The organism is Amycolatopsis thailandensis, from assembly GCF_002234405.1.
In the GTDB taxonomy this organism is placed as follows: domain Bacteria; phylum Actinomycetota; class Actinomycetes; order Mycobacteriales; family Pseudonocardiaceae; genus Amycolatopsis; species Amycolatopsis thailandensis.
This window is the reverse complement of record NZ_NMQT01000011.1, coordinates 1-57,671: the sequence shown is the minus strand read 5'-3', so window position 1 is coordinate 57,671 and position 57,671 is coordinate 1. Positions and strand designations below refer to the sequence as shown.

General features: G+C 69.9%; 49 protein-coding genes (1 of these 49 running past the window's edge). 14 read left to right on the top strand and 35 right to left on the bottom strand.

Translation table 11 applies throughout. The features are described 5' to 3' along the window. Positions 1 to 1,727, bottom strand: the 5' portion of a protein-coding gene (locus tag CFP71_RS02675; protein ID WP_093932227.1) for an ATP-binding protein. 1,072 nt of this gene lie to the left of the window's left edge; only the first 1,727 of its 2,799 coding nucleotides appear in the window; it begins with the start codon at positions 1,725 to 1,727; its stop codon lies off the left edge, out of view. Positions 1,728 to 2,004: 277 nt separating this feature from the next. On the opposite strand from CFP71_RS02675, the gene CFP71_RS02670 reads away from it, so the two are divergent. Beyond that, positions 2,005 to 3,555, top strand: coding sequence for a S8 family serine peptidase (locus CFP71_RS02670; RefSeq protein ID WP_244199536.1), 1,551 nt, complete (start codon positions 2,005 to 2,007; stop codon positions 3,553 to 3,555). Positions 3,556 to 3,604: 49 nt separating this feature from the next. Next, positions 3,605 to 5,071, top strand: a complete 1,467-nt coding sequence (locus CFP71_RS02665; RefSeq protein ID WP_093932225.1) for a S1 family serine peptidase — start codon at positions 3,605 to 3,607, stop codon at positions 5,069 to 5,071. A 155-nt stretch (positions 5,072 to 5,226) separates the two neighbouring features. Here CFP71_RS02665 and CFP71_RS02660 read toward each other — a convergent pair whose 3' ends face one another. The 3 genes from CFP71_RS02660 to CFP71_RS02650 form a co-directional block, all read right to left on the bottom strand. Beyond that, positions 5,227 to 5,673, bottom strand: a complete 447-nt coding sequence (locus tag CFP71_RS02660; RefSeq protein WP_093932224.1) for a hypothetical protein — start codon at positions 5,671 to 5,673, stop codon at positions 5,227 to 5,229. Between the two features lie 992 nt (positions 5,674 to 6,665). Beyond that, a complete protein-coding gene (locus tag CFP71_RS02655; protein ID WP_093932223.1) occupies positions 6,666 to 7,421 on the bottom strand; it encodes an SDR family NAD(P)-dependent oxidoreductase in 756 nt (251 codons plus the stop codon). A 31-nt stretch (positions 7,422 to 7,452) separates the two neighbouring features. After that, positions 7,453 to 8,244 (bottom strand): SDR family NAD(P)-dependent oxidoreductase, encoded by a 792-nt coding sequence (locus tag CFP71_RS02650; protein ID WP_208635859.1) that lies wholly within the window; start codon positions 8,242 to 8,244, stop codon positions 7,453 to 7,455. Between the two features lie 101 nt (positions 8,245 to 8,345). Between CFP71_RS02650 and CFP71_RS02645 the strand changes: the two genes are divergently transcribed. Continuing rightward, positions 8,346 to 9,176 carry a helix-turn-helix transcriptional regulator gene (locus tag CFP71_RS02645; RefSeq protein WP_093932222.1) on the top strand — a complete coding sequence of 277 codons (831 nt, stop codon included), beginning with the start codon at positions 8,346 to 8,348 and terminating at the stop codon, positions 9,174 to 9,176. A 48-nt stretch (positions 9,177 to 9,224) separates the two neighbouring features. On the opposite strand, the gene CFP71_RS02640 is transcribed toward CFP71_RS02645, so the two are convergent. Together CFP71_RS02640 and CFP71_RS02635 are read right to left on the bottom strand one after the other, a co-directional pair. After that, positions 9,225 to 10,109: a CU044_5270 family protein gene (locus CFP71_RS02640; RefSeq protein WP_093932221.1), complete on the bottom strand. Its 885-nt coding sequence runs from the start codon at positions 10,107 to 10,109 to the stop codon at positions 9,225 to 9,227. Then, positions 10,102 to 10,674 (bottom strand): RNA polymerase sigma factor, encoded by a 573-nt coding sequence (locus CFP71_RS02635; RefSeq protein ID WP_093932220.1) that lies wholly within the window; start codon positions 10,672 to 10,674, stop codon positions 10,102 to 10,104. Before CFP71_RS02635 ends, CFP71_RS02640 begins: the two co-directional genes overlap by 8 nt. A gap of 195 nt (positions 10,675 to 10,869) precedes the next feature. On the opposite strand from CFP71_RS02635, the gene CFP71_RS02630 reads away from it, so the two are divergent. Together CFP71_RS02630 and CFP71_RS02625 are read left to right on the top strand one after the other, a co-directional pair. After that, positions 10,870 to 11,184, top strand: a complete 315-nt coding sequence (locus CFP71_RS02630; protein ID WP_093932219.1) for a hypothetical protein — start codon at positions 10,870 to 10,872, stop codon at positions 11,182 to 11,184. Between the two features lie 226 nt (positions 11,185 to 11,410). Then, positions 11,411 to 11,887, top strand: coding sequence for a hypothetical protein (locus CFP71_RS02625; RefSeq protein ID WP_143267031.1), 477 nt, complete (start codon positions 11,411 to 11,413; stop codon positions 11,885 to 11,887). A gap of 74 nt (positions 11,888 to 11,961) precedes the next feature. Here CFP71_RS02625 and CFP71_RS02620 read toward each other — a convergent pair whose 3' ends face one another. Then, entirely contained in the window at positions 11,962 to 12,813 is an 852-nt protein-coding gene (locus CFP71_RS02620) for an alpha/beta fold hydrolase (protein WP_244199535.1), read from the bottom strand. A gap of 99 nt (positions 12,814 to 12,912) precedes the next feature. Here CFP71_RS02620 and CFP71_RS02615 point away from each other — a divergent pair, with 99 nt between their 5' ends. Further along, on the top strand, positions 12,913 to 13,344 hold the full coding sequence (locus tag CFP71_RS02615; protein WP_093932216.1) for a winged helix-turn-helix transcriptional regulator: 432 nt from the start codon (positions 12,913 to 12,915) through the stop codon (positions 13,342 to 13,344). On the opposite strand, the gene alr is transcribed toward CFP71_RS02615, so the two are convergent. From alr to CFP71_RS02575, 8 genes are read right to left on the bottom strand one after another with little or no spacing between them, the layout of a single operon-like run. Beyond that, on the bottom strand, positions 13,292 to 14,407 hold the full coding sequence (gene alr / locus CFP71_RS02610; RefSeq protein ID WP_093932215.1) for an alanine racemase: 1,116 nt from the start codon (positions 14,405 to 14,407) through the stop codon (positions 13,292 to 13,294). The genes CFP71_RS02615 and alr overlap by 53 nt on opposite strands. Continuing rightward, the gene (locus CFP71_RS02605; protein WP_093932214.1) at positions 14,404 to 19,254 is read right to left on the bottom strand and encodes a non-ribosomal peptide synthetase; all 4,851 of its coding nucleotides are present in this window, start codon (positions 19,252 to 19,254) and stop codon (positions 14,404 to 14,406) included. Before CFP71_RS02605 ends, alr begins: the two co-directional genes overlap by 4 nt. Then, positions 19,247 to 20,035, bottom strand: a complete 789-nt coding sequence (locus CFP71_RS02600) for a hypothetical protein (RefSeq protein WP_093932213.1) — start codon at positions 20,033 to 20,035, stop codon at positions 19,247 to 19,249. The genes CFP71_RS02605 and CFP71_RS02600 overlap by 8 nt, the downstream gene beginning before the upstream one ends. Then, positions 20,035 to 21,159, bottom strand: a complete 1,125-nt coding sequence (locus tag CFP71_RS02595; RefSeq protein WP_093932212.1) for an HAD-IIIC family phosphatase — start codon at positions 21,157 to 21,159, stop codon at positions 20,035 to 20,037. Before CFP71_RS02595 ends, CFP71_RS02600 begins: the two co-directional genes overlap by 1 nt. Next, positions 21,150 to 22,271 carry an acyl-CoA dehydrogenase family protein gene (locus CFP71_RS02590; RefSeq protein WP_093932211.1) on the bottom strand — a complete coding sequence of 374 codons (1,122 nt, stop codon included), beginning with the start codon at positions 22,269 to 22,271 and terminating at the stop codon, positions 21,150 to 21,152. Before CFP71_RS02590 ends, CFP71_RS02595 begins: the two co-directional genes overlap by 10 nt. Then, positions 22,264 to 22,551 carry an acyl carrier protein gene (locus CFP71_RS02585; RefSeq protein WP_244199534.1) on the bottom strand — a complete coding sequence of 96 codons (288 nt, stop codon included), beginning with the start codon at positions 22,549 to 22,551 and terminating at the stop codon, positions 22,264 to 22,266. Before CFP71_RS02585 ends, CFP71_RS02590 begins: the two co-directional genes overlap by 8 nt. After that, complete coding sequence (locus CFP71_RS02580; RefSeq protein ID WP_093932210.1) at positions 22,548 to 23,411, bottom strand: 3-hydroxyacyl-CoA dehydrogenase family protein; 864 nt, start codon at positions 23,409 to 23,411, stop codon at positions 22,548 to 22,550. The genes CFP71_RS02585 and CFP71_RS02580 overlap by 4 nt, the downstream gene beginning before the upstream one ends. Beyond that, entirely contained in the window at positions 23,408 to 24,658 is a 1,251-nt protein-coding gene (locus CFP71_RS02575; RefSeq protein ID WP_167405972.1) for an MFS transporter, read from the bottom strand. The genes CFP71_RS02580 and CFP71_RS02575 overlap by 4 nt, the downstream gene beginning before the upstream one ends. A 92-nt stretch (positions 24,659 to 24,750) precedes the next feature. Here CFP71_RS02575 and CFP71_RS02570 point away from each other — a divergent pair, with 92 nt between their 5' ends. After that, positions 24,751 to 25,008, top strand: coding sequence for a phosphopantetheine-binding protein (locus tag CFP71_RS02570; RefSeq protein ID WP_093932208.1), 258 nt, complete (start codon positions 24,751 to 24,753; stop codon positions 25,006 to 25,008). 40 nt (positions 25,009 to 25,048) lie between these two features. Here the strand turns inward: CFP71_RS02570 and CFP71_RS02565 are convergent, their stop codons facing one another. The 10 genes from CFP71_RS02565 to CFP71_RS02520 form a co-directional block, all read right to left on the bottom strand. Beyond that, positions 25,049 to 26,026 (bottom strand): ketoacyl-ACP synthase III family protein, encoded by a 978-nt coding sequence (locus tag CFP71_RS02565; protein ID WP_093932207.1) that lies wholly within the window; start codon positions 26,024 to 26,026, stop codon positions 25,049 to 25,051. Continuing rightward, on the bottom strand, positions 26,023 to 26,238 hold the full coding sequence (locus tag CFP71_RS02560) for an MbtH family protein (RefSeq protein ID WP_093932206.1): 216 nt from the start codon (positions 26,236 to 26,238) through the stop codon (positions 26,023 to 26,025). Before CFP71_RS02560 ends, CFP71_RS02565 begins: the two co-directional genes overlap by 4 nt. Beyond that, the gene (locus CFP71_RS02555) at positions 26,235 to 29,396 is read right to left on the bottom strand and encodes a beta-ketoacyl synthase N-terminal-like domain-containing protein (protein ID WP_093932205.1); all 3,162 of its coding nucleotides are present in this window, start codon (positions 29,394 to 29,396) and stop codon (positions 26,235 to 26,237) included. The genes CFP71_RS02560 and CFP71_RS02555 overlap by 4 nt, the downstream gene beginning before the upstream one ends. Beyond that, positions 29,393 to 32,605, bottom strand: a complete 3,213-nt coding sequence (locus CFP71_RS02550; RefSeq protein ID WP_143267030.1) for a non-ribosomal peptide synthetase — start codon at positions 32,603 to 32,605, stop codon at positions 29,393 to 29,395. The genes CFP71_RS02555 and CFP71_RS02550 overlap by 4 nt, the downstream gene beginning before the upstream one ends. Next, complete coding sequence (locus CFP71_RS02545) at positions 32,598 to 35,780, bottom strand: non-ribosomal peptide synthetase (protein ID WP_093932277.1); 3,183 nt, start codon at positions 35,778 to 35,780, stop codon at positions 32,598 to 32,600. Before CFP71_RS02545 ends, CFP71_RS02550 begins: the two co-directional genes overlap by 8 nt. Continuing rightward, positions 35,777 to 37,273, bottom strand: coding sequence for an ABC transporter substrate-binding protein (locus CFP71_RS02540; RefSeq protein ID WP_093932203.1), 1,497 nt, complete (start codon positions 37,271 to 37,273; stop codon positions 35,777 to 35,779). Before CFP71_RS02540 ends, CFP71_RS02545 begins: the two co-directional genes overlap by 4 nt. Before the next feature lie 334 nt (positions 37,274 to 37,607). Continuing rightward, positions 37,608 to 38,627 carry a ParB/RepB/Spo0J family partition protein gene (locus CFP71_RS02535; protein ID WP_093932276.1) on the bottom strand — a complete coding sequence of 340 codons (1,020 nt, stop codon included), beginning with the start codon at positions 38,625 to 38,627 and terminating at the stop codon, positions 37,608 to 37,610. Between the two features lie 462 nt (positions 38,628 to 39,089). Continuing rightward, positions 39,090 to 39,455 (bottom strand): VOC family protein, encoded by a 366-nt coding sequence (locus CFP71_RS02530; RefSeq protein ID WP_093932202.1) that lies wholly within the window; start codon positions 39,453 to 39,455, stop codon positions 39,090 to 39,092. Between the two features lie 86 nt (positions 39,456 to 39,541). Beyond that, positions 39,542 to 41,047, bottom strand: a complete 1,506-nt coding sequence (locus CFP71_RS02525; protein ID WP_093932201.1) for an FAD-dependent oxidoreductase — start codon at positions 41,045 to 41,047, stop codon at positions 39,542 to 39,544. A 1-nt stretch (position 41,048) separates the two neighbouring features. Then, on the bottom strand, positions 41,049 to 41,966 hold the full coding sequence (locus CFP71_RS02520; RefSeq protein ID WP_093932200.1) for an AurF N-oxygenase family protein: 918 nt from the start codon (positions 41,964 to 41,966) through the stop codon (positions 41,049 to 41,051). A gap of 79 nt (positions 41,967 to 42,045) precedes the next feature. Here CFP71_RS02520 and CFP71_RS02515 point away from each other — a divergent pair, with 79 nt between their 5' ends. Continuing rightward, the gene (locus CFP71_RS02515) at positions 42,046 to 42,954 is read left to right on the top strand and encodes an alpha/beta fold hydrolase (protein WP_244199533.1); all 909 of its coding nucleotides are present in this window, start codon (positions 42,046 to 42,048) and stop codon (positions 42,952 to 42,954) included. 361 nt (positions 42,955 to 43,315) lie between these two features. Here CFP71_RS02515 and CFP71_RS02510 read toward each other — a convergent pair whose 3' ends face one another. Beyond that, positions 43,316 to 44,197, bottom strand: coding sequence for a class I SAM-dependent methyltransferase (locus tag CFP71_RS02510; protein WP_093932199.1), 882 nt, complete (start codon positions 44,195 to 44,197; stop codon positions 43,316 to 43,318). A gap of 327 nt (positions 44,198 to 44,524) precedes the next feature. Here CFP71_RS02510 and CFP71_RS02505 point away from each other — a divergent pair, with 327 nt between their 5' ends. Then, on the top strand, positions 44,525 to 44,965 hold the full coding sequence (locus CFP71_RS02505; protein WP_093932198.1) for a hypothetical protein: 441 nt from the start codon (positions 44,525 to 44,527) through the stop codon (positions 44,963 to 44,965). Between the two features lie 325 nt (positions 44,966 to 45,290). Continuing rightward, positions 45,291 to 46,313, top strand: a complete 1,023-nt coding sequence (locus CFP71_RS02500; protein WP_093932197.1) for a hypothetical protein — start codon at positions 45,291 to 45,293, stop codon at positions 46,311 to 46,313. A gap of 12 nt (positions 46,314 to 46,325) precedes the next feature. Here CFP71_RS02500 and CFP71_RS02495 read toward each other — a convergent pair whose 3' ends face one another. After that, the gene (locus CFP71_RS02495) at positions 46,326 to 47,108 is read right to left on the bottom strand and encodes an MBL fold metallo-hydrolase (RefSeq protein ID WP_425266592.1); all 783 of its coding nucleotides are present in this window, start codon (positions 47,106 to 47,108) and stop codon (positions 46,326 to 46,328) included. On the opposite strand from CFP71_RS02495, the gene CFP71_RS44575 reads away from it, so the two are divergent. Beyond that, entirely contained in the window at positions 47,097 to 47,270 is a 174-nt protein-coding gene (locus CFP71_RS44575; RefSeq protein ID WP_208635870.1) for a hypothetical protein, read from the top strand. The two genes, CFP71_RS02495 and CFP71_RS44575, sit on opposite strands and share 12 nt — an antisense overlap. A gap of 357 nt (positions 47,271 to 47,627) precedes the next feature. Here the strand turns inward: CFP71_RS44575 and CFP71_RS45495 are convergent, their stop codons facing one another. Both CFP71_RS45495 and CFP71_RS02485 read right to left on the bottom strand, forming a co-directional pair. After that, on the bottom strand, positions 47,628 to 49,049 hold the full coding sequence (locus tag CFP71_RS45495) for a WXG100 family type VII secretion target (RefSeq protein ID WP_093932195.1): 1,422 nt from the start codon (positions 49,047 to 49,049) through the stop codon (positions 47,628 to 47,630). Beyond that, a complete protein-coding gene (locus CFP71_RS02485) occupies positions 49,046 to 49,384 on the bottom strand; it encodes a type VII secretion target (protein ID WP_093932194.1) in 339 nt (112 codons plus the stop codon). Before CFP71_RS02485 ends, CFP71_RS45495 begins: the two co-directional genes overlap by 4 nt. 187 nt (positions 49,385 to 49,571) lie before the next feature. On the opposite strand from CFP71_RS02485, the gene CFP71_RS02480 reads away from it, so the two are divergent. Continuing rightward, positions 49,572 to 49,934, top strand: coding sequence for a VOC family protein (locus CFP71_RS02480; RefSeq protein WP_093932193.1), 363 nt, complete (start codon positions 49,572 to 49,574; stop codon positions 49,932 to 49,934). Between the two features lie 5 nt (positions 49,935 to 49,939). On the opposite strand, the gene CFP71_RS02475 is transcribed toward CFP71_RS02480, so the two are convergent. Then, entirely contained in the window at positions 49,940 to 50,875 is a 936-nt protein-coding gene (locus tag CFP71_RS02475; RefSeq protein ID WP_093932192.1) for a zinc-binding dehydrogenase, read from the bottom strand. A gap of 92 nt (positions 50,876 to 50,967) precedes the next feature. Here CFP71_RS02475 and CFP71_RS02470 point away from each other — a divergent pair, with 92 nt between their 5' ends. Then, the gene (locus CFP71_RS02470) at positions 50,968 to 51,564 is read left to right on the top strand and encodes a TetR/AcrR family transcriptional regulator (protein WP_093932191.1); all 597 of its coding nucleotides are present in this window, start codon (positions 50,968 to 50,970) and stop codon (positions 51,562 to 51,564) included. A gap of 425 nt (positions 51,565 to 51,989) precedes the next feature. After that, positions 51,990 to 52,700, top strand: a complete 711-nt coding sequence (locus CFP71_RS02465; protein ID WP_244199541.1) for a sensor histidine kinase — start codon at positions 51,990 to 51,992, stop codon at positions 52,698 to 52,700. A 13-nt stretch (positions 52,701 to 52,713) separates the two neighbouring features. On the opposite strand, the gene CFP71_RS02460 is transcribed toward CFP71_RS02465, so the two are convergent. The 5 genes from CFP71_RS02460 to CFP71_RS02440 form a co-directional block, all read right to left on the bottom strand. Then, positions 52,714 to 53,079, bottom strand: coding sequence for a VOC family protein (locus CFP71_RS02460; RefSeq protein ID WP_093932190.1), 366 nt, complete (start codon positions 53,077 to 53,079; stop codon positions 52,714 to 52,716). Positions 53,080 to 53,098: 19 nt separating this feature from the next. Then, positions 53,099 to 53,518, bottom strand: coding sequence for a phospholipase A2 family protein (locus CFP71_RS02455; RefSeq protein WP_143267029.1), 420 nt, complete (start codon positions 53,516 to 53,518; stop codon positions 53,099 to 53,101). Between the two features lie 117 nt (positions 53,519 to 53,635). Further along, on the bottom strand, positions 53,636 to 54,289 hold the full coding sequence (locus CFP71_RS02450; protein ID WP_093932188.1) for a response regulator: 654 nt from the start codon (positions 54,287 to 54,289) through the stop codon (positions 53,636 to 53,638). Further along, complete coding sequence (locus CFP71_RS02445; RefSeq protein ID WP_093932187.1) at positions 54,286 to 55,479, bottom strand: sensor histidine kinase; 1,194 nt, start codon at positions 55,477 to 55,479, stop codon at positions 54,286 to 54,288. Before CFP71_RS02445 ends, CFP71_RS02450 begins: the two co-directional genes overlap by 4 nt. A gap of 97 nt (positions 55,480 to 55,576) precedes the next feature. Then, on the bottom strand, positions 55,577 to 57,040 hold the full coding sequence (locus CFP71_RS02440) for an alpha/beta hydrolase (RefSeq protein WP_093932186.1): 1,464 nt from the start codon (positions 57,038 to 57,040) through the stop codon (positions 55,577 to 55,579). Between the last annotated feature and the right edge of the window lie 631 nt (positions 57,041 to 57,671).

Below are 57,671 nucleotides of genomic sequence, written 5' to 3'. Positions count from 1 at the left end.
GGGTCGTGCACGTCCGACGGGGACGGCAGCCGGGCGATGCGCTCCCAGGTGCTCGGGTCGCCGGCGATCAGCCGTCCGCCGAGCGTCGTGGCCAGCAGCGCGGTGCGCAGTTCCCGGGTGGGCAGGTGGTCGATGACCCCCTCGACCCGGTCGAGCGACCTCTGGTGTTCGGCGATGGACGCGGACCCCAGATACGGCCCGGCCATCGCCGCCATGCCGCGTACGGTGCGTTCCGGCTGGTCACCGAGCAGGCCGAGGGCGAGGGCGATCTCCTCCGCGCCGCGGTCGACCGACCCGGTCTCCCGTTGCAGCAGCAGTCCGAACCACAGGTGGACCTGGGCTCGGACGTCCGGGGCCAGGCGAGGATCCGCGAGAAGGCTTTCGATTCGCGCGGTCATCATCCCGCCGGGCAGTCCCGTCAAGGCGTGGTCACAGAGCTTGGTCGCCAGCCGGTTCGCGACCTCGGGACTGGTTTCCGCATCGCTCAGGACCTCGACCAGCAAGTCGACAGCGGTGGAGACATCGTTGGCGTCCTCGGCGGCTTTGGCGGCGAGTTCGCTGTATCGCAACCACTCGGCTTTCAGGCCCGCCGCTTTGGCGTGCGCGCACAGGCGGGCGACGGGGACCCGGTCAAGGGCGGACAGCGTCGTGAGGGCGCGTTCGTGCAGTTCCCGTCGTCGCGGACCCGGCAGTGACGCGTACACCGCGCGTCTCGCGATGTTGTGCCGGAAGCCGTATCTGTTGGCCGTTTCCTCCACGAGCACACCGGACTCCACCGACGCGATCAGATGCGCCGCGGTCGCCTCCCCCGCCACGGCGCTCAGCACCTCGAGCGTCTCCGGGACCTCCAGCACCGCTGCGGCCTCGGTGAGGACCTGCGCGGCGCCGGGCAAGGCCGCCAGCCGCTCCTTGATCGTGTCCGCCACCGAGGGCGGCACGTCGATCCCAGCGAGGATCCGCTGTGCCAAGTCACCTTCGGCGCGCACGTCCCGCACCGGGTCGCTCAGCGCCCGCACCGTTTCCTCGACCACGAACGGGATCCCCGCGGTCTCGTGCAGAACGGCCTCGGCGAACCGGTGCGACGTCACGGCGGCTCCCACCAGCTCGTCGATCATGGCGCGCACCTCCGTCGCGCCGAAGGGCCGCAGGACGAGATCGACCCCGGTCACTCCGTGCGGGAGGTGGAAGGCGTGGCCGAATGGTGCCACCGACGGCAGATCCTCACGACGGTAGGTGGCCACGATCGACAGCTCCGGCGGCGGGTCCGCCAGCACGAAGCGCAACACCCGGCGGGTCTTTTCGTCCGCCCACTGCAGATCCTCGAGCACGAGTACGGCCGGTCCCAGCGAACGGAGGAGATCGCGCACGGCGCGGAAGATCCGGTGCCGCTCGGCGTCGGGGTCACCGAGGGCGCGCGGCGCGGGTGGCAGACGGTCGGCGAGTTCGGGCAGATGGTCCCGTAGCGCGCCGGTCACCGGGCCGGGCTCGCGCAGCAGGTCGCCGCACTGGCTGAGGCAGTCGAGAAGCACCCCGTACGGGAACGGGGCAGGCAACGGCTGGCACGAACCCCTGATCACCCGCGGAGCCCCGCCGCGGGCGGCCGCGGCGGCGAACTCGGTGACCAGCCTGGACTTGCCCACGCCGGCCTGGCCGTCCACGAACACGACCGACGGCGGGTTCCGCACCGCGTCGAGCAAAGCCGCGAGTTCGGCGTCCCGGCCGATCATCGGCGGCGGGATCGGCTGGAGAGGGGATTCGCGCGACCGTCGACCATGCTCGCTCCTGTCGGTGAACTCCTCCGAAGAGGAATGCCAGCCATGGTAGGTCGGCGGGCACGGGCGTCATAACCCCGCGAGCTACGGCACTTACGTCCACACAGGATCAGGTACCGGTACGGGTCGCGACCACACTTGTTCCCCCATCGGCCAGGCCGAAGGCTGATTACTCGAGCGGCTCGATGTCACAAATCCCCTGCGGCCGTTCGAACGCGCGATGGAGGAATCGATGCAACAGTGCAGAACGAGATGGATGGCGAACCTGTTCACCGTCGCGGTCGCCGCCGCGGCAGTGGTGACGACCGCGGGTGTGGCCGCGGCGCAACAGGCGGAGGCGGCTGTCGTCCAGGCCGATCGGCCGTACGCCGGGCAGTACATCGTGGTGCTCGAAGGTGGCGCCCGTGCCGCGGCCGAAGGCCAGGCCTCGGCGCTCACCGGACGCTACGGCGGCGAGGTGACCGACACGTACTCGGTCACCCTGAACGGTTTCTCGGTCCGCGGTCTTTCCGAGCGGCAGGCACGGCGACTGGCCGCCGACCCGTCGGTCAAGGCGGTGCACCAGGACGGCACGACCAGGGCGACGGGTGAACAGCCGAGTCCGCCGTCGTGGGGCCTGGATCAGATCGACCAGCGAACCGCCGCTCTGGACAAGAAGTACACCTTCCCGAATTCGGGCGAGGGAGTGACCGCCTATGTCATCGACTCCGGGGTGCAGGCCCAGCACCCCGAGTTCGAGGGCAGGGCGAGCCACGGCTACGACTTCCTCGACAACGACACCGATGCCGGCGACTGTTACTGGCACGGCTCGCACGTGGCGGGGACGATCGCGGGCAAAACCGTCGGCGTGGCGAAGAAGGCCAAGGTCGTGGCCGTGCGTTCGCTGGACTGCAAAGGTTCCGGCCCGGACTCGGCCACGGTCAGCGCCATGGAATGGGTGGCCAAGAACGCCGTCAAACCCGCGGTGGTGAACCTGAGCCTGGGCATGGACGTGCTCGGCGTCGGCGACGAACAGGTCAAGGCGCTGGTGGCCAAGGGAATCGTCGTGGCGGTCTCCGCGGGCAACGACGGCAAGGACGCCTGCGGCGTCAGCCCGGCGCGTGTCCCGGAGGCGATCACCGTCGGCTGGTTCAACAAGGACCGCACCCGCGGCGGGAACTACGGCCGCTGCGTCGATCTCTTCGCACCGGGCGGCAACATCCACTCCAGTGACAACACCGGATCGTTCCGCACCGCCAGCGGTACGTCCATGGCCTCCCCGCACGTCGCCGGCGGGGCCGCGCTGTATCTCGCCGCGAACCCCGGCGCTACCCCGCAGCAGGTCAGCGACGCGCTGGTGCGCAGCGCCACCCCGGACCTGATCACCAACCCGGGGACCGGCTCGCCGAACAAGCTGCTCTACGTCGGTGACCTGGGTGGCGGCACGCCGCCCAGGTGCGGGACCAAGAGCAACGACGAGGACGTGGCCATCCCCGACGCGGACGCCGCTGTCGGGACCTCCGTGAGCCAGGATTCCTGCGACGGCAAGGCATCGGCCACGCTGGCGGTGCGCGTGGACATCGACCACGGCTACACCGGCGATCTCGCCATCGACCTGATCGGACCGAGCGGAACGTCCTATCCGCTCAAACGCGCGGGCGGCGTCGGCGAATCCGGCGGCGTGCACCAGAGCTTCACCGTCGACGCCTCCCGCGAGGACGCGAACGGCACGTGGCGGCTCTCGGTGCGCGACACCTACCGGTTCGACGTCGGCACGCTCACGGGCTGGTCGATCACCTTCTGACCACAGTGGACAGAGAGCACCACTATTCTTTTGACCTCGAAGGAGAACGATGAGAACACCACGCTTCGCCGTAGCGCTCACCCTCGCCTTGGCCGCGGCGACCTCACCCATCATGAGCACCGCGACCGCCGCACCGGCCGACGGGATCAGCGTCGCGGCGACCCCGACCGATCAGCTCCGCACAGGAGACATGGGAACCCGGATCGTCAACGGGGAACGCACCACGGTCAAGGAGTACCCGTCCGTCATCGCGGGCATGCGGGTCGGAGGCGGAGGTCCGCAGGGTCAGTCCTGCACCGCCTCCGTGGTCGGCAAGCGCAAGATCCTGACCGCGGCGCACTGCATGGTCGACACCACCGGTGCCAAGAGCTACCTCTACGGCGACGACGACCTGAACACCCCCGGCGACGAGACGTTCCGCACGGCCGTCGCCTCGTTCAAGGCCCACCCCCAGTACAGCGGCTCCGGCGGCTGGCGGACGGGCCACGACGTCGCGGTGGTCACCACCGTCGACGACCTCCCGGTGCCGGAAAGCCAGTGGGCCAAGGTGGCGGGCTCGGGAGACGGCGCGCTCACCCAGCCGGGCAAGTCGGGCGTCTCGCTCGGCTACGGCAAGACCTCGGCGAGCGGCGGCTCCGGCGAACTCCGCAAGACCACCATGCCGGTCAACGACCCCGCCGGATGCCAGGTCTTCGACATCCGGGTCAACGGCGACCTGATGGTGTGCACGGGCTACAACGACGGACGCACCGCCGACTGCTCGGGTGACAGCGGCGGTCCGTTCATCGTGGACGGCGTGATCGTCGGTGTCTCGTCATGGGGCTCCAGCGGCTGCGACCGTTACAGCATCATGGCGCGTCTGACCAACGCGATGGGCGACTGGGCCCGCGCCGAGATCGGCGGAACCCAGCCCGGCGACGGCAAGTTCGGCATGGCGTTGTCGCCCTCCTCCGGCAAGGCCGATCCCGGTAAGCACGTTTCCACCAGCCTCGCCACCACGGCGGGTGACCAGGGTTCGGAGAAGCTGGAGCTGAGCGCGTCCGCCCTGCCCACCGGAACGACCGCCACCTTCCAGCCCTCGTCGGCCGTCGACTCCGGACAGGTCGCCAAACTGACCCTGCAGACCTCGGCCGGCACCCCGGCGGGCACCTACAAGGTCACCGTCACGGCCAAGGGCGTCTCCGGAACCAAGACCGCCGAGTTCGCGCTCACGGTCGGGGACGGCGGTACCGGCGAGGGCCCCAGGCCGTCCGTCTCGCCGAACTCCGGCACGGTCCCGCCCGGCGGTTACGCCAACGCGACGATCACCGTCACCGGCGGCACGGGTCCCGTCCGGCTCAGCGGCGCCGGACTGTCCTACCCGCCGACGTTCTCACCGCAGACCGTCAACCCCGGCGGCACCTCGCGCATGACGGTCATGGGGCCGTATCAGCGCGGTACCCACAAGGTGACCATCACGGCGACGGACAGCACCGGCAAGACCGGAACCACGGAGTACACCCTCACGGTGCGGTGATCCACGGGCCGTCAGGTCCGTACCTTGCCGCCCCAGTGGAGCCCGCGGCCGCTCACGCGGTCGCGGGTTCCGCGATCTGCCGTCGTTGACCCGTCAGGTCCACTTCGGGCGCGACCGTCGACCTCGAATCCGGCGGTCGCGAAAGAGGGCAGGGCTCATCGCAGCCGCCCCGGGCCACCGGGGTCCATCCCTTCTCGCCGATCGTTCGCCTGGGCCACCCGTGCGGACGGATCGCGCGCGCCCGCGTCGCGTACGCGGTCAGTGAGCAGGAAACCCGGCAGCTCCACCTCGTGCTCCTCGGTGAGCCGGAAAGTGCCGCCGAGCGCGCCGGGGTCCCAGCCGAGGGCGAGCGCGCGCACGATCAAGAACCGGACGTCGGCGGGTTCCGGGTAGGAACCGTCGGTCGCGGCCGGGGTCCAGCCCACGCTCACAGCCTTCGAGAGCAGATCGGCTTCCAGAGCTCGTCCGTTCTTGCCGGCACCCCAGGCACGCACCCGGACGCAGCGATGGCTGTCGGCGCCGTCGCCGTCGACCTGGCCGATCGTGGCTCGCCAGGTGTAGGTCCGCTCCCCGATGTGGAGCGTCCGCAGCCTCGTTCGCACTGGATCATTCTATCGAGAGGAAAGACAAAGGTGGCGTGTTGTGAAAGCCACGTTCGCAACGGTGAAGGTTGCGAACGTGGCTTTCGCGACACGGCGAACTGAGTCCGCTGAAACGCCCCGGCCGCCGGACCGGCGCGATCCCGACACCGCGGCTACCGGGCGCGACGGTGCGGGAATTGGGACGTTGAACGTCCCGATTCCTTCATCGTGGGGTCGCCCCGGCATCGGACCTTGATCAACGGAGGATCGGGGACGTTGAGTGTCCCGGATCTTCCGTTGTTCAAGGTCGCGCCAGGCGCGACCCGGCGACAGACGAGGTGACGGGGGAAGATCCCGGACGCTCAACGTCCGGAATCCTCCCCCGTCGACCACCAGGATCCAGCGCCAGCCCCACTCGGCACCACGACGAACCAGGGCCCCACCGACGCCGGATCCGGACGTTCACTGTCCCGACTCCCCTACCAACGAGACCGAGCGTGGAAGATCCGGGACACTCAACGCCCCAAATCCTCCACGCTCGCCAGCCACACCAGCGGGTCGTGAGTGACGTTTCGGGTTAGAGCGGACCGGTACTCCTGAACTGGGCGAGAGTGGTGGTTCAGCGGCTGCCAGGGCGCGACGATGTGGGAACTGGGACGTTGAACGTCCCAATTCCTTCATCGTGGGGTCGCCCCGGCTTCGGACCACCATCCAGCACCAACCCCACCAACCAGACTGAGCGTGGAAGATCCGGGACACTCAACGCCCCAAATCCTCCACACTCGCCAGCGACACCACTGGGCAGGCAAAACCGAGTCCGCCAGAACCCGAAACACCACTCACGACACCCGCTTACGCGACTTTGCCGAGACCCTGACCTCGAAGTGGCTTTCACAAACACCGCCGACCCGTCAGGCCGAGTAGCGGCGGTGAAGGCCTAGCGCTCTCGCTTCCCAGCCAGTGTTCGCCGCGCCCGGGGAAGGTGACGCCGAAGGGCAACTCCGGGTTCGTCGTCAGTGTGCGGTGAGCCCGCCGTCGACGACGAACTCGGCTCCGGTGACGAACGAGGATTCGTCGCCGGCCAAGAAGAGCATCGCGGGAGCGATCTCGGCGGGACTGCCCGCGCGGCGCATGGGGGTGCGCCGGATGTCGGGTTGTTCGTCGCCCTGTTCGTCGAGCAGTTCTTGGATCATCGGGGTGGCGATGACGCCGGGGTGCACCGAGTTGACTCGGACTCCGCAGGTCGCGTATTCGACGGCGGCGGTCTTGGTCAGCAGGCGCACCGCTCCTTTGGAAGCCTGGTAGGCGGCGGCCGCTCCGCTGCCCACCAGGCCGAGCACCGAGGAGGTGTTGATGACCGAGGCGTTGCCGGAGGCGCGCAGCAGGGGCATGGCGGCCTTCATCCCGAGCCAGGTGCCGGTCTGGTTGACCGCGATCACCCGGTCCCAGGCGTCCTTTGTGGTCTCTTCGATACCGGGCCAGTCCACGACACCGGCGATGTTGACCAAGATGTCAAGGCGGCCGAAACGCCGCCGGGTCGACTCGATCGCCTCGCTCCAGTTCTCCGGCGAAGCGACGTCCAGCCGGGCCGCCAGCACGTCGGCGTCTTCGGCTTCCAGTGACGCGGCAAGGCCTTCCACCGCGTTCCGGTCGATGTCGGTGACGACCAGGCCGGCCCCTTCGCGGGCGAAGAGTTCCGCGGTGGCTCGTCCGATGCCGCCTGTCGCGCCGGTTATCAACGCGACCTTGCCGTCGAGGCGTCCGGGCATGATGTGCTCTTTTCGTTGTGGTTGCTGGTTTTCAGGCCGCGGTGTAGCCACCGTCGGCGGCGACGACAGCGCCGGTGATGAACCCGGACCGGGGCGAGGCCAGGAAACCGATCACCTCGGCGATCTCCTCGGGCTGCGCGACACGGCCCAAGGGGTGGGCGTCGCCGAAGGAACGCAAATACTCCCGGCTGTCCGGGCGGAAGTCGTCGAGCATGTCGGTCTCGATCACGCCGGGGGCGACGACGTTGGCACGGATGCCATACGGGCCGCCTTCCAGCGCGAGCACCTTGGTCAGCTGCGCCAACGCTCCCTTGGACGCGCTGTAGGCCGCCGCCTCGGCCAGGCCGACCGTGCAGGCGAACGAGCCGACGGTGACGATCACGCCCCCGCCGCGTTCGCGCATCACCCGGAACGCCTCCCTGGCGTGCAGGAAGGTTCCGCGGGCGTTGACCGACATCAGTCCGTCCCAGTCGGCCGCGGTGGTCTCGGTGATCGGCTTGTTCACCGAGCGACCGGCGTTGGCGACCAGGATGTCCACGCCACCGAACCGCTCGATCGCCGCGGCCACCGACCGCACCGCGACGTCTTCCCTGGACACATCGCCCACCAGAGTGGACACCCGGTCGAATCGGGTGGCGAGAGCATCCACCTCGGGGCGGAGGTCCGTGGCCAGTACTCGCGCGCCCCGGGCGTGCAGCCAGGCGACCGCGGCCGCGCCGACCCCGCGGGCGGCGCCGGTGACGAGCGCGACCTTGCCCTCCAGTTCGCCGTCCTCCGGCTCGCGGCCGGCCCACCTGCCTGAGACGTCGATATCGCTTGTCATACCGACCAGCGTCGGCGACGGGAGCAAGTGACGGCAGGACGTGTGGTGGCTGGGTGTGCGGCACCCTCCCAACCGGACGGACAACGCCCTACGCTGGTGCCATGGCCAGTGGCGAGCTGGGGGCGTTCCTGCGAGCGCGCCGCGCACAAAGATCCCCGGAAGACGCTGGCGTGCTCTACTCCGGCCGCCGCAAGGTGACCGGACTGCGCCGCGAAGAAGTCGCCGTGCTCGCCGGGGTGAACGCCGACTACTACACCCGCCTGGAACAGGGCCGCGAAACCCACCCGTCCCCGCAGGTGCTCGACGCCCTCTGCCGCGCGCTGGATCTCGGCCCCGACGCCCGTGAGCACCTGTACCGGCTGGCCGGCGCAACACCGGGCGACACACCTGCGCCAGTACCCCGGACTGTGAGCCCCGAACTGCGGCAACTCATGGACGGCTACCCGCACACCCCCGCCTTCGTGCTCGACCGCGTCCTGGACGTCCTGGCCACCAACACCCTCGCCGACGCGCTGTTCTCGCCCTTCCGTGCGGTGGACAACCTCGCCCGCATGACCTTCCTCGACCCGGCGGGAAGGCAGTTCTACGCACGCTGGGACTGGACCGCTCAGGCCACCGTGGCGAACCTGCGGGTGGCCGCGGGCTTCGACCCGCACGACCCCGCTCTGCGGCACCTCGTGGCCGAACTCGAAAACGGAAGCGCGCACTTCCGCGCCCTGTGGGAGACACACCAGGTGCGCGGCAAGACCCGCGAACCGAAGCACCTCGTGCACCCCGACGTCGGCCCGCTCACCCTCACCTACCAGGCATTCGACGTGCGCAGCGCCCCGGGCCAGCAACTGATCATCTACCACGCCGAACCCGCCACCCCCAGCGCCCACGCCCTCGCGCTGCTGAGCAGCCTCCACGCCACCGCGCCGGTCGACACCTGACCCGCGGAAGTGGCCAGGAGCGTGTCCCGCTCCCGGCCACCCGATCCACTACGCGGGCAGGGTGTCGGTCCACTCGGCGGTGATCTTCGCGCCGGCGGGGTCGGCCACCCGGTAAACCGCGCCCTCCATGGTGATGAAGACCGACGTCCCGTTCACCCGTCCGGTCGCCGGATCGACGACGAGCCGCTCGCCCTCGGGCAGCACCAGGCCCTGGCCGCCCGGCACCGTGCCGAGGTTTTGGACACCCGGATGGCCCGCGATCGCGCGGAAGGCCGTGGCCCGGACCTCCGGCGTGGCGGGCAGCGTGGACACCAGTGAGATCAACGACTGGAAGGCGGCTCGTTCCCGGTCGCTCGCGGTGAGCTCGCCGGCGCTCGTCCTGGCCTCGCTGCGCTCGAGGGCGTCGGCGATCCAGGCCTTCAGCGCGTCCGGGTCCGTCGGCAGGGCACGCAACTGCTCGAGGGTCAGATCGATGGCGACCAGTGAGAACGGGGTGGCTGAAAGCGTTGCCAGCTGCGTGACCTTGCCTCCTGTCTTCGCACCCCGCATCCACGACTGACCGTCCGGCTTGATCCAGGACTCGTACTCGATCGACGCGGCGGCGCCGTCCGCCTCGGTCACCTTCACATGCCAGTAGGTGCCGGCCCCCTCGGGGGAACGCTCGGCGGCGGTCGCGGCCGCGAGCAGGATCTCCTGCCCGCTGACCGTCTGCACCGCCGGGCTGTCGACCGGTGCGGCCGGCATGACCGCGATCGCCACGGCGGCCGCGGCCGCGGTGAATCCGGCCCCCGCGATCAGCCATCCGGTCCGCCGCCGGAAAGAGGCCCGGCCGCCGCGTATCCGGTTCTGGAGCCGGTGCCGGCTGCGGTCGACGACGTCCTGGGACGGCTCGTCCGGGGTCAGCGCGGCGCGCAGCGTCTGCAGGTCATTCATCGAGTGCCTCCGGGGTGAGAATGAGGTTGAGCTTCTTGCGGGCACGGTTGAGCCGGGAACCGACCGTGCCGGAGGAGATACCGAGGGCCGTGGCCACTTCCTCGTACCCGAGCTCGCCGAGCGCCACGAGCAGCAGCACGTCCCGTTCCCCGCTGGACAGCCGCGACAGCGCGTTCGCGAGCTGAGGCAGCAGCCGCCGGGCAGCCACCGACGCGACCACCGTGCTCTCGTGTCCCTCGACCGCCGGTGCGACGCTCACCCGCGCCAGGGCCCGATAGTGGCGAGCCTCCCTGCGGCGGTGCCTGGCCACCAGATTCGTGGCGATGCCGAACAGCCAGGCCCGCACCTCACCGCGTTCGGGGTCGAACGTGCCGCGCCGGTCGAACGCGACGAGGAACGTCTCCGCGGCGATGTCCTCCGCGGTCTGCGCGTCCAGCCTGCCTGCCACATACCGGTAGATGGCCGCGAAGTAGCGATCGTGCACTTCGGTGAACAGTTCCGGTTCCCGCGCCAACCGGGCGGCCAGGTCGGCATCGGTCACCTGCTCGCCCGTTCCCGCCGTCATGTGTCCGCCTCTGACATGTGGGTCCTTTCCCGTCGACGGTCAGCTTTCACCACCACTTCGCCGCCGGGCGGTTTCTTCTTCCCACTCCCGCAGTGCGGTATGACTGATCCTCCTTCACCGGCTACCTCCCGCTGCCGGGTTTCGGCCTCCGGTCAGCGGTGCACCAGGCGCTGGAGTCGACGTAGCGTTGTCGCCATGTCCAAGGGACAGAAGCCCGCTCTGAGCTTCTGGGGACTGATGGGCCGCGTGGCCGGGTCCCTGTTCGGGGTCGGTCTGACAATTTTGGCCGTGTTGACAGTGACAGGCGACATCGCCGTCGTGAACGGCGCGGGCGAGCCGACCTCCGACGTCACCCGCGTACTGGTCGGGCTGGTCTACAGCGTCCTGGGGCTGACGACCGTGGGTGCCTCGATCGCCGGATTCCCCGAAGCACCGCACGACGACGGCGGGCGCGCCGGCCGCGAAAGTGGCTTCGAAGACAACGGCGATGGCGACGCCGACTTCGACTGAAAAGCCCACGGCGCGGAAAAACTGCCGCGTCCTTCGGCGTTCGTGAGCGGTGACAAATCACCGGGCCTCGGCGGGCGACGATTCGTGAGATGTGACGACGACACGGTCGTTCGCGGAACGGCAGGCTTGCCGTGAAGGCGAAAGCGAGGGAGGCAGTTCCATGAAAAAGAGTCAGCCCGCCAGGATGTTCCGACACGTCCTGGCCTTGTTGGGAGCGTTACTCGCGATGGCCGTGATCACGGCAGGCACGGCTTCGGCCGCGGTGCCACGTGTCGACACCGATGCCGTCCTGAAGGCGGACAGCCGTGCGGCCCTCGGGTCCAACGCCACGAAACAGGTGATATCCCAAAGAACCACGAAGGGCACGGCGGGCGTCGCGGCCACGACCTGCACGGTGAACTACACGGCGCCGGTCAAGGCAGGCGCCTCCGAGGTGGCCGCCAGCTATTCGGTCAACTGCGACCAGGAAGTCACAGGCATCGCCGGCTTCGTCGCGATCTTCCGGATTGGCCAAGCCGCCCCGCTGGGCAACACCTCGGACCAGTTCAATTTCGGGACATTGGGCGGCGGCGAGCAGATCAAGCGGCCGTGTGCCAGCGGCAACCTCTACACCGCGCTGCGTGTGGTGGTCGTCTTCAAGACCGGCGAGCCGAAGATGATCGACCAGACGTTCTTCAGCCCCGTTTCCCGGGTTTCCTGCTGAGCGGCACACCATCGCGAACACCGGCGGGGGCCGCGTCCGACGGGGCGCGGCCTCCGCTGCTCGGTCCCGGACCGTCATACCGCGGTGAAGGGCATCAGCAGGTCGAGCAGTTCCTTCGGCCGGTCGAGCGGGATGATGTGGCCGCAATCGGGGATGAGGTGTCCGGTGAGGTCGGCGGCCACAGGACGCAACTGTCGTTCCAGGGCGTTGCCGACCGGGTGGGCGCCGATCGCCAGGGTGGGCATGACGAGCCCGCCGCGCGCCACGGCGTCGCGGATCTGACGGGCGCTGGCGGGCAGGGCGCGGTAGTAGGAAAAAGCGCAGCGCAGCGCGTCGGATCCGGTGTAGGCGTCGATGAACGCCTTGCGGACCTCCGCGGGCACGCCGCGGCCGAGGGTGCCCATGTGCAGGAACCAGTCGATGTACTGCGCCTCGTGGCCGATCAGGACAGTTTCGGCGAGACCGGGGACGGCGTGGAATCCGAACCACCAGGGTGGGCCGGCGGCGAGGAAGTCCTCGGCGCCGGGCAGCGTCCCCAGCAGCGATTCCATGACCACGAGTCGATGCACCCGGTCCGGTTGCCGTAGCGCGAGCAAGACGGCGGCGGGCACGGCGGCGTCGATGGCGACCACGGCCGCGCTGGATTCGCCCATGGCGTCGAGGATCCCGGCGACGTCTGCGGCCAGGGTGCCCGCGTCGTAACCGTCGGCGGCACGGCTACTGGCCCCGAGCCCGCGCAAGTCCGGGGCGATCACCCGGTGGCGCGTGGCCAGCGGGCCGATGACCTCGCGCCAGAGCTGCCAGGTGTGCGGAAAACCGTGCAGCAGCACGACCGGCGAGCCCGTGCCTGCCGTCGCCACAGTCACGTGGATGCCGTTGGTCGCGATCCGCCTCAGCGTGAGCGGACGGTCGGGTACATCGGGCAAGAGAGTCCTCCAGGTGGTCACCATCGGTTACCATGAAACGGTAGGTAACCCCGACGGTGCTGCCAAGACGGCACCTTGCCGACAGGTGGTGAGGTCCAGGTGACCACTCGAACGGCTCGTGCGACCGGCGCCGCACGAGGTGATCTGTTCTCCCCGACGTGCCCGACCCGCCAACTGCTGGACCGCATCGGCACGAAATGGACGTCGATGGCCATCAAGGTGCTCGCCGACGCCGCGCCGCAAGAGGTGCGGTTCGCCGAGTTGCGGCGGCGGATGCCCGGTGTCTCGCAGAAAATGCTGTCGGTGACCCTCCACAGCCTGACCCGTGACGGTCTGGTCACGCGCAGAGTGGAGCCGACGGTGCCGCCACGGGTGCACTACCGGCTCACCGAATTGGGCCTGTCGCTGGAGATCCCGCTCGCGGCGGTCCGGGCATGGGCGGAACGGCACATGGCCGAGATCGACCGGATCAACGCGATCAACGACGCCCGGCCGGATAGCGACGGGGCAGCCCGGGGGCGATCCTCGTGACAGCCTCGTAAACGGAGGTGCCCGACCATTGAGCGATCTCCTCCGCGGTGATTTCGGTTCCGGCGTCGTCCCTGCCGAGGAGGATCACCTCGTCCCCGACCCGCACGGTGGTGTCGCCACAGTCCACGATGACGTGGCTCATGCCCACGGCACCGGCGATCGGCCTGCGGCTGCCGTGCACGATCACCCGCCCTCGATTGCCCGCGAGCCGGGGAAGGCCGTCGCCGAAACCCACCGGCACCACGGCGAGCGTCGACTCCGTCTCGAGCCGGTAGCGCAATCCGTAGCCGACCCGTTCGCCCTCCCCCACCCGCTGGGTGGCGACGACGCCGCTGCGCCACGACATAGCCGGACGGAACCCGGCGAGCCCGGGCACCGACGGACCGGGACGCAGCCCGTACAGCACCGCGCCCAGCCGCACCATGGTGAAGTGCGTCCCGGTGTCACCCAAAGCGGCGGAACTGTTGGCGGCGTGCACCTGCCGGGGTTCGACACCGGCCGCGCGCAGCCGCTCGACCGTGGCGGCGAACAGCTCCCGCTGAACGCCGAGCTGTGGGTCGCCCGGGTCGTCCGCGGTGGCGAAATGCGTCCACACCCCGGTCACGCGCAGGCCCATGCTCTCGGCCCGCAGCGCCATCGCGACCGCGTGCTCGGGGGCGACACCCAGCCGGTGGAGTCCGGTGTCGATCTTCAGGTGCACGTCCAGCGGCGCGGAGTGCGCCGCCGCGGCCAGCCTGGCGACGCCGTCGGGGCTGGCGATGGTCGGCGTCAGCCCGGCCTCGATCGCCGCGATCTCCTCCCCTGGCGCCGGCTCGGTGAAGACGAGGATCGGCGTCTCGGGCGCGACCGCTCGCAGCGGCAGCGCCTCCTCCAGGAACGCGACACCGAAGCACGCGACACCGGCGGAGTCGAGCGCCTGGGTGACCGCCGTGGCGCCATGTCCGTAGGCGTCGCATTTCACCACGGCCATCACGTCGGCCCCGGACACCAGTTCCTTGGCCGCGGCGAGATTCGAGGTGATCGCGCCGAGGTCGACCTCGACCGTGCTGCGCGGCGGGATCACAGCTTGCTCCTGAGGTGACGGGCCAGCGCGGCGACGCTCGGACTGGCGAACAGCTGACGCAGCGGTACCTCGACGCCGAGGCTGCGGCGTACCCGCACCACGTACTGGGTCGCCAGCAGCGAATGCCCGACCTCGAAGAAGCTCTGGTCGAGACGGGCGGGCGGGCCGCCGAGCACCTCCTCCCACGCGGTGGCGAGCGCGGACTCCACGGGGTCCAGTTCCGCGGCGGACTCGACGGCTTCCACCGCGGGGAACTCGATCTGGCGCAACACGTGCTCGTCCACCTTGCCGTTGGACGTCATCGGGAGGGAATCGGTGATCGCCAGCCGGGCGGGCCGCTGGTGGACGGGCAGCTGTTCGGCCAGGTACGCGGTCAGCTCGCCGATCGTCGGCGCACCGCCCGGAGCGGGCACGACGTGCGCGGCCAGCCAGTCGTCTTCCGGGCGCGGGCCCCGGCAAGCGAGCACCGCCGCCTCCCACACGTCGGGGTGGGCGGTGAGGACGGCCTCGATCTGGGCGGGTTCGACGCGGTGGCCGCGGAGGTTCAGTTGCCGGTCGCGGCGGCCCGCGAGTTCGACCGTGCCGTCCGGCCGGTAGCGCGCCATGTCGCCGGTGCGATAGATCCGATCTTCGGGATCCTGGCCGAACATGTTGGCGGGAAAGGGATCCCCGTCGAGGTAGCGCAGCGCCAGGTTCGGCGACCGCACCACGAGCTCACCCGGCTCGCCGACACCTGCCTGCCGATCCGCGTCCGTGATCACCAGGAGCTGGGCTTCGCCGGTGCCGCGGCCGATCGGCACGTGCGGGCCCGGCGGGCAAGGTGAGGCCACGAAGTGACCGGCGGCCTGCGGGGTCTCCGTCGTGCCGTAGAAGTTCACCGGCACCGCCGAGGGCGCCCACCGCGTCATCGACCGGACCTGGGCCGAGGACAAGGCCTCGCCGCCGAAGAACAGCCACCGCAGCTCCGGGGCCGCGGAGTCGGTCGCGGTGGCGAGCATGGTGCCCAGGGTCGGGGTGAGATGTGCCGAAGTGATCCTGTTCGATCGCAGCCAAGCCGCCAGCTCGGCGGGTTCGCCGCGGGTCTCCTCGGCGGGGAAGTGGACTTCGCCTCCCACGAGCAGGCCGGCGAAGCAGTCACGCAGGATCGGGTCGTGCCCGAGGCCCGACAGCACCGCGAACCGGTCGGCACCGGACAGCCCGAACCGTTCCGCCTGCCACCGCAGGAAGCGGCACAACGGCTGCTGGGCACTCAGTACCCCTTTGGGTTCCGCCGTCGTGCCCGACGTGAAAAGGAGGAAAGCGGCGGCGAGGCCCGCTTCACCGGGAACCCGCCACGGATCGTCCACAGTAGACGGTTCATGCTCCGCCGGGCGGATCGCCGTGACACCGTCGAGTGTCACGGCCGACAGGTTCAGCACGGCGGCGGGCCGGAGCCGGCGCATCCGACGGTCCAGCCACGTCCGCGGGTACGCCGGGTCGAACAACGCCGCCACGGCCCCGACCGACAAGACCGCCAGCACCGACGCGGGCAGCCACGGCGTCCGGGCGCCCAGTATCGCCACGGTGTCACCGCGGCCGACCCCGGCGGACCGCAGCGCTCCGGCGGTCGCGGCGGTCCGTTCGACGAGTTCGCGGTAGGTCCACGTCTCGTCCGGCCCGCGCAGCGCCACCCGATCCGGGTGGGCACGGGCGGCCGCGACCACCTGGCTCACCAGACCCGGCACCGCCTCGGCTCGCATCGGTCGCCGCGGATCCGGCAACAGGCTCCTCATCCCGTCCGTCACCAGCGAAATCCGGGACAGCCGCCGTTCCCCGTCACCGGTGAGCGCGCGCAGCACCGCGAGGTACTGGTCGGCGACCCCGCTCATCCGCTCCGCGCCGAACAGGTCCGCGTTGTAGATGAACTGGCACCGGACCCGGTCGCCGTGCTCCCAGACGTACAGGGCGAGATCCAGCTTGGCGAACGCCTCGTCCCCCTGCTCCCGCCGCCAGCGCGCACCGCCGCTGTCCCATTCGTCCCGGCGCGGCATTATGTGGTTGAAGAGCACTTGGCACAGCGGCGAACGGCTCAGGTCCCGTTCGGGGCGCAGCTCCTCCACCAGCCGTTCGAACGGCAGATCCTGATGGGCGTAGGCCTGCAAGGTCATCTCCCGCACCCTGGCGAGCAGCTCCCCCACCGTCGGTTCGCCCGTCAGGTCGGCCCGCAGCGCGAGCTGGTTGACGAAGAACCCGACAGCCGACTCCGTCTCCGGGCGGTTGCGGCCCGCGATGGGAGTGCCCACCAGGAACCGCTCCTGCCCGGAAAGCCTGCCCAGCAGGAGAAAGAAGCCGGCCAGCATGACCATGAACGGTGTGGCGCCCGCGTCGCGGGCGGTGGCGCGGACCGCGCCGGCCACCTCGGCCGGGAGGTCCTGCCACAGCACCGATCCGCGATAGGACTGCACGGCCGGCCGCTGCCGGTCCGTGGGCAGGTCCAGGATCTGCGGACATCCGGTCAGCGCACGCTTCCAGTAGGCGAGGTGTCCCTCCGCGGCCGGGCCGGTCAGGTGTTCGCGTTGCCAGGCGACGAAATCCAGGTACTGGAACGCGGGCGGGGCGGGTACCGGGACCGGCTCGCCGGTGTGGTGCGCGTAAAGGTCGCTGAGCTCGTCCAGCAGCACGTCCATCGACCAGGCGTCGACGGCGATGTGGTGCACCGTGATCACCAGCAGGCTGTCGCCCGTGCCGAGGCGCAGCAGCAGTGCGCGCACCGGCAGGTCGGCGGCCAGGTCGAAGGGCTCGGTCGTCTCCCGGGTGACCGCGTGCGCCGCCGCGTCGGCGTCCGGCGGCCGGACGACCCGCAGTCGCGCCTCCCGGCCGTCGACCACGCGCTGGCTCGGCTTGCCGTCCTCGCCGCCGAACACGGTACGAAGCGCGTCGTGCCGGGCGACGAGCGCGCCGAAGGCCTCGGCGAGTGCCGTCTCGGACACCGCGCCGGACAGCCGGATGATCGAGGGCACATTGTAGAGCGCGGTGCCCGGCTGGAGTTGTTCCAGGAACCACAATCGTTGCTGGCCCGGGGAAAGCGGCGCCGGACCGACCGCGCCCGCGGCGGCCGTGATGGGCGGCGTGTCCGCCGTGCCGCGTCCCGTCAGCTCCCCGATCACCGGTTCCAGGGACGCCGGGGTGCGGTGATCGAAGATCGCGCGCAGCGGCAGATCCACGCCGAACTCGCGGTTGAGCCTGCCGACGAGCCGGGTCGCGGACAGCGAATGCCCGCCGACGGCGAAGAAGTCCGCGTCCGCCCCCAGCTTCGCGCCGTCCTGGCCGAGCACCTCCGCCCAGACGGCGGTGATCTTCCGCCCCAGTGGTGTTTCGGCCGGACGGCCGGACAGACCGGCCCAGTCCACGGGCGGCAGCGCCTTGCGGTCGAGTTTGCCGTGCGCGGTGACGGGCAGATCGCCGACGACCACGACGGCCATCGGCACCGTGTGCTCGGGAAGCGATTTCGCGACGAAGGCGCGCAAGGACGTGCCGTCCGGCGCGGGGTGGCCGTCGGCGGCGGTCACGTAGCCGACGAGCCGCTGATCGCCGGGGACGTCCTCACTCAGCACGGCGGCCGCCCGGCCCACCGAGTCGTGCGCCAGCAACGCCGACTCGATCTCGCCGAGCTCGACGCGGAAGCCGCGCACCTTGACCTGGTCGTCCGAACGCCCGAGGTACTCCAGCGCGCTATCGGGGCGTGCCCGGACCAGGTCCCCGGTCTGGTACATCCGCTCACCCGGCGCGGCGAACGGGCACGGCACGAACCGGTCGGCGGTCAGCCCCGGTTTGCCGTGATATCCCCACGCCAGCTGGGCGCCCGCGATGTACAGCTCGCCGATCGCACCGGGTTCGACCGGCCGCCGCGCCGGGTCGAGCACGTACAGCCGGGTGTCGCGGACCGGTTCGCCGATGGCGACGGTCTCGGCGTCTTCGGCCGGATCGAAGCGCCGGTGCGATACATCCACCGCGGCTTCGGTGGGACCGTAGAGGTTGTGCAGCTCGGATCGCGGCAGCAGCTCCGTGAACCGGCGTGCCACCGCGGACGGCAGGGCTTCACCACTGCAGAGGACACGACGAAGAGACGTGCATCCGGCCGCGGCGGGATCGCTCAGGAACATCGTCAGCATCGACGGCACGAAATGGGCGGTCGTCACCTCTTCGGTTCGGATGAGACCGGCCAGATACGCCGGATCGCGGTGCCCGCCCGGTTTGGCGACCACCAGCCGGGCCCCGGCCAGCAGCGGCCAGAAGAACTCCCACACCGAGACGTCGAAGGACGCGGGTGTCTTCTGCAGCACGCTGTCGCCCGGCCCGAGCGGATACCGGTCTTGCGCCCACAACAGCCGGTTCACGATGGCCGAATGCGGGACGACGACGCCCTTGGGGCGGCCGGTGGAGCCCGAGGTGTAGATGACGTAGGCCGGGTCGCCCGCGTGCGGTGGCCGGATCGGCTCGCCGCCGTCCTCCTCGTCCGCGGCGGCGAGCCCGCTGACCTCGCTCGCCGTCAGCACCGCGTCGGGCGCGGAATCCTCCAGCAGATAAGCGATGCGTTCGGCCGGGTAGTCGGGATCGACCGGGACGTAGGCCGCCCCGGATCCGGTCACCGCGTGAATCGCGATCACCAGTTCGAGCGACCGGGGGATGGTGAGGGCCACTTTGGACCCCGGTCCGATCCCCCGGCGGGCAAGCGCTTTCGCCACCCGCCGGGCACGCGTGCCGAACTCGCGGTAGGTCAGGACCTCGCCTTCGAAGGCCACCGCGGCGGCGTGCGGCGTCCGCGCGATCTGCTGGTCGATCAAGGAGGCAAGGGTGGCGTCAGACATGGCTCGCCCCCGCCTCGATCATCTCGAACACCAGCTCGCGCACGGCGTCCGCGCCCGGGAGTTCTTCGGCGGACAGCGCGAGCCGCCGGACCGAAAGCGGATCGACCAGCGCGGCGGGGATCTCGCGGTCCCGCGACATCAGGCACCGCACCGCGAGCGCGTCCCCGGCGGGCGCGTGGTGTGCGGTGGCGAGCAGGAAACCGAGCCAGGCTCGGTATCTGGCGACCAGTTCGGTGGTGATGGCGTCCGCGTCCTCGGCGTCCATTTCGTTGTCGGCGGCGAACGCGGTCGCGTCCAGAGCCAGCTGCGACGCCATGCCGCGCAGCGCGGTCCCTGGGTCGCCCTGACAGTCGACGTCTGCCACCGGCGGTTCCGTGCGGCCGAAGGCTCTCCGCCGATCTTCGAACGACCGGGCAACACTCGCGGGCGTCGGCCGGAGCGGGTCCAGCAGGACGACGAGCGGGGCCCGGTCACCGGCCGCGGCCAGCTCCTCCGCGAGGGCGAGGGTCAGCGTCGCGGCGGTGCAGTAGCCGATCACCGCGATCGGTGCGAGCCCGGCCGCCTGCTCGGCGTAACCGCGCGCCATCGCGGGCAGCGACACGTATCCGGACGCGGCGGTCAGGTCACCGAGCGGGTCGATCCGGTGCAGCGCGAAGCCTCTGGTTTCCTTGGCCAGTAAGGAATCGAGGTCACGCCCGAGTTCGACCCCGGTGAAGCTGACCGAGAGCACGTTCGCCCGTGCGCCTCCGGCCACCTGCTCGATCGACGACCGCGCGCTCATCACGATTCCTCCCCCATCCGGTTGCCCGGCAACGGTTCCCAGTCCACCGGCGCGCCGGTGGCGACGGCCAGTCGCGGCGCGACGACCCGCATCGTGGGCGGTGGCTGCTGCCGCGAAGGCACCAGATGGAACATGACGGCCGCTTCGTCTTCCGAACGCAGATCCGCGTGACACGGGCAGCCGTCCTCGGCGAAGCCCGCGAACCGATAGGCGATCTCCATCACGCGATTGCGGTCCGTGGCGCGGAAATCCGCGACGAGGTGCACACCGGCGGCGGCGGTCTGGTCGGCGAGCCAGCGCAGGATCACCGCGCCTACGCCGAAGGAGACGACCCGGCACGAAGTCGCCAGCAATTTGAGCCGCCACACGCGTTCGGACTTCTCCAGCAGGAGTACGCCGATCGCGCCGTGTGAGCCGAAGCGATCCGTGAGTGTCGCGACGAGGACTTCGTGACCGGGATCGTCGACCAGCCCGCGCAGGACCTCGTCCGGATAGTGCACGCCCGTGGCGTTCATCTGGCTCGTCCGCAGGGTCAGCTCCGCCACCCGCGCCAGCTCCCGCTCTCCGGCCCGGTCGACGCGCAGCACCATGTCCAGCGAGCGCAGGAACTGCTCGTCCGGTCCCTGGAACGCGGCCCGCCCGGCGTCGCGCCGGACGTTCGCCTGATACATCCGCCGCCGCTGCCGCGAGTCCGCGGTCACCGACGCCGGGGTGAACTCCGGCCGGTCGAGGAGGGTTTCGGCCTCTTCCGCCGCGTACAGCCGGACGTCGGGCAGGTGGAAGCGCACCTCGGCCCGTTCGGCGGGCTGATCGTCGATGAACGCCAACGTCTCGTGGGCGAAGCCGAGTTCGTCCGCGATCGCGCGTACCGAGTCGGATTTGCGTCCCCAGCCGATCTTCGGCGCCACGAAGTACTCCGCGATACCCAGCTCCTCCAGCCGCGGCCAGGCGTGCTCGTGATCGTTGCGGCTGGCGATGGAGTTCAGGATGCCCCTGGCGTCCAGTCCGACGATGACGTCACGGATCTCCCCGGACAGCCGGATCTCCCCCGCTTCGAGGAGAATCCCTTGCCACAGTGTCTGATCGAGGTCCCAGACCAGGCACTTCACCGTGCTCACGCCCATGCCGTCACCGCCTGCTCGGCCAGGATGAGTTCACAGATCTCGTTGCTTCCTTCGATGATCTCCATCAGCTTCGCGTCGCGGTACGCCCTGGCCACCACCGAGCCGTCCCGCGCGCCGGCCGAGGCCAGCACCTGCGTCGCCCGCGCCGCGCCGTCGGCGGCACGGCGCGCGGCCACGTGCTTGGCGAGCACCGCCGATGTGACCAGGTCCGGGGTGCGCTCGTCCCAGTGCCCGCTGGCTTGACGGCAGATCAGGGTCGCCACCTGTTCGTCCACCATGAGGTCGGCCAGGTGACGGGCGACGAGCTGATGCCCGGCAAGGGGTTTGCCGAACTGACGTCTGGTCGCCGCGTGCCGGCACGCGGCGGCGAGGCACGCCCGCAGGATGCCCACGCAGCCCCATGCGACGGAGAGCCTGCCGTAGGTCAGCGCCGAGGTGACCAGCATCCCCAGCGGCTGCCCCGCCCCGCCGAGCACGCTGCCGCGCGGCAGCCGGACGGAGTCCAGCCGGATGTCGGCATGACCGGCGGCCCGGCAGCCCAGTGGGTCGGGCCGCCGCTCGGTCCGCACTCCGGGCGTGTGGGACGGCACGACCACCGCGGCGGCACCGTCGGCGTAGCGGCCGAACACCAGGATCAGATCCGCGTACGCCGCGGCAGTGGTCCAGACCTTCTCGCCCTCGATGACCACGTCGTCCCCGTCGGGCCGGATCCGGGTGGTCATCGCGGACAGGTCGCTGCCCGCGTCCGGCTCGCTGAACGCCACACAGGCCAAGGCACCCGAGGTGAGCCGCGGCAGCCATTCGGCTCGCTGCGCGTCATCGCCCAGCCGGGCGACGCACCACGCCGCGATGCCCTGGGAGGTCATGACACTGCGCAAGGACGAACACCGGCTGCCCACCTCCGCCGTGAGTTCGCCGCAGTTCAGGCTGTCCATGCCCAGTCCGCCGTACTCCTGGGGCACTTGCGGGCAGAGGACGCCCTCGGCTCCCATCCGGAGCAGCACGTCGGCCGGGAGCTTCCCCTCGACGTCCCAGTCTCCCGCCGAATCCCCGACGAGAGCGGCGGCCAGCTCACGGGCGGCCGTCCACCGCGCGTCCACCGCCTCAGTCATCGCTTGCCCCGCCGAGCCGCACCAGCAAGGCGACCATCGCGTCGACCGAGCGGAAGTTGTCCAGCCGCAGATCGTCACCGGCGACCGTCACGCCGAACTCGCGTTCCAGGTGGACGACCAGTTGCAAGGCGAACAGCGACGAGATCAGTCCTGCCGAGAACAGGTCCTGCGCCGGGTCGACGGTGGTCTTCGTGCTCGCTTCGAGGAATCCGGTCAGGCTCCGCCGTGCCAGGTCGGCGGGTCGCGTGCCGGGCGTCTGAGGGTCGATGGCGTGGCTCACGGTGTGCTCCGATACTCGAAGAATCCCGACCCCGTCTTGCGGCCGAGGTGACCTGCTCGCACTTTGTCGAGCAAAAGGGAACTCGGTCGGTAGCCGGGGTCGTCGGTACGCGACGCCAGCACGGTGAGCGAGTCCACGACGTTGTCCAGCCCGATCAGATCGGCGGTGGCCAAGGGGCCGGTGGTGTGGCCGAGGCAGCCGGTGAACAACGCGTCGACCGCCTCGGGCGTGGCTTTGCCTTCGTCGACCACCCGGGCGGCCTCGTTGATCATCCGTTGCAGGATCCGGTTGATCACGAACCCCGGCCCGTCCGCCACCACCACGTACTCGCGGTCGAGCGCGGTCAGGAACGCGCCCACCGCGGCGAGCGCCGCCTCACCGGTGCGCCGTCCGCGCACGACCTCCACGGTGCGGATGAAGTACGGCGGGTTCATGAAGTGAGCACCGACGAGGTCCTCGGGCCTGCCGACGGAGCCGGCGAGTTCGTCGACGGGGATGGCCGAGGTGTTGGTGATCAGCAGAGTGCCCGGCCGCACCGCCTCGGACGCCGCGGCGAGCGCCCGCGCCTTCGGCTCGATGCGTTCGGTGACCGCCTCCACGACCACGGTCGCGCGGTCCAAGCCCTCGACCGAGGTCGCCGTCTCGATCGTTCCCGCGGTGACGTCGCGCGGCAACGCGCCCATGAGCTGGGCGAGGCGGAGCTGATCCGGGACGGTCGCGAGGGCGCCTGTCAGCTGCCCGGGATCGGTGTCCACGAGAAGCACCGGATGGCCGCGTCCCGCGGCGAGGGTGGCGATTCCCCGGCCCATCACCCCGGCGCCCAGAATGGCGACGCGTCCGGCGTCGGTCGTGTCGGTCATGATTTGCCCGCCTCCGTGAGATCGGTGTGCCGTAACGGCGAGAACCAGGCGACGGCCGGCGCGATCGCCAGTCCGACGCAGCCGATCGCGATCCCCGCGTACAGGCCGAAAACGCTCGTCGACACGCCGCCCATCACGGCGCCCAGCGGACGAAGGCCGCTGCCGACCCAGCGGTGCGCGGCGGTGATCCTCGAACGCAGACCGTCCGGGGATTCGTGCTGCCGCAAGGTCCGCGAGGTGACGTTGTAACAGACGGTGGAGAAGATCGCGAGACACTGCGCGGCGCAGGTGAGCACCTGGCCGGCGAGCCCGGGGCTCAGCAGCAGCACCACCGCTTCGCAAGGCCCGCCGAAGAAGACCGCCGCCACCAACAGCTTTCCGGTACCCAAGGCCGAATGCAGTCGTTTCACCAGCAGTGAGCCCAGAATGCCGCCGAGTCCGGCGATGCCCATGACGAGGCCGTACGCCGCGGGAGACCAGTGCAGCGCACCGACCAGGTACACCACCAGCACGGCCTGGATCCAAAAGATGAAGAAGTTGTCGACCGAGTTGACGATCATCAGGACGCGCAGGACCACGTTGCGCCCGACGAACCGCAGCCCCTCGGCGATGTCCTTGCGCAGGGTCGCGCGTTCCACGGGACCGTCCGGACGCTGCTCCCGTGAGCTGATCCGGGTCAGCGTGAACGCGCTGTAGAAACTCGCCAGCACGCCGAGGCCGAGCGTCACCGGCGCGCCGAGCCTCCCCACGAGGAACCCGGCGATCATCGGACCCGTGGTCGTGGCGGCGGAATCGGCCAGCGACAGCTTCGCGTTGGCGTCGATCAGCTGCGCGTTCGTGACCAGATGCGGGGTCAGCGACAGATGCGCGACCTGGGACACGATCCCGAAACCGGTCGACACGAACCCGGTGACGCACAACGTCGGGATCGACAGCGCGCCGCTCCACCACAGCAACGGCACCGCCAGGATCGCGACGCCCTGACCGACGTCCGCCCACATCATGATCCTGCGTTTGTCGACCCGGTCCACGACGGCGCCGATGGGCAGGGTCAGCAGGAGCGCGGGGAGCATCGAGGACGCGGACACGATCGACGCGGCCAGGCCGTTCGCGTGCAAAGTGACCACGGCGACCAGGCCCATCGCGACCGGGACGACCGCCGTGCCCATCATCGCCACGGCCTGCCCGGCGAAATACGTCCGGAAATTCCGCTGCCGCAACAGGGAAGTCTCTTGCGCTACCGTCACACCGGTCCTTTCACCCATGGAATCCCCGCCCTGTCATGCCTTAAAGTCGGGCCGAGACAGCTTGTCCCACTCCGACCGGAAGCGGTGAGCGCATGTCCCACGGAGAACACGCACCGGCCGACCGACAGGATCTCGACGGACTCGTGATCGGCATCTGGCGTGATGTCCTCAGTGGACCGGTCGGCCCCGACGACGATTTCTTCGCACTCGGCGGCGATTCCATCAAAGCGGGCCAGATCGTGGCCCGGCTGCGCAAGCAGGCGCGGACCGGGCTTTCCCTCGCCGAGTTCCTCGCCGAGGTGAGCACCCCGCGCGAGCTGGCCGCTTTGGTACGCGCCAGGGCCGTCTGAGCCTGTGCGGCGCGCCCGCGTCGCGATCGGGTCCACGCGCTCACACCTCGACCAGCATGGAGCTCCAGGCGGCGGCCGGGCTGTTGTTCATCACCAGGACGAGATCTCCGGGCTCGAACTGACCGGAGGTCACGCCCGCGTCCAGGTTGGCCATGACGTCGACCGGACCGAGATGGCCGTAGCCGGCCAGGTTCCGCTCGCACACCTTCGCGATCTCGACGTCGAACGCCTCTTCGTAGAAGCGGAAGGCGCCGGTCGAGACGTTCTGCATGAGCACGTGGTCGACGTCGGACATGGCCAGCCCGTTCCGGTCGAGCACCAGCCGGTTGAGCCGGTCGAGCCGGTTGCGGCTCTCGATGGCCAGCTCGAACGAGTACCGCGCGGGATCGGCGCAGACCTCGCGCCAGTGTTCCGGCGCCAAGCCCCGGTACTCCACCCGGAACAGGTCCCAGAACCGGCCGTCGGTCTCCACGGCGACGTCCACGACGCGCAGCGCGGTGGCGAGGGGACGCATCAGCACCGCGAGCCCGGCGTCCCCGTTGACCGTCACCGGGAGCCGGATCCGGCCGGGGCCGGGGCGCACGCAGCCGTGCGCGATCACCACATTGCGCCAGTCCGAAGTGGACAGTAGCAGTGACCGGGCGGTCAGCAGCGCGGTCGAAATGGACGCGCACCCGAGGTCCGACACCGAGAACGACAGCGCCGAAGACAGGCCTGTCTCGTGCTGGACCCTGGTCGACTCGGAGGCCATGAGGTACTCCGGTGCCCTGCCGCCGATCAGCAGCAGCGCGTCGACCTCACCGGGCCGCAAGCCGGTCCGGGCCAGCAACGCCCGCACCGCTTCGACCGCCAGGTCCGTCCCGTGGCGGTCGCCCGCGTCCGGCACGGACGCGATCCCGAAGCCGTCCACCAGTGTCCGGTCCGGCTCGGCGAGGCCGGCGTACTCGGCGAGGTCACGGATCGGCGTCCGGTCCGCGGGCAGCCACACCTCGATCGCGTCGATCCCGACCGCGGTCACGGTGTGCTCCCGGCCGCCCGGTCTCGCACGCTTTTCGGGGTGATGTCGGTCCAGACCTGTTCGATGTGGCCGAGGCAGTCCTCCCGGGTGCCGGTGTAGCCCACCGGCCGCCAGCCCGCCGGTGGTTCACCGGTCGCGGGCCAGACGGAGTACTGCTCTTCGTGGTTGATCACGACCTGGAATCGGTCTTCCTGCGGCACGGCTGCGGTCACAAGACCCTCCCGATGATGTCGGCGATCGCGGTGTGGTGCCGGCGCATCATGGTGAAGTGATCGCCGGGCACGGAGTGGACGGTGACCTCGCCGGTGATGAACTTGCGCCAGCCGAGGTCCTCGGCCCGGTCGTCCGGGCCCTCGAAGAGCGGCGACTCGGCCCGGATCACTGTCGCCGGACCGGCGTACCCGGCCCACCGGTAGTCGAGCAGCGCGAGGTCGTTGGCGCGCAACACTTTCGTCATGGCGCCGATCTGGTGCCTGGTCATGGCCGTCGGCAAGCGCCCGGCCTCTTTGGCCGTCTTGACGACGGCGGCCAACCGTTCCCGCTCGGACAGCGCGTCCAGCGCGCCGGTGTCGACGCGGAAGTCGGAGCCGGCGGTGAGCAGGTTGATCAGCAGCGCCGATTCCTGTTCCGGGGGCGGCCCGGGATCCAGTTCGGTGTTCGCGTCGATCAGCACCAGCGTCGCCACGCGGTCGCCCTCCGCGCTGAGCCGCCGGGCCATCTCGTAGGCGATCACGGCGCCGAAGGACCAGCCGACGAGCCGGTACGGTCCCGTGGGCTGGACCTGCCGCAGTTCACCGACGTACCGGGTGGCCATGGCCTCGACGGTCGGGTCCGGCTCCAGTCCGTCGTCGAGACCGACGGCGGGCACTCCGATGACCGGATAACCGGCGGGCAACGCCCGCGCGAGTTCGAAGTACGGCTGGACACCACCGCCGGAGGGATGCGGGCAGAACAGCGGCGGGTGCTCGCCCCCTGCCCGGATCGGCACCAGCCGCCCGGTGGCCGCCGGATCGTGCCCGGCGCTCGCGGCCATGAACCCGGCGAGGTCGCGGAGTGTCCGGTGCGCGTAGATGTCCCGCAGCCGCAACCGCACGCCGAGTTCCCTGCGGATGTCGGCCAGCACCTGCAACGCCAGCACGGAGGTGCCACCGAGCTCGAAGTAGTCGGCGTCGGGCGGCACCTCGCCGACGCGCAGCGAACCGGTCCAGACCCGGGCGAGCGCCTGTTCGTAGTCCGTGCGCGACGTCGGCGGCCGGTCGGGTCGCGGCGGCACGAGGCCGGGTGCCGGTGGCGCCGTGTCGCGCTGTGGAGGCGTGACCCAGCACCGCGTCGGCTCGAAGGAGTAGCCGGGCAAGGAAACCCGGCGTCGCCCGGTGCCCTCGTGCACGACGTCCCAGTCCACGTCCACGCCCGAGACGTAGAGCTCCGCCACGCGGGCGAGCACGTCGTCGCCGCGCACCGAGTCCAGATCGCATACGACGAGATCGCCGCCGGGGTCGTCGCTTCCGTGCTCACCGTCGTCGGAGCGCGTCGCCTCGGCCAGCGCCTCGGAAAGGCTCGATTCGCCGCGCGCGTGCTTCGCCAGCGCCAGGGAACCCGACACCAGCGTCGTATCGATCCCCCACGTCCGCATGAGACGCAGGAACGCGTGGTTCCGGGAAAACCACGCCGTCGTGTCCTCGTCCACCTCGTCCGGTGCGGCCTCGGCACACTCGGCGACGGCGGCCGCGTACACCGCGTACCGTCCGGCCAGCAGGTCCGCGTCTCGCGCGCTCGGCCCGGCGCCGGGGACGACCGTCCACATCGGACGGCGGGCGCCCGACGGTGCCGGACCGCCACGAGCGGCGCTCTTGCCCGCCCTGCGCAGACCGTCCAGCAGTCCGGCCCGGTCGCGCACCGGGAACGCCACCCGCCACGGCAGATGGTCCCGCCCGCGATTGAGGGTGTGCAGCACATCGCGGACGTCCAGTCCAGGGTCGTCCGCGATCCGCTCCCGTAACGCCGCGCAGACACGGGCGACCGCGGGCCAGCCGCGACCGGACACCGTCGCCACACCGCCCGCCCATCCCGATGGCTCCCCGCCCGCGGGCGGTGCCGCCGGTGCCGACTCCAGGACGGCGTGCGCGTTGGTCCCGGCCAGGCTGAACGAGCTCACCCCGCCGAACAGCGGGCCGTCGTCGTCCGCCTTCCACTCGACGAGTTCGGTGGCCACCCGCACGCCCAGCCGATCGAAGTCGACGAGCGGGTTGGGGCGGGTGAAATGCAGGGACGGGTAGATCACCCGGTTCTGGATGCCCGCGACGACCTTGACCAGTCCGGCGAGGCCCGCGACGTGGTCGAGGTGGCCGATGTTGGTCTTCACCGAACCGATGACGCGGGATTCCCGGCCGGGTTCCGGCTCGCCGCAGGCCCGGGAGACCGCCTCCACCTCGATGAGGTCGCCCAGCCGCGTCCCGGATCCGTGCGCTTCCAGGTATCCGAGCTGCCCTGGCCGCAGACCGGCCTTCTCCCAGGCGTCGCGCAGCAGGTCCACCTGCGCGGCGGGACTGGGCGCGCTCAGTCCGTTGGACCGGTCGCCGTTGTGGTTCACCGCGGTCGAGCGGACGACGGCGTGCACGTGGTCGCGGTCCCGCACGGCGTCCGACAGGAGCTTGAGGACGAGCACCACGCCGCCCTCGCCGTCCCCGGTGCCGTCCGCGGCGGCGTCGAAGGCCCGGCACCGGCCCGAGGCGGACACCACCTCGGCGTACCGGTCGTCGGAGGCGTCGGCGAACGTGCTGCGCACCGCGACACCGCCGACGACAGCCAGGCTCGCCTGACCGCCGCGCAACATGCCCGCCGCGAGGTCGAGCGCCACCAGCCCGGTCGAGCATCCGGCGTCGACCACCAGGGCCGGGCCCTGGGTGCCGAGCAGATGCGCAATCCGGCCCGGCAACACCGAGGTGCCCGTGCCCAGCAGGGTCAGCACCCCTTCGTCGGCCTCGGTCATCAGCTCCGCGTAATCCGAGCGTCCGCCTGCCATCACCACCGCGGTCCGGGTACCGCGGACGCTGCCGAGCGGATGACCGGAGTCTTCGATCGCCGCACAGGCCAGCTGGAGGCAGAGCCGGTGCTGCGGGTCCATCAACTCGGCTTCGCGCAACGGGATCCCGAAGAACTCGTGATCGAACTCCTCCACGCCGGTCAAGGACGCGAGCGGCCGGTGGCGAAGGCCCGGGTCGGCGCCCGCGAGGCGCAGCCGCTCGGCCGGCACCTCCCGGACGCTGTCCTTGCCCTCGGCCAGATTCCGGTGGAAGCGCCGCAGCGAATCGGCGTCCGGCAACCGCACCGCCATGCCGGTGATCGCGATCGGCTCGGCAACGGGGGTCATGACGTCCTCCCCTGTCCGTCGACGAAGGCCGCGATCCGCCGCACCGTCGTCTGGTCGAACAGCTCGACCACCGACGGGGCGAGCGCGCCGAACTCCTCGCCGAGCCGTTCCGCGAGGCCGACCAGCAGCAGCGAGTTGCCCCCGGCGGCGAAGAACGGGGTGTCCCGGGCGACCTGCCCGGCTCCGGTGACGGCGAGCCAGATCTTCGCCACCCGCTTCTCGGTTCCGGTCGACGGTGGCTCGCCGTCCGCGCCGTTGTCCTTGTCCGGCACAGGAAGCGCCGCTCTGTCCACTTTGGCGTTTCCGGTCAGCGGGATCTCGGGGACGGCGATCAGATACGCCGGGACCAGGGCGGCGGGGAGGATCTCGCGGAGATACCGGTCCACGACCGCGGGCTCGAACGCCGTCCCCTGGCGTGCGACGGCGTACCCCACCAGCGCGGGGCCGCCGCGCAGGTCGGACCGCAGCAGGACGACGGCGTCGTCGACGTCCGGGTGGGCGCGCAGCGCCGAGGCGACCTCGCCGGTCTCCACCCGGAAGCCGCGAAGCTTGACCTGGCCGTCGATGCGGCCGAGGAACTCCAGCCTGCCATCGGCGAGGAAGCGCACGAGATCGCCGGTGCGGTAAAGCCGCGCGCCGCGTTCGCCGGAGAACGGATCGGGGACGAACCGCTCGGCGGTCAGCGCCGGCCGTCCGAGATAGCCGCGGGCCAGCCCGGCGCCGCCGAGCAGCAACTCGCCCGGCACTCCCGCCGGCACCGGCCGCAGGCCGGGGTCCACCACGTAGACCGTCGTGTTGCCGATCGGGCGTCCGATCGGCAACACGCCTTGACCGGGGCGCACCGCGTGTACGGGCTCGAACGTGGCGAACAGCGTCGACTCGGTCGGCCCGTACATGTGCAGCACCGCGTCACTGTCCACATGGTCCAGTGCGGCGGACACCGCCGCCGGGTCGACGACGTCGCCGCCGACGAACAGGGTCCGGATCGACGACAGCAGTTCCGGCGCGTGCTCGACGATCAGGTTCAGCTGGGGCGCGATGAGCTGCATCATGGTGACCGGGTGGGTGTCCACCGCGGCCCTGATCTGGTCCAGGATCGCGGAGGTTCCGGCGTCCCCCGGCGGGATCGCGACCGCGCCGCCGTTGAGCAGGGGCCCCCACAGTTCGACCAGTGACGCGTCGAAGGTGAGCGGCGACAGGTGCAGGCACACGTCGCCGCGGCCGAACTCGTGGAAGCGGGCGCCGCGGACCAGCCGCCCGATCGAGCGCTGTTCGACCCCGACGGGGTTGGGCTTGCCGGTCGAACCGGAGGTGTAGACGACATGCGCGAGGGTGCGGCCGTCGGCCAGCCGGGGCGGGTTCCCGGTGGCGGGCGCGGACGTGATGTCCGCCCACGACACCGTCCCCGGCAAACCGGCCACCGCCTCGGACGACCTGGTGTCGGTGAGGACCACCGCGGCGCCGGAATCCTCGACGAGCAGGCGCAACCGCTCCGGCGGATGGTCGGGCGCGAGCGGCACGTAGGCCGCGCCGGATTTGAGCACGCCCAGGATCGCGGCGATCGCCTCCGGGGAGCGGCGCAGGCACAGCCCGACCCGTGATTCCAGGCCGATCCCCCGCGCCAGCAAGCCGTGCGCCACCGTGTTCGCGAGCGAGTTCAGCTCGGCATAGGACAAGACGCCACCGTCGTGGTGGACGGCGGGCGCGTCCGGGGCCGACGCCACTTGCTCCTCGAACAGCTCCTGGATCGATCGGTCCGGGAACGGGATCCGGGTTCGGTTGACGTCCTCGACCAGGCGCGCCCGCTCGGCGCCGACGACCAAGGGGACGTCCAGCACCGGCCGGTCCGGTTCCTCGGCCAGCGCCGTCAGCGAGCGCACGAGGTAATCGGTGAGCCGGGCGATCGTGGCCTCGTCGAAGAGATCGGTGTCGTAGGTGACGATCGCCGTGAGCTCGTCGCCGCGTTCCCGGAAGGTGACCGCGAGCTCCCATTTCGCGACCCCCAGGAACGAGTCGGCCCGGGACACGCGCAGCCCGGCGAACCCGGCCGGATCGACGACCCGGTCCAGCGCCACCGCGACCTGCGCGAGCGGGGTCCGGCTGAGGTCGCGGCCGGGTTCAAGCACCTCGGCGAGCCGCTCGAACGGCATGCCCTGGTGCTCCAACCCGTCCATGAAGGTGAGAAAGACCTGTTCCAGCAGGTCGGCGAAGCGGGGATTCCCGCCGAGATCGGTGCGCAGCACCAGTCCGTTGACGAGGAAGCCGAGCACGTTCTCCGCGGCGGGCAACGGCCGGTTCGCCACCTGAACGGCCACCGGCACGTCGTCCTGACGGGCCCAGCGGCCCATCGCCGCGGCGACGACGGCCACCAGCGCCATGTAGAGGGACACGTGCTGTTCCCGGCAGAGCGACCGCAACGCCGTGACCGTCGCCGCCGGCACCGGGATCCCGTACGCCGCGCCCCGGAACGCGGGGCGGGCCGGGCGCGGCCGATCGGTGCGGAGGTCGAGCGGGGTGAGCCCGGTGAGGACGTTCTTCCAGTAGGCCAGCAACTCCGGCTCCGCGGCCGCCACGGCGTGCCGCTCCCACTCGGCGATGTCACCGTGCTGCACGGGCAATTCCGGCAGCACCGGCTCGCGGCCGTCGGCCAGCGCCGAGTAGCAGACCGCCAGCTCGGCCAGCAGCACGTCCTCGGACCAGCCGTCGAACACCGCGTGGTGCACGGAAAGCGCGAGCAGGTGCGCACGCGCTCCGACGCCGCGCAGCGAGGCGCGCAACGTCGGCCCGGCACTCAGGTCGAACGGCTCCTGGCCTTCGCGGATCGCGTCGAGCCGGGCGGACTCCCATGGATCCTCACCCGCGTCCGGCGCGACGGGGAGCACCGGCATCGGGGGGTGATTCTCCGGCGCGCCGACGGGCCGGACCCGCTGGCGGAGTTCCGTGTCGTGGACCAGCGCCGTGCGCAGGCTCTCGTGCCGGTCCACGAGCCGCCACACCGATTTCCGCAACGCGGCGACGTCCAGCTCTCCTTCGATCCGCAGGAGGATGAGGTAGTTGTAGGCGAAGCTGTCCGGGAAGAACCGTTGCAACGGCCACAACCGGCGCTGCGCGAACGACGCGGGCAGCAGGACGCGGCCGTCTTCGTCCGGCCGCCGGGGCAGCCGCACGGGACCCGCCGTGGCGGTGTCCCCGGGCACGAGGTCAGTCACGAGCTCCACCTCCCCCGGAGGCGTCGAGCGCGGTGGCCAGGCTCGCCACCGTCGGATTCCGGAACAGCAGCCGCAACGGGATCTCGCGGCCGACCGCGCGCCCCGCCCGCGCCACGACCCGCAGCATCGTCAGGGAATGGCCGCCGAGGTCGAAGAAGTCCTCGTGCACGCCGACCCGCTCGGCCCCGAGCACCTCGGCCCACACCTCGGCGAGCGCCTTCTCCAGCGGGGTGCTCGGTTCGTCCGCGTCCTCGGTCCCGGCGCGAGGGCCGGCGGGCGCGGGCAAGGCCGCGCGGTCGAGCTTTCCGCTGGCGTTGAACGGGAGTTCGGCCAGCACCGTGATCGACGACGGGACCGCCGCCGCGGGCACCTCGCCGCGCAGGAATTCCCGCAGCCGCGCGGGATCCGGGTCCGCTCCGGCGGTGGCGGGCGTGACGTAGCCGACCAGCGACGGGGACACCCCCGGCGTCGACCGGTTCAAGACCACCGCGGCCTGTCCCACCGTCGGATGCGCCCGCAACGCGGTCACCACCTCGGCGGGTTCGACCCGGGTGCCCCTGATCTTGACCTGGTCGTCCATCCGGCCGAGGAACTCCAGGTCGCCGCTCGGCAGCCAGCGGCCGAGGTCGCCGGTGCGGTACAGCCTCGCCCCCGGCTCGGGAGCCCAGGGATCCGGCGCGAACCGGTCCGCGGTGATCGCGAGCCTGCCAGGGTAACCGCGGGCCACCGCGACGCCGCCGATGCAGATCTCGCCGGGGACGCGCTCCGGGACCGGGTTGAAGTCGTCGTCCAGCACATAGGCCCGGATATGCGCCAGTGGCTTGCCGATCAACGCGACCGGCGAGTCGCTGTGGCCGGGGTAGATCCAGCCGCTCGCGGTGATGGTCCCTTCGGTGGGGCCGTAGCTCACGACAGCCCGCACGTGCGGCACAACCTGGTGCCACTGAGCGAGTTGTTCGGTGGTCACGACGTCGCCGCCGACGGTCACCAGGCGCAGGCTGCCCGTCCTCGCCACGGGATCGGGATGGGCGATCAGGGTGCGGACGACCTCCCAGCCGTACTCCGGCAGCAGTTCCATCACCGTGACGCCGTGCGCGCACACCACGTCGAGCAGCTTGTCCGGGCTCCACACCTCCTGGTCGCGCAGCAGCACCGTCGCACCGGTCAGCAGCGGGGTCAGCGCCTGCTCCAGCGAAGCGTCGAAACCGATCGACGAGAACTGGAGGACGACGTCGTCCGCGTGGATCTCGTACAGCCGCTGGATGCTGCGGCAGTTGGTCGCGACCGAGGCATGCGTGATCGCGACCCCCTTGGGAGTACCGGTGGAGCCGGAGGTGTAGACGAGATACGCCAGGTCTTCCGGGTGTTGCGCGCGAGCGGGCGCCGACGGCAGCGACGGCCCCGTGGTCCGGCCGTCCACGCACAGGGCGAGCCGCCGGTCACCCGACAGACCGGGCGCGTCCAGCCGGGAAAGCAGCGCCTGCTCGGTCACCACGGCACTCACCCCCGCGTCGTCGAGCATGAGCCGAAGCCGCCGGTCGGGCAGTGCGGGATCGAGCGGGAGATAGACGCCGCCCGCGCGCAGCACGGCCAGCAACGCGACCACCAGCATCTCCGAGCGGTCCAGGAACACCCCGACCACTCGTTCCGGTCCGATGCCCTCGGCACGCAGCCGTCGCGCCAGCGTTTCCGCGGCCTGGTCCAGTTCCGCGTAGCTCAGCGTCACGTCACCGCAGACGACCGCCGCCGCGGCACCACGGCGCCGGATCTGCTCTCCGATCAGCTCGTGGACGAGGCCGGACACCGTGGGCGCCGGAGGCGGGCTGTAGCGGTCCACGATCTCGGCGCGCGCCGCGGGGCTCAGCGGGTGCACCGAACCCACCAGGGCCGCCGGGTCGGCGGCGAGCGTGTCGAGGATGGTGAGAAAGCCTTCCGCGATGTCGCGCACCGCATCCTCGTCGAGGTGGTCGCGCTGGTGCTCGAACACGACCCGCGGTGTCTCGCCGAGCCACACCGTGACGAACAGCGGGTAGCCGGTCCGCCCGAACCGGCGGACCAGGTCCATCCGGAGCTCTCCCGCCGACCACCGGTCGTCGCTCGAACCCGGGTAGTTCTCGCAGACCAGGACCGAATCGAACAGTCGCGTGCCGGGTTCCAGCCCGGTCGCGGCCTGGAGTTCCGCCAGCGACTCCCCACCGTGTTCGCGGGCCGCCGCCAGCCGTTTCTGGTTCGCCCGCAGCCACTCGACGATCGTCGCGTCGCGATCCACCCGGACCCGGGCCGGGATGGTGTTGATCAGTAACCCGATCGGCTGCTCGTCTTCGGGGACGTCGGGCGGCCGCACCGAGACGGTCGAGCCGAACACGACGTCGCGGCTCCGGGTGTAGTGGCCGAGCAGCAGCCCCCAGGCCGCGTGGAACACCGTGGCCTGGGTGACCCTGGCCCGCTTGCACAGCTCACGCAGGGCGGTGGTCCTGGTCCCGTCGAGCAGCACGCTGTGCTCGCCGGTTCCCGGTTCGGCGCGGCGGCCGGCCAGCTCGGGGAGCGGCACGCCACCGGTGAAACCGCTCAACTCGGTACGCCAGAAGGCAAGGGACGCCGCAGAGTCACTCGATCGGGCACGGACGGCGAAGTCGCCGAATCGCGGCGCGGGCCGTTCCGGTCCGGGATTCCCGGCGTAGGCGGTGGCCAGCTCCTCCAGGACCAGCGTCCGGCTCCAGCCGTCCATCAGGATGTGGTGCGACGTCCACAGCACCAGATGCGCCGCGTCCGCGACCCGGATGACGGTGATCCGGCTCAACGGCGCGGTGTCGAGCCGGAACCCGCGTGCCTGATCCGCTCGCAGCACCGCGTCGAACCGCGCGTCCTGCTCGGCCTGGCCGAGCAGACTCCAGTCCAGGACGGTCAAGGACAACGGCACGTCCGGGAGGACGACCATGCGGGGCTCCGGCAGATCCCGCCACCGGATCTCGGCGCGGAAGACCGAATGCCGCCGGATCACCGACCGCCACGCCGCGCCGAAGGCGTCGATGTCCAGCTCGCCCTCGACACGGAACAGATGCTGCACGAGGTCGGCGTCGTTCTCGGGATCGCGCAGCGCGTCCACGAGCATGCCGCTCTGCAAGGGGGTCAACGGCCACGAGTCCTCGGCCGTACCCGGTCCGGCGTCGGTCATCCCACCGGCCTCGAGGTGTAGAACCCCCAGTAGCCCGCCTGCTCCATGATCGGGCCGGTGCCTTCCGGCTGGCGGTTGAACCCGGTGAACCGGTCCGACCGGTACGCCTCCAGCGCGACCGGATAGGCCAGCAGGATGGTGGGCACGAGGTCGTAGTACCGGGCCTGCGCCTGCTTCACGATCTCGGCGCGGGCCGCCGGGTCCATCTCGGCCAGCTGCCGTTCGTAGAGGACGTCGAACTCGTCGTCCGCGAGGAACGAGGCGCTCACCGTGGTGTCGCGGTCCGAGGGCAGGCTCTTGCTGGTCTGCCTGGCCAGGATCCAGTCGGGGTCGGGCGGGCTGCCCCAGCCGGCGACGGTGAGATCGAACCGGCCGCTGTTGTACTCCTCTTCGTAGTCGTCGTCGGGCAGGCCGATCGACTCGACGCCGATGCCGAGTTCGCCGAGCCAGCCGCCGATGTGGCCCGCCGCGCGCTCGTGGTAGTCCGTGCCCAGCCGCCAGAGCAGCCGGAATCGCAACGGATCGCCGTCGGGGCCGGTCCGCCTGTCTCCTCGCAGGCGATAGCCCGCGGCGTCGAGCTCTTCACCCGCCCGCTTCAGATCGAACCGGTACCGCTGTTCTTCCGACGGTTCCCAGTGATAGTCCGGGAAGATGGCCGGCACGATGCCGCCGGGCGGACGACTGAAGCCGCCGTAGACGCCGTCCCGGATCGCCTCGACGTCGATGGCCTTCGCGAGCGCCTTGCGCACCCGGATGTCCCGCAGCGCGGGATGACCGTCGCCGATCGGCTGCCGGTCCCGGTTCAGCGCGCCGAGGTTGAGCATCAAGTGGTTGTAGCGACGGCTATCCGCTTCCACGACGGTGACGCCGTCGGTGGCCGAAAGTTTCCGGTGCTGCGTGAAGGTCACCCGGTTGACGACATCGACCTCGCCCGCGCACAACGCGTCGACGGCGTCGTCCGCACTCGCGAAGAAGATGAGATGGATTTCGTCGATCGCCGCGCGGCCACGCCAGTAGCCCGGATTCGCCTTCAGGACCGTGACGTCGTCCTTGCGGTGCTCGGCGACCAGGAACGGGCCGCTGCCCACCCCGACGATCTCGACGGACTCGCCGAGCGGGTCGTCCATGTCCTCGACCGCGCGCCAAACGTGCTCCGGGACGATCGGCACGTCGAGCGCGGTCATGCTGGCTTGCGGCGCCTTCGTCCGGAACCACACCGTGTCGTCGCCCTCGGCCTCGACACTCACGAAGTTCTCGACGTAACTGCCGTTCGCCTCGGCGGCCACTTCGTCCGACATGATCTTGGTGAAGGTGAACGCCACGTCGCGCGCGGTCAGCGGCGTGCCGTCCGACCACGTCAGGCCCTGACGGATCACGCACTTCCAGGTCAGCTTGTCTTCGGAAGGCGTCAACGATTCGGCGACCCCGCTCGTGGGCTTGAAATCGACCGGCGACGGCGGCGTGAGGAATTCCCAGCACAGCCTGCCGATCATGGCGCCTGCCTCTTTGACCGCCCGAAACGGATTGACGTGGTCGATTCTCTGCGACAGGGCAACACGCAATATCGAATGCCCAAGGTCGCGTTCCTCAGCAGCCACCACACCCCGGCCCTTCTCAATTCGGGTACGCCTCGATTCACTTCAACCCAACCAGGATCCGGCGAGATCCGTCAACGCCGGTCAAGCGGCACCGATCGCCCGACGGGCAGCACGCGGCAATTGCCGGATCAAAAGAGAAAGTGAGTGCCATTCAAAGGCACGGAACGAGCACGGCCGTCAATTCACCGCGCTCTTTTCACGCTTCGTCGCTCACGCCCGGCAGGGCGGTTCAGCGGCCGAGCGGTTTCGCGACGTCTTGGGGGACGTCCCCTTCGCGGACGCGCTGTTCCAGCCGGGCGACGAACCGCTGCCAGTCCGCCACGCAGTGCCGGGCGAGTTCGACGACCATGCCGGTGCAGTGCTGCGGCACGTTGTCCGCCAGACTGAGCCAGCTCTCCTCCCCGCCCGCGTGCGGGTTCAGCGATTGCAGCAACGCCCGGCCGGACTCGGCGAACCGCAAGGACGGGTCCGCCCGCAATCGACGCAGGACCGTCGCCCGGTCCCAGACCGGGGATTCTTCGGCGGTGCCGTCGATCCGGGCCGGCTCGGTCCGCTGTCCACTCGGGACCAGATCGTCGCCGCAGCGCAGGCGTCTGCGCACGTCCTTCACGGTGGTCGTCGAGATCCCCGCCGCGCGGGCGACCTCCTCGACCGGGGTGTCCGGGTTCGCGACCAGGAGCTCGCCCGCCCGGCGCCTGCCCTCGACGCCGTTGAGCGGCCGGACTCTGCCGTCCCTGCCGACCCGCGCGGTCAAGTGGGGATTTTCCCCAGTCGACCGGCGCCGGATCGCGCCGACGGTCTTGTGCGCGAGACCGGTGAGGGCCGCGATCGCGCGGTCCGACCATTCGCCGTGGGTGCCGATGATGCGTCTGGCGGCGGCTTTCCGGTCGGCCAAGGCGAGCGACAGGCCGTGCGCGATGTTCGCTTTCACGGCGAGCAGGAACGCGTCGTCCGCGCTGCCGTCGAAGAACCGCACCGCGATGGTGGTTTCGCCCCGCGCTTCCGCGACGCGGATCCGATGCATGCCGTCGATCACCCGCATCGTCGCACGGTGCACGATGATGGGCGGCAAGGCGACCTCCCAGGTCGCCAATTCTCTTACGTGCGCCGGATCCTCGCCCGCTGTCCGCGGCGAGTCGGCGGGCAGCAGCGAGTCGATGGGCACCCGCACCACCTCTTGGCCGAGATGCCCTGGGACGGTGGCCGGCTGCTCCGCGGCGACTGGTTCCGGACGCGCTCGACTCTGCATCTCCTTGCCCCCCACAGCATTGATCGCGAACACGACGGCTCGGCGCCATCCTCGAATTCGAAATCTTTCGGACGCGGGCGATATCACCGGAGGACGACGGACGGCGAACGACGCGGGTGACCTACGGATATCTTGGTCAGCGCGGCTTCAGACAATGAAACGACCGTCCTTCCCCCAGTGGGCTGCCGTTCTCAAACCGATTGAGTGGACCGCCCGGATGCCATGGAACCAGCCGGACGACTTTGCGGGCAAGGGGAATACAACGAAAGCACCAACGAGAGGACGTTAGAACGTTCAGGGTGACTCCCTGTCATGGAAGTGCACCCGATAAGACTCCTGGAGTACCACCGCGACCCGATGCGGCGGACGCGAAGAGCATCCGACCTTTATCGCCGATTTGCGCGGATAAAGGACGCGGTGGTACCAGTGTGAAGGATGTGGCTGATGGGGCGCCTGTGCCGGTTATTCCGGCGAAGGCCGGTAGTTCGGGTTCTCCCAGACGAACGTGACCTTGTTGCCCGCCGGATCCGCGGCCTCCGTCAGTTTGACGAAGTCGTAGTCCTGGATCGGACCGCATGTCACGTCCTGGGCCTCGAGCGCGCCGACGGTCTCGTCGATGTCGTCGACGACGATGACCACGGTGCTCCTGCCCGCGGCCTCGGGGGCGTGCGCGACCTGGATCCCCGCGTTCCCGGCGATCCGCCACTCGGCCACGCCTTCCATGGGTTCGGCGTCGGGCCGCCGCCCGATCCAACGCTCGTACCACGCGACCGCGGCGGAATGGTCGGCGACCGGCAAAACGGCGTAAACATCCTTGAAACCCGGCACGGCGAGTCGTCCTTTCAGGAATCACGAAGTCACGATCAAGCAGTTCATGACCACTTTAGGACGACGAAGCTCTCCCGCGGTTCCGCTCAGCGGCCGCGGAATCGCGCGGCCAGCGCGGCGATCGGCGACCGCTTCGCCCGGACCGGAAGCCTGCCGGAGGTGATGTCGTCCAGCAGGGTCGACACGGTTTCCCCGGCGCAGGTGCGGTTCGCGCCGATCCCGCCCGAGGGGCCGCGTTTGATCCAGCCGACGACGTACGCGCCGGTGCTTCCGTCGACCCGGCCGGCGGTGTTCGGGATCGTGCCGCGGTCGTCGTCGAACGGGAGGCCCGGCACGGGGACGCCCCGGTATCCGACCGCGCGCACGACCTGGCCGGCGGCGATCTCGACCGGCCCGTCCGGGCTTGTGACGCGCAGGCCGCGCACCTGCGTGTCCCCGATGATCCCGGTGGGCGCGGAGTGGAAGCGCAGGACGATGCGGCGTGAGTCCGCGTCCGGCGGCGTGGTCCAGTCGACGGTCTCGCGGTCGAGTTCGCGCAGCAGCTTCGCCTTGCCGGTGCCCGCGTCGATCGCGGCCGTGGTGCGCGGGTCCGCGTCGTCGACGACGAGCGGAACACCGGTGCGCCCGGACAGCGCGAGCAGTTCCGGGGAGGTGTAGGCGGCGTCCTCCGGTCCGCGCCGGGCGAGCAGTACGACTTCCCGGATTTTGCTGCTACGCAAGCGTTCCAGCGCGTGCGGAGCGATCGTGGTCCCGGCGAGGGTGTCCGGGTCGGCGGTGAGGATCCGGGCCACGTCGAGGGCGACGTTGCCGGTGCCGACCAGCACGACACGTTCCGCGGACAGGTCCACCGCGTTCGCGGGGACGTCCGGGTGCCCGTTGTACCAGCCGACCACGGTGGTCGCGGCGATGCTGCCGGACAGCTCCTCGCCGTCCAGGCCGAGGCCGCGCGCGGACGAGGCGCCGACCGCGTAGACGACGGCGTCGTGGCGGCCTGCCAGTTCGTCCACGGTGACGTCGCGGCCGACCTCGGTGCCCAGGCGCAGCCGCAGCCTCGGGTGCTCGTGAAGTCGCGAGAACGTCTCGCCGATCCGCTTCGTGGCGGGGTGATCCGGGGCGACGCCGAAGCGGACGAGCCCGCCCGCGACCGGCAGCCTGTCGATCAGGGTGACCCGCGCGTTGGTGTGCAGGAGCAGGTCTTCGACGGCGTACATACCCGCCGGGCCGGTGCCGACGACGGCGATGTCCGGCGGCGCGAAGTCGCTCGGGATGGCCCTGTCGAACGTCGGCGGGCTCCAGCGGTGGAAGTTCGGCGCCGGGTCGGCGGAAGAGACGACCTCACGGTCCGCGTAGTACTCCGCGTTGATTCCCGCGTAGACCTGGAGCGGTCCGGTCAGCAGATCCGCCGGGAAGATCGCGTCCACCGGGCAGGCGTCCGCGCAGGCCCCGCAATCGATGCACGAAGCCGGGTCGACGTAGAGCATCTCGGTGGTGCCGAAGTCGGGCTCGTCCGGGGTGGGATGGATGCAGTTGACCGGGCAGACCGACACGCAAGTGGCGTCGCTGCAACAGGTCTGGGTGATCGCGAAGGCCATGTCAGATCAGGTTCGCCCGCTTGTAGAACACCAGGGCGGGCTTGGTGAGCAGACCGCACGAGCCGAGGAACTCCATCAGCCCGGCACAGCTGGAGCGCATCATCGACTTGTGGTGCTCGTTGGCCTTCGCCTCGCGCAGCGCGCGCCCGGTGTCGAGTCCCGCGTTCTTGTAGACGTCGCGGTTGACCATGCTGCTGACGATGAAATACGACGCGATCGCGATGACCAGCGCGTTGATCCGGCGGCGCACGGGGCCCGCGCCCTCCAGCTGCTCGCGGGTCTCTTCCCGGGCGAACTTCATGTGCCGGGACTCTTCGACCACGTGGATGTTGTTGATGGTGCGCACGAAGGGAACCACGCGCTCGTCACGCATCCAGTCGCGCTGCATCACGTCGAGGACCTCTTCGGCGACGAGGATCGCCGCGTACGCCGCTTCGCCACTGGCCGTCGCCTTGAAGACCCGGCCGAGCTCGACGGCGAGCCTGCGCGGGCGATACGGGGGCGCGCCGAGCTTCTCCGCGCCGCGGGCGAACATGATCGAGTGACGGCATTCGTCGGCGATCTCGGTCAAGGCCCATTGGAAGGCCGGGTCGGTCGGGTCCTTGGCGTAGAAATCGCGCAGCACCATCTGCTGGAGGATCATCTCGAACCAGATACCGGTGCTCGCGACCGAAGCGGCTTCCTGGCGCGTGAGCTCCTTCTGCTGCTCCGTGCTCATCTCGGCCCAGTAGCTCGTGCCGTAGAGCGTGCTCCACTCCGGACTCGCGCCGTGGAAGTCCTTGTCCAGCGGCGTCTCCCAGTCCACCTCGGTGGCCGGGTCGTAGGACAGCATCGCGGACGAATCAAGCAGCCGCCGAGCGGTCTCGCGGCGGCCGTCCTCGGCCGTACCCGCGGTGCGAGGCACATCGGTGCTGGTCATACGGACCTCCCTGACAACGTCGGCTGGGTGTACGGTTTAAGCGTTACCGAGATTCACTGTTACCCAAGGTAACACCTAAATGGCCGTCAAGGCCACCCACCCCGCCGATCAGCGAGGAGACCCGACCTTGACCTCACCCAGCCGAGTCGGATCCTTCGAACACGACGGCCTCACCTTCGACGTGCGCGACACCGGTCCGCTGGACGGCACCGTCGTCGTCCTGCTGCACGGATTCCCGCAGACGAGCACTTCGTGGGCGGAGACCGCCGCGCTGCTCAACGAGCGGGGGTACCGCACGATCGCGCCCGACCAGCGCGGCTACTCCCCTCGCGCGCGGCCACGGGGCCGTTTCGCCTACCGGTCGAGCCGTCTAGTGGCCGACACCGTCTCGCTCATCGACACCATCGGCACCGGACCGGTCCACCTGGTCGGACACGACTGGGGCGCCAACGTCGCCTGGGCGACCGCGGCCCGGCGACCGGACCTGGTCCGGTCCCTGACCAGCGTCTCGGTCCCCCATGCCGGGGCTTTCCTGCGCGCGATGCTGACCAGCGACCAGCTCGTCCGGTCGTACTACATGGCCCTCTTCCAGATTCCCTGGCTGCCCGAACGCGCCCTGCGATCCCGGCCGCGGTTCCTGGACCGCACGCTCGCCAAAACCGGGATGACCCCGACCCAGATCGCCCGGGTCCACCAGGAGATCGTGCTCGGCGGCGCGCTGACCGGCGGGCTGAACTGGTACCGCGCGATGTTCCTGCAACGTCCGACGGGCCTGCGTGGCCGGGTTCCCGTGCCGACCACCCACGTCTGGAGCGACGGCGACACGGCCCTCTCCCGCCGGAGCGCCGAGCTCGCGGGCGAGTACGTCGACGGCGAGTACCGGCTCGAGATCCTGACCGGCGTCAGCCACTGGGTTCCCGAAGAGGCCGCCACGACACTGGCCGCCATCGTCGACCGCACCGCTACAGCTGCGGGCGGACTTTCCTGAAGCAAGCGGTCGTGCGCGGCGTATGTGGCGATCCGCTGGTCCAGCCGGGTGCTTCGCGTGGCTGCTTGGACGAGACGTGTGATCAGACGGACGACACACGTGATCGGCTGGACGACACATCCACACGGCCGGCTTCACCACGAGGCGTCCCTCCAATCACACGTGCCGTCCATCCAGTCACGTGTGTCGTCCGTCTGATCACGGGCGACCGCCAGACCAGCGGGGCGGAGGCAGCGTTGTGAAAGCCACTTTCGCAACGTTGAAGGTTGCGAAAGTGGCTTTCACAACGTCCCGGCGGGACTCGCCGCCGCAGTCGATCTCGGTTCGCCGACTGTGACATCCGTGCGTTCACCCGACCGCCTCAGTCGGCTTCGACGGACACTGCGGGACGCTGGGCGGGCTCGGGGACTCGCGCTCCCGTGGGGAATTGCGCGACGACGAGATATCCGGTACCGAGCCAGCGGCGGGCCCTTCGGCTCACCGTCCGTTCGGGGGCATACCGCCATCGATACGACCACGGCCGGATCAGGCGATCGAACGGCGGGACGAACGCCGTGATGTCGTAGAACACGACGTCATGCGGCCGCAGACCCGATTCCCGCATCCGGCCGACCAGCCGGAAAGCAGGCAAGGCGTGGATACCGCTCTTGTCCGCGCGATGCCTGCGTTCCTCCGGGACACCGGAAAGCCCTTCGATCCGGCCGAGCAGGCGCCGCGCCGGCCAGAACACGCCCCACTCGAACAGACGGTAGGGGCTGAGCGGGTTGAGCATGGTGATCACGACGAACCCGCCGGGCTTCGTCACGCGCGCGATCTCCCCCAGGGCGCGGTCGACGTCGACGTACTCCAGCACGCCCATCGCCAGCACGATGTCGAAGCTGTCACAGGGAAACGGCAGTTCGTCGATGTCGGCGACATGCAGCCGGACCTTGTCGTCGTCGCGCAGTCCGCGCGCGGCGAGGTCGATCATCGCGGCGGACTGGTCGCAGGCGGTGATCCGGAATTCGCCGCCGTCGGCGCCGAGCAGATGATGGACCATCATGCCCGGACCACACCCCACATCGAGCAGCTCACCGGACGGGAACGACCGCAAAGTCTCCGCGATGGCGTACAGCCGCGACGCGAAATAGCGCTCACTCGGACCGGAACGGTAAGCCCGCGCGTAATCGGCGGCGAAACGGGCATCCTGATAGTGAAGCCGGACGTGTCGTCCGCGAGCGGAACGGTTGGCTCGACCGAACACCTGCTTACCTCCATGACTTTGTCAGGCTTCGTAGCGATCCCGGGAATCCATCGACAACGTCGAGAAGATTCGGCGTTCCGTTACCAATTCTCAGAATGTGCGGAACAATTCCGACTCGCGAAACAAAGGCGATCAACAGTTCGCACGAGCAGAAATAAGACACCCGACCTGCGCCGATCTTCGAAACCCGAGCTCAGGATTCAAGATTAACGCAAGGTATTTCGAACGGCAAAGGGGCCAATATTTCTTGCCTTTTCCTCGAACTGCTCCGGCGCCGGACGCCGACGCGGTGCACCTGGCCGCGGCCGGTCGGGCTAGTTTGCTCGGGTGAGTCTTCTTGATGATGTGGCCGAACGCGACGGCTGGCGATGCTGGGTGTGCGACGAACCGGTCGACCCGGACATGTCGGTGAACGACCCGCGAGGGCCCAGTGTCGACAGCCGGACCGCCGACCGGAAGGCCAAGATCGCCGAACGGCTGGCGCACCGCGGGTGCAACACCCGCAAGGGCGCGGTGAAGGTGGTGATCGCCTGGCCCGATCGCCTGCACGTGGTCGAACCCGCACCGCTGATCACCGTCGCCGGGCGGCTGGAGCGCAAGGGCGGCCGCGAGATGGTGGCCCGTTGCCCGACCAGGCAGGACGCGCAGGAGGCGGCGGATTGGCTGGTGGACCGATTTTCCCGGCTGGTACCGGGAGTACCGGTGACCGCGAACGTCGAACCGGGTGGCGGCCAGTTCCTCGTCATCCTGGCCGCCGGCCGCCGCTGACCGCCGAACTGGTGGCTTGCCCGTAACGTCGTCCCCTCCCGTCCCGACTACGGACGACCACCGACCGGGTGACCGACCCGTCGGCCAAGCCCGTGTCGGGGGTGACGAAGACATGAATCTCCCCACTGTAGTGAGCCTGATAAGCGTGACTGTCGCCCTCATCGGGCTTCCCGCGACCTGGGCGAACTGGAGACGGCACAGGAGCGAACGATCCTCGGAGCGCTTCCTTCGCGTAGCGGAGCACGTTCACGGAAAACAGGCTCGCCTCCACAATCTCACCTCGTCGGCCGCGCGACCGGAGTGGACCTCTCACGCGGACGTCCCGATGCTCACCAAGGCCGGGTGGATCCTTTCCGCTCCGGCTTCCGTGGAAGACGTCCGGCTGGAGTGGGAGGACGGCTCACCTCCAGGCGATCGCTTCGGCGAAGCGAAGGCGCGGGCACGCCGCTTGCTGCCGTGGCGAACGGGCGCCGAGCGCTATCCCGCGTACAGCAGTGCCTTGGTTCAGCTGGCGGGCCGTTCGCAGCTCTATGACGGTGACCTGTACCGGCCCACCGCCATCGCGGGCGAGGCGAACGGTATCCGGTTGCGGTTCACCCACGGTCGATATTTCGAACACCTCGACACCACCGAGATCCTGGCCTACGAGGCCGCGTCGAGAGATCTCGCGGGCCGCACCCCCGCCGACGGCCGGTACCGGCGCTGGTTGAAGGATCCTTTCGACCTGACTCGGCGTTCGACCGGCCTGGGCACGGTCACTCTGACGATCCGTACCGCCGCCGGATCAGCGGGCTTCTACATGCACAAGCGCGACGCGGACCAGTTGGCCGTCGGCGCGGGTGTCGTGCACGCCGTCCCCGCGGGCGAGTTCACGCCGTCCGACATCGGCCTGGAAGCCATACGCGCGGACTTCGACCTCTGGCGCACGGTCATGCGGGAGTACGCGGAAGAATTCCTCGACTTGGAAGAAGCTTACGGCCGCGGCGGACGGCCGTTGGACTACGACCACGACTGGCCCTTCGGCAGTCTCAACGAGGCCCGCGAATCCGGTGGCCTGCGTCTCTACGTGCTCGGTGTCGGCCTCGACGTGCTGACCTGGAAGCCGGAGTTGCTTCTCGTCTGCCTCATCGACGGGGCCGTGTTCGACCGGATCTTCGCCGACATGGTGACCGCGGGGAAGGAAGGCACGATCATCGCCGGACCTCGTGGCAACGGCATTCCGTTCGAGTTCTCCAACATCAGCCGCTATGTCGACAGCGAAAACACGCGTGGCGCGGCCAAGGCGTGTTTGACCCTGGCTTGGCGCCATCGCGCGGCGCTGGGCATCGTCTCCGACGTTGACTCCTGACCACCGGGTCACTCAGGACAAGAGACGCCGGGCCTGCCCCTCGTGGACGTCGCTCACCCACTCCCAGCCGGGTTTGGCCGACGGGCCGACCCGCGGGTCTTCGGGGACCCGGCCTTCGCGCAGGGCGAGCACGTACGCCCGGTCGCGGTCGATTCGTTCGCGTACCTGTCCGGCTCCGCCGACCGACCCGTGGCCGGGGACGACGACATCGACGTCGCCCGCGGAGTCCTCCAGCAGTCGTAGCGCGGCGAGGTAGTCCTCGATCGGGTCGTCGGCGTCGGCGTCGAGCATCGGGACCAGCACATCGGAGAGCATGTCGCCGGCGACGAGCACGCCGCGCTCCTCGACGACCAGCGCGGCGTGGCCCGGTGCGTGCGCTCGATGCTCGATGATCCGGACCCGTGGGCCGTCCCACGGGATCCGCGCCGTCCCGACGGGCAGGGCGGTGATGAGACCGAACAGGTCCATCGGGACCTTTTCGGCGATACCCGTCGGCTCGAGGTGTTCGATGATGCGGGCCTTCGCGTCCGGGTCGGACAGCAGTTTCCCGACGGCGTCCGCGCAGCGGGCCGTGCCGTGCCGGGGAGGCGCGCCGAACTCGGCGTGCCAGAGCAGATGATCCCAGTCCGGATGCGTCGAGAAGCCCGCCACCACGGTCTGGCCCGACTGCGCCAGGTCGTTCGCGAGACAGCCCATTTCGTGGTCCTGCACGCCGGGATCGACGAGGAGCACACCGGTCCCGCCCTGCACGACGACGGCGTTGCTCTGCACGAACTCGCTCTCGTGGACGAGCACGCCCTCCGCGACCCGCGTCAGCACGGGCGGACCTCGCTCGCGCTGTCCGCCGTCCGCTTGGTGTCGCTCATCCGTCGCCTCCTGGTCCGCTGGTGCGTCGCGACGATTCTGGCCCGGGACAAGGCGGCGGGCAATGACGGCGGTGCGGCTACCCGCCTGTGATCGCTTTCGTGACCCGGGCCCACTCTGCGCGACACCGGAACTCGGGCGCCGACTGTGTGGATTTTGGTGCGTTGGACGCTCAGAAATCCACACAGTCCCGGATGACCGGACCGGTCACAGCCAGGTGGCCCGAGAGGCTTGAGGGGGTGTGTGGAAATAGGGACATTCAACGTCCCTGTTTCCACACACCCCTCACCCTGAGTGACATCTCACGCTCTCGCCAGCCACAACGACCCGACACCTTTGCCTTACCCCTCAAGAGAACCCGAATCGCCACTCACGACTACCTCGACCCGAAGCGCTCCAGCGGCACCCGACGTCGCGAGCGCGACGCCCGTGACACTCACCGGAACCGGGTCAGGGCACTTCGTAGAACTTGTCGTAGTGCCCCGGCGCGTAATAGAACTTGTCGTTGTCGTCCTTGACGATGCGATCCGGCTTCGGCCGCTGGTTGTCCGGCAACGGCTTCCCGTTGAAGTCCGTGTACTCGTCGGCGTCCCGGATGGGTTTGTTGTCGTAGCGCGGTGTCGGGTGGACGTCGAACTCGTAGTACTTGCCGTCGTACGGCTTCGTCGGCTTCCCGTCCGGGCCCAGCGGTTGATCGGCGGGTTTGTTGCTGTCGCTCATCTTGCCGTTGTGCGGGAGCCTGCCCTCGTTCCCGATCTTGCCGCCGGCCTGCCCGTGGTTCCCGTAGATCCGGCCGCCCCACGTCGAGCCCGCGCCGGGAGTGGGCTTGTTCCCCAAGCCAAGCGAGTTGAGCTTGTTGTCGTCCACCTTGTCGTGCCAGGCACCGAACTGGCCGCTGTCCTTGTGGTCGAGGATCCACCGCTTCATCTTCTGCGCGGCGTCCTTCTGCGCCTGGGTGAGATCGTCGAACTTCCCGAGCTGGGGCGAAAGCTCCGGCGGCTTGTCCGGCTGCGGCTGGGGCTTCTTCCCCTTGCCGCCGCCTCCCCCGCCACGGGTTCCGCTGTACTCCCCGCCACCCGGCTTCGGGCCACGGGGCTTCCCCGCGGGACCGGTCTTGCCAGCGTCGATCTTGCGAAGCGCCTTCTCCGCTTGGGCGAAGATGTTCTTCGCCTTCTTCATCAGCGGCGCGAGCGCGCTCATCGCCTTGACCAGCTTCGTGACGACGGAGGCGATCTTGGTCGCGGTCTTCGCGATGGCGGCGGTGACCTGGGGCAGCACCCAGGTCATGCCGAGACCGAGCGTCGCCAGCACCTGGAGCGCCCAGCTGATCAGCCTGGCGATCAGTTCGGCGATGGTGTCGCGAACCAGGGTGCGGACCGCGGTGACCACCTCACCGCCGATCCGGGTACCGGAGGACGCGCCACCGGCGGCCTGCTGGCAGGCGCCGATCAGGGCCGCGACATCCGCTCCCCGGGTTCGGTAGGCGTCTCCGGCCGTGCCTGTCCAGTTCGCGGTCTCGGCGACGACCATCGCGTCCAGGTCGGTGCCGATCGAGGCGAGTTCGTCGGCGACGTTCTGCCAGGTCTCCGCGTGCGCCGTGATCTCGTCCGGGTCCCCGGCGAGCGCGTCGAGCGCCTCCTTGAGGGGGCCGACGTGCTCCATCAGCCAGCCGACCCCGGCGGCGAGGATGGTGCCGAACGGGTCCATGGCGGCGGACACCGCGTCCATGGCGGTCCCGAAGGCGCCGACCGCGACGGACGCCCAGTCACCGCTCTCGATGGACGCTTTGAGCTCGGTAGCGGATTCGAGCAAGGGGACGCCGGACACCGCGGTGGTGGAATCCTTCGGCGTGGCGACGAGAGGGTTGGTCATGCCTGGGCCTTCTTCATCGGCGTCATCGGGATCGCGGCCTCGTACTGCTTGAACATCTCGACGCCGGCGGCGTCCTGCCCGGCATAGGACTGCTCGGCCGTGCGCAGGTTGGCGGCGGTCGCCCGGACGCCGTCGCTCGCGGCCTTGATCGAGTCGATCGTCTTCTCCTCCGCCGGATTGATGAACGGCGGCACGAACGCGCAGATCAGACCGTAGGCCTCGTCCGACATGGCCGCGGTGTTCGCCGCCGCCAGCACCGTGTCCAAGCGCTCGGCTATCCCGTCGACATTGGCCGCGTGCTTGCCGATTTCCGCGGGTACGACCTGAAAACTCATCTGCCTTGCCTCCCAGAGCGACCCCGGGCGAGAGCCCGTCGCTCCTTCTGAATGATCACTGCGCGGCCACCCTGTCATCGCGCGCCGACGCGCGTGGGCGCTCTGCTCGAACAGGCACCGTTCGATGAACGAACGGGCAACCACGTCAGCCGCGTCCGGGTTTCGGCGCGGTGCTAGCGTCTCTTCGATGAGCGTCGATTTCCTCGGTCTCCGCACGGTTGTCTACCCGGCACCGGATCTCCAGGCCGCCAAGAAGTGGTGGACTTCAGCACTGAACATCGAGCCTTACTTCGACGAGCCGTTCTACGTCGGTTACGCGGTCGCGGGCTACGAACTCGCGCTCGACCCGAACGGCGATCCCGGCGCCGGCCCGATCACCTATTGGGGCGTCGAGGATGCCGAGGCCGCCGAAGAGGCCATGCTCTCCGCCGGGGCGACTTCACATTCCGGCGTCAAAGAGGTCGGCGGAGGCATCAAGGTCGCCATCGTCCGCATCCCCGACGGCAATCTCGTCGGCCTGATCTACAACCCCCACTTCAAGGCCGAATAGCCGGCTCAGACGATGTCCAGCACCGCTTTGCCGTGCAGTCGCCGGTCGAGCAGGGCCGTGACAGCCTCACCATAGGAGGTCCACGCCGCCCGCATGCTGATTCCGGCGTCGAGCCGGCCCGCGGCGATCTCGGCGGCGAGCCAGGACAAGTCCGCGGAGAAGTCTTCGGCCGCGTTTGCCAGCAAGAAGTAGGTGCGGATCGACCGGTCGTGCCGTCCGTCGGTCGGCGTCAAGGCCGCCGCGGGGAAGATCGAGTCCGCTCCGGACGACCGGCCGACGCTCACCACCGTTCCGCCCGCCTCGACAGCGGCGAACGCGTCCACGAGCTGCTGCCCTCCGACGTTCTCCAGCACCGCGGCCACGGGCCGCTCCACCTGGGCGGGGTCGGCGTGCACCTCGTGCGCGCCCAGCGCCCGCAGGCTTTCCTCGACCGCGGGGTTCCCGCTGATGGCGACGACTTCGGCACCCGCCCGGGCCGCGAGCTGGATCGCGTAGCGGCCGACACCGCCGGAGGCGCCGGTGATCATCACCCGGCGGCCGAGCAGCTGTCCCATGCGGCGCAGCACCTGCAACGCGGTCAGACCGGCGACCGGGATCGTGCTCACCGCCCCGAGATCGGCGCCCTCCGGCACGATGCCGAGCCGCGTCGCCGGGACCGCCCGCAGTTCGGCCCACCCCGCGGTCTCACCCAGCGTGACCACCGGCGTCCCGGCCGCGGGCCCCGAACCGTCGGCCGCGGCCTCGATCACCACACCCGCCGCGTCCCAGCCGATCAGGGCGCCGTCCGGAGTCGACGGGTCGGTCGCGCCCTTGACCTCGCCGTAGTTGAGGGAAACCGCCTCCACCCGGACCAGCGCCTCGCCGGGCGCGGGTACCGGATCGGCCACGTCGGCCTGGGAGAGATGGGCCTTCGCGGTGTGGTCCACGACAAGTGCGCGCACGATCTGATCTCCTCCACTTAAAGTGCCACAGTGTGGCGTTTGCCCCATTGAAGCATATGCTCGTCTGAGGCGGGTCGGTTAGACTTCGGCCCATGACGACGTCCGGGGAGCCCTCGACACTGCGCGAGCGCAAGAAGCTGCGTACTCGCCAGGCCCTGGCGGAAACGGCGATCTCACTGTTCGGAGAGCACGGATTCGACGCCACCCCGCTCGACGCGCTACTGGACGAGGTGGAGGTGTCGAGGCGGACCTTCTTCCGCAACTACCGCTCGAAGGAGGACGTCGCCCTCACCGCCGTCAAACAGCTCTGGAGCGATTTCCTCGTCACACTGGACGAAACCGGGAAGTCCGGGTCACTCGTGGACGTTTTCCGCGACGCCCTGCTGACCACACTGGACCGCATGGACGACGACTGGTACCAGCGCTTCCCCGCGACGCTCAGGCTGGTCGACCAGTCGGCCTCGCTGAACGGTCATTCGCTGCGGCACTGCGCGGAGATCCAGACGGAGGTCGCGCACCGGCTCGGCGACCCGCGGGATCTCGAACTGCGCATGCTCATCGAATTCTGCGTGGCCACCTGGCGGTGCGCACTGGACGAATGGCTGCCCGAGTGCGCCCCCGGCGAACTGCCGGGCCACGTGCGGCGCGCCTTCTCCGCCATGCACGACAGCCTGCTCCTGCGAGCGTGACCGGCTTGCCGCCGAAACTGTTCGACGCGGGGTCGTGAGCGGCGATTCGGATTATTGGGCGATAAGCCAAATATGGCATGGTCGATCCTGCCGCGCAGGCCTTCTTCGCTACCCGAGGACATGGTTCCGGACTGGACGGCGACCAGGCGCGCCCCGGGTGTCCACATGGGACGGCTGAGTGTCCGATTTACGGCCATATGAGGCTTCCCATGGGGGTCGTGAGTGTTAAAGAGGGTTAGAACCCTCTTTAACACTCACGACCCGTACGCAAACTCACGCAAAGTGCCCAAAACGGACGTTTTCTCCGGAACGGGTGTCCCTTGTGGACGGTCGAGGTCGTGACCGGCTCCGGCGGGCCAGTTCGGTCCGTGCCGCGAAGGCCATGGCTCAGCAGAAGACTCAATCACGCCATCCTCGGCAGGTTGGTGCACACACAGCGCGAACTCACCCTGCGGCTGGACGACATCCGGCAAGCTCGTGAGCACGAACGCCTCTTGGACGCCCAGGCGGTCCTCGCCAAGGAACGCACCCAGCTGGCCCGCGAAATGCACGACGTCGTGTCGCACCAGGTCAGCCTGATCGCCGTCCAGGCGGGTGCGCTCAGCGTTTCGACCAGCGACCCGGACGCGAGAACCGCCGCCGAGAACGTCCGCAGGCTCTCCGTCGACACCCTCGACGAGCTACGCCACATGGTGAACCTGCTGCGTGCCTCCGGCAGCTCCACGACCGAGCTGATGCCACAGCCGACGCTGTCCGATCTCGACCGCCTGATCGCCGGAAGCGGCATCGAGACGCGGCGGACCGGGACAGCGCCGGAGGGCATCGACACCGCCGTCCAGCGCACGATCTACCGCACCATCCAGGAAGCCCTGACCAACGTCCGCAAACACGCGCCGGGAAGCACGGCGACCGTCGACATCGCGCACGACGGCACCGATCTCACCGTGACCGTCGGCAACACTCCCGCGACCCGGCCGAGCCTGACGTTGCCCAGCGCCCGCCACGGACTGCTCGGGCTCCAGGAACGCGCCGCGTTGGTGGGCGGCACCGTGGTCACCGAGGCGACCCCCGACGGCGGCTTCCGCCTGCGGTTGCGGCTGCCGATCAGCGGTCAGCGAAGCCGGGCCGACGCGTGACAGGGGCTCACGGTCATCGCGGTCCGTAGAGCACGACGGTGTTGCCCCACGGGTCGCGTGCCACGGCCCGGACCTCGTGCGGGCCCTGTTCCGGCTGCCGGACCACGGATCCGCCGCTCTCCACGACGGCGGCCACCGCCGCGGCCACGTCGGGAACCTTGAACGACGCCGCCGGCACGCCACCGGTGACGTCCTCGGCGGGACCGGCGAGAGCGAGCGTGGTGCCGCCGGCGTCGAGCGCGGCGTAGCGGTCGCCGTCCACGAATTTCGTTTCCAGGCCAAGGGCGGTGGAGTAGAACCGCACGGCGGCGTCGACGTCCGCCACCGGGTGCAGCACGTTGCCGATCCTGGCCGGGTCGATCTTCGCGTTTTCGCTCATGTGGCGACCGTAGCGGTTTTCAGCCGGTCGAGCGGACCGCGTTGTAGTAGGTGTCGGCGATGAAATCGCACGGCCCCCGGGCCGGGCCCGTGCCGAAGGTGTGGTCGCATTGCTGATGCATGAGCCGGAAGAAGAGGTTGTCGCAACGCAGCGTGTTCTTGCCGCCTGCTTCTTCGCACATGTCGTGGTTGGCACACGGCCCGCGGAAGTCCACTTGGCCCCAGGGCGGGACGACGGGCTTGTCCGGCGACAACGTGCAGTAGTCGTGCCAGGCGCCGCGATTCGGGTCGTAAACGTAATTCGAAGGAATGGGCACGAAGGCGGCGGCCTGCGCGGTCCCCGCCAGGAAGGGGAAGGCACCCGCGGCGACGGCCATCACGACAGCGCCTCGCCGAAGCCTCGACGATGTCCGTGACTGGCTCGATTTCGGTTCGGTCATCGGGATTCACCTCATCTGTCGAAGATTCACCTGAAACCCAGGCGTCATGACAAAAAAGGCTATTCCGGTCCGGCCGGACTCGTCAGGGCTCGTTCGGACCACACGACCGGATCCCGGTCAGCGCACGAGACCCGATTCCCAGGCCCACACGGCGATTTCGGTGCGGTTGCGGGCCGCGATCTTGCGCTGGATCGACGCGAGGTGGGTCTTCACCGTCGACAGCGAGATCGTCAGTTCCTCGGTGATCTCCGCGTTCGTCCGGCCGCGAGCGATGGCCTTGGCGACGTCGAGTTCGCGGTGGGTCAGCGCGGGATCGGCGCGGCGGGCGCGGCGCCGGGCCGACGTGGCGGTGAAATGAGCCAGCAGGCGCGTGGTGATCGACGGCGAGACCAGGGCTTCACCGTTCGCGGCCGCGTGCACCGCCTCCACCAGCAGACCGGGACCGGCGTCCTTCAGGAGAAAGCCGCAGGCACCGGAGCACAAGGCCTCGTGTACCAGCTCGTCGAGGTCGAAGGTCGTGACGACCAGGACACGCAACGGGTCTTCGACGTCGGGGCCCGCCAGTCGCCGGGTGGCGGCGAGACCGTCGACCAAGGGCATACGGATGTCCATCAGCGTCACGTCCGGGCGCAGCCGCCGGGCCAGCTCGACCGCCTGCTCGCCGTTTTCCGCCTCGCCGACCACTTCCAGCCCGGGCACCCGCTCCAGGATCAGCCGGAAACCCGTGCGCACCAAGGCCTGATCGTCGGCCAGCAGGACTCGCAGTGTCACCGCGCGGCTCCTCCTTCCGCTGCGGCGGCAGGCGAAACCCCGCCGGGCAAAGGCAGTTCGGCGAGGACTCGCCAGCCGCGCTCTCCGTGTTCACCGGCGATCAGCGTGCCGTCCAGTGCCGAGATCCGCTCGGCCATCCCGATCAAGCCGTAGCCGCCCGGCGACCGGCGCACCCGGCCGGGCCGGAGACCGTCGTTGCCGACCTCGACCCGGAGATGCCGGCGGCCCTCGGTCGGCTCGACCAGCACGGTGACGCGGCGGGCGTCGGGCGCGTGCCTGCGCACGTTGTTCAGCGATTCGAGGACGACGCGGTGGACGGTGGACACCGTTTCCGGCGCGACCGCGAGCTCGGCGAGCCCGTCCGCCAGTCGCACCGTGACGCTTTCGTCGTCCCCGACCGCCGCTTCCACGGTCTCCACCAATCCGCCGACGGTGACCTGGGACGCGAGTTCGGGGCTGCGCAGCATCATCACCAGCCGCCGGACCGCGCCGAGCGCTTCCGCGCCGGCGTGCTCGATCTCCTTGATCAGTTCCTGTTCCGGACCGTCCGCCAGTACGACGCCGGCGGCTTGGGTGCGGACCACGACCCCGGTGATGTGGTGCGCCACCAGGTCGTGCAATTCCCGGGCCAGCGCCAACCGTTCCCGGTCTCGGGCCGCGGCCAGCGCCGCTTCACGGCGGGCATCGCCGTCCCGCAGGATCAGCCCGACGATGACGCTGCACCCCCACAGCAAGGCCCACACCACCGCGATGGACAGTGTCGTGAACGTATCGCCGAAGCGCAGGACCGGGGCCGCGGCCATGGTCAGCCCACCGAGCACCGCGTAAACGGCGGCGTGACCACCCGGCAGCCGATGGCACACCGCCCCGACCAGAATCGCGAGCGCCAGCGACTCGGCGTCTCCGCTCGGAGCCGCGGCCGGTTCGGCCAGGAAACCCACGGCGCTGCAAGCCAGTGAGAGCGCGATCCCCGACAGCGTCAACGCCGCCGTCCGGGCCGGGAAACGACGCCGCAGCAACGCGAGCACGCCCAGCACCAGGCCGACCGCGAAGTAGAGGATCTCCCCGGCCGGGGCCGGACCGTCCAGGATCAGGCGTCGCACCAGCTGCTCGATGTTCAACGCGGCCAGCACCACGACCTCGGCGATCACCAACCCTCGGACGGGTGGTGGTGCGGCGGTCGGAAGCACGCGGCCGTCCTTCCTGGTTCGCTGGTCCGGTGATCATCATGCCTCAGCGGCCGTGAGGACGCCGGATGCCGCCCGCGGCACCCGGCGTCCCCGGTGATCACCGTGGTTCGGCCGCGCACGCCAGGTCGTGCTTCGGACGCTCACCCGTCACCAGGAAGGTGGTCGCCGCCGTGTCGGCGCACTTGTTGCCGACGTAGGGATAGACGCCGTGCCCACCCGCGTCGACGGTGACCATGCGGGCCCTGTCGCCGAACGCGCGCCGCAGTTTCTCGGCCCCCGCCAGCGGTGTCGCCGGGTCGCGCCGGTTCTGCAGCATGAGGATGTTGGCCGGACCCCGGTCACCGACGCGCACCGGCGGGTCGGCGGGCTCGGGCCAGAACGCGCACGGCTGGACGTTGGCCCCGGCTGCGCCGAACATCGGGTGACGGAGCCTGTCGATCGCGACGGTGCGCTGGTAAGTGCCCACCGACCCGGGCCAGCGGGAGTCGTTGCAGATCATGTAATAGCGGCCGGAGACCAGGTTTTCGATCCCGGGCGGTGCGTCCGGCCCCATCGGCGGGAGCGGCTGGTCCTTGTCGAGCGCTTGCCAGAGCTTGCCCACGAGCGGCATTGCCAAGTCATTGAAGAGGAAGCCGTAGGTCAGCATCCGGAACGTCGGGCCGTCGACGTCGCGGACCGGCGCCTTGTCCAGCCTCGCGGCGAGGTCGAAGTACTTCGCGGTGACCTGCGCCGGTGTGCTGCCCAAACCGTAGGTGGCCGAGTTGGCCGCAGCGAACTTGGCGAAGTCCGGGAAACGGTCGTCGAAGCCCTGGGCGTACATCCGGTCGTTCGCGTAGTCCCAGCCGTCCGGGCCCACGTTGCTGTCGAGCATGATCCGGTCGCCGCGCTGCGGGTACAGCGTGGTGTACACGGCGCCCAGGTGGGTGCCCCACGAATAGCCGGCGAAGGAGATCTTCTTCTCGCCCAGGGCGGCCCGGATCCGGTCCATGTCCCGCGCGGTGTTCGCTGTGCTGACGTGCGGCAGCATCCACGCCGACTTCGAAGCGGCGCACTGCCTGGCGATGGCCTTCGACTGCTCCGCCCGCTTCGCCACGTCGGCAGCGTTGCGCGCATACGGCGGGACATTGCCCACCGCGCTCTGCTCCGGCGTCAGGTCACAGGTCACCGGGGTGCTGTGCCCCATCCCGCGCGGGTCGAACCCGATCAGGTCGTAGCTGTCGAACACAGCCTGCGGCACCTTCGCCGTCCTCAGGTCGGCGGGGAACTTCAACCCGGCCGCCGGACCACCCGGATTGGTCAGCAGGACGCCGCGGCGCTGCTCCGGCTTCTTGCTCGCCAGCCGGGAGATCGCGATGTCGATCTGCTTGCCGCCGGGATCGTCGTAGTCGAGTGGAACCTTGATCGTCGAACACTCCAGGCCGGGCGCCGCGGCGTCCGCCGGACACTGCCCCCACTTCACCGGCTGCGGTGACGCCTCCGGTGATGCCCCCGCCGGTACCGCCGCCGCCGCGGCGGCCGCCAGAATGGCGAGCGCGAGCGCGATGGACCACGTTTTCCTCATCCGAGACCCCTCTTCCGATCTGTTGGCGAATCTCCATCCTGTTCACCGGCCGGTGAACGCACATCGAGCGCGCGAATGGTTCTTTCATCGCCTTTGGTCGGCCAAAAGGACTAGCTGTCCGGACGAGGGGTCCCGGGTGAGGCGTCGGGCGGGGTGGTCGTGAGGTGGCATTTCGGGTTAGAGCGGACCGGTATTTACCTACCCACGCCTGAACTGGGCGAGAGTGGTGGTTCAGCGGCTGCCAGGGCGCGACGGTGAAGGAATTGGGACGTTGAACGTCCCAATTCCTTCACCGTGGGGTCGCCCCGGCTTCGGACCTTGATCAACGGAAGATCCGGGACACTCAACGTCCCCGATCCTCCGTTGATCAAGGTCGCACCAGGCGCGACCGGTGGCCGACGAGGTGACGGGGGAAGATCCCGGACGTTCACTGCCCCGACTCCCTCGCCAACCAGGCCGAGCGTGGAGGATTCGGGACGTTGAACGTCCCAAATCCTCCACACTCGCCGGTCACACCAGTGGGTAGCTAAATACGACTCCGCCGGGACCGGTCACTTCACGACCCCATCGCGGCTCAGAGCATCGCGTTCACCCCGGTGAGATCGCGCCCGATCAGCAGCTTCTGCACCTG

What these genes read in the sequence shown, in the direction of transcription:
- CFP71_RS02670 (WP_244199536.1), top strand. Translation starts at nt 2,005, where the DNA reads ATGCAACAGTGCAGAACGAGATGGATGGCGAACCTGTTCACCGTCGCG.
- CFP71_RS02665 (WP_093932225.1), top strand. Translation starts at nt 3,605, where the DNA reads ATGAGAACACCACGCTTCGCCGTAGCGCTCACCCTCGCCTTGGCCGCG.
- CFP71_RS02655 (WP_093932223.1), bottom strand. Translation starts at nt 7,421, where the DNA reads ATGCCCGGACGCCTCGACGGCAAGGTCGCGTTGATAACCGGCGCGACA.
- CFP71_RS02650 (WP_208635859.1), bottom strand. Translation starts at nt 8,244, where the DNA reads ATGACAAGCGATATCGACGTCTCAGGCAGGTGGGCCGGCCGCGAGCCG.
- CFP71_RS02645 (WP_093932222.1), top strand. Translation starts at nt 8,346, where the DNA reads ATGGCCAGTGGCGAGCTGGGGGCGTTCCTGCGAGCGCGCCGCGCACAA.
- CFP71_RS02640 (WP_093932221.1), bottom strand. Translation starts at nt 10,109, where the DNA reads ATGAATGACCTGCAGACGCTGCGCGCCGCGCTGACCCCGGACGAGCCG.
- CFP71_RS02635 (WP_093932220.1), bottom strand. Translation starts at nt 10,674, where the DNA reads ATGACGGCGGGAACGGGCGAGCAGGTGACCGATGCCGACCTGGCCGCC.
- CFP71_RS02630 (WP_093932219.1), top strand. Translation starts at nt 10,870, where the DNA reads ATGTCCAAGGGACAGAAGCCCGCTCTGAGCTTCTGGGGACTGATGGGC.
- CFP71_RS02625 (WP_143267031.1), top strand. Translation starts at nt 11,411, where the DNA reads ATGGCCGTGATCACGGCAGGCACGGCTTCGGCCGCGGTGCCACGTGTC.
- CFP71_RS02605 (WP_093932214.1), bottom strand. Translation starts at nt 19,254, where the DNA reads ATGTCTGACGCCACCCTTGCCTCCTTGATCGACCAGCAGATCGCGCGG.
- CFP71_RS02600 (WP_093932213.1), bottom strand. Translation starts at nt 20,035, where the DNA reads ATGAGCGCGCGGTCGTCGATCGAGCAGGTGGCCGGAGGCGCACGGGCG.
- CFP71_RS02595 (WP_093932212.1), bottom strand. Translation starts at nt 21,159, where the DNA reads ATGGGCGTGAGCACGGTGAAGTGCCTGGTCTGGGACCTCGATCAGACA.
- CFP71_RS02590 (WP_093932211.1), bottom strand. Translation starts at nt 22,271, where the DNA reads ATGACTGAGGCGGTGGACGCGCGGTGGACGGCCGCCCGTGAGCTGGCC.
- CFP71_RS02580 (WP_093932210.1), bottom strand. Translation starts at nt 23,411, where the DNA reads ATGACCGACACGACCGACGCCGGACGCGTCGCCATTCTGGGCGCCGGG.
- CFP71_RS02570 (WP_093932208.1), top strand. Translation starts at nt 24,751, where the DNA reads ATGTCCCACGGAGAACACGCACCGGCCGACCGACAGGATCTCGACGGA.
- CFP71_RS02555 (WP_093932205.1), bottom strand. Translation starts at nt 29,396, where the DNA reads ATGACCCCCGTTGCCGAGCCGATCGCGATCACCGGCATGGCGGTGCGG.
- CFP71_RS02545 (WP_093932277.1), bottom strand. Translation starts at nt 35,780, where the DNA reads ATGACCGACGCCGGACCGGGTACGGCCGAGGACTCGTGGCCGTTGACC.
- CFP71_RS02540 (WP_093932203.1), bottom strand. Translation starts at nt 37,273, where the DNA reads ATGATCGGCAGGCTGTGCTGGGAATTCCTCACGCCGCCGTCGCCGGTC.
- CFP71_RS02535 (WP_093932276.1), bottom strand. Translation starts at nt 38,627, where the DNA reads ATGCAGAGTCGAGCGCGTCCGGAACCAGTCGCCGCGGAGCAGCCGGCC.
- CFP71_RS02525 (WP_093932201.1), bottom strand. Translation starts at nt 41,047, where the DNA reads ATGGCCTTCGCGATCACCCAGACCTGTTGCAGCGACGCCACTTGCGTG.
- CFP71_RS02520 (WP_093932200.1), bottom strand. Translation starts at nt 41,966, where the DNA reads ATGACCAGCACCGATGTGCCTCGCACCGCGGGTACGGCCGAGGACGGC.
- CFP71_RS02515 (WP_244199533.1), top strand. Translation starts at nt 42,046, where the DNA reads ATGGCCGTCAAGGCCACCCACCCCGCCGATCAGCGAGGAGACCCGACC.
- CFP71_RS02500 (WP_093932197.1), top strand. Translation starts at nt 45,291, where the DNA reads ATGCTCACCAAGGCCGGGTGGATCCTTTCCGCTCCGGCTTCCGTGGAA.
- CFP71_RS45495 (WP_093932195.1), bottom strand. Translation starts at nt 49,049, where the DNA reads ATGACCAACCCTCTCGTCGCCACGCCGAAGGATTCCACCACCGCGGTG.
- CFP71_RS02485 (WP_093932194.1), bottom strand. Translation starts at nt 49,384, where the DNA reads ATGAGTTTTCAGGTCGTACCCGCGGAAATCGGCAAGCACGCGGCCAAT.
- CFP71_RS02480 (WP_093932193.1), top strand. Translation starts at nt 49,572, where the DNA reads ATGAGCGTCGATTTCCTCGGTCTCCGCACGGTTGTCTACCCGGCACCG.
- CFP71_RS02470 (WP_093932191.1), top strand. Translation starts at nt 50,968, where the DNA reads ATGACGACGTCCGGGGAGCCCTCGACACTGCGCGAGCGCAAGAAGCTG.
- CFP71_RS02460 (WP_093932190.1), bottom strand. Translation starts at nt 53,079, where the DNA reads ATGAGCGAAAACGCGAAGATCGACCCGGCCAGGATCGGCAACGTGCTG.
- CFP71_RS02455 (WP_143267029.1), bottom strand. Translation starts at nt 53,518, where the DNA reads ATGACCGAACCGAAATCGAGCCAGTCACGGACATCGTCGAGGCTTCGG.
- CFP71_RS02440 (WP_093932186.1), bottom strand. Translation starts at nt 57,040, where the DNA reads ATGAGGAAAACGTGGTCCATCGCGCTCGCGCTCGCCATTCTGGCGGCC.